The sequence below is a fragment of the Subtercola boreus genome (genome assembly GCF_003399625.1).
GTDB lineage: Bacteria > Actinomycetota > Actinomycetes > Actinomycetales > Microbacteriaceae > Subtercola > Subtercola boreus_C.
The window spans coordinates 1-57,446 of sequence record NZ_NBXA01000014.1 but is presented as its reverse complement, the minus strand read 5'-3'; the positions used below and the strand labels follow the sequence as shown (position 1 = coordinate 57,446).

Genomic DNA, 57,446 nt, shown 5'->3' with positions numbered 1-57,446 from the left:
GACCGTGAGGAAGATCGCGGCACCCGTCGGCGTGTTGGCGGTGCCGTTCATGTTCGTGCTCAGGCCACCGGTGGCCGCCAGGATGATCTGCAGAACGAGGCTCACGACACCCGTGAACAGTGCGACCCACCAGTACTCGGCGCGTCCGGCGCGGCCCGAGAAGGTGGCGTACTTGGTGAAGAATCTCTTGACGGCGGCACCGAACGGTGCGCCATAGAAGGGCGCCCAGAGCGGCGGTTCGGTGGTCTTGGCGGGAACGGTCATGTCGGGCATCCTCTGGCTGGGTGTTGCATGAGAGTCAAGATCAGGCGAGACCATACTGGCATTCGCCAGACCACTTAGCAGCAAACGTCGCCGACAAGCGGCAAATGTCATTCAAAACAGATTAATCCTCGCCGGTTGCCCCTGTCGGCAGTACCATGAGCCATCCGGGGCACTCAGCACCGACGCAGCCGGTATTCCTTTCATCTGGATGATCCTGGAGGCCGTCATGTCCGCTCGCTCTGAAACTTCCCCGCCCGCGCCCGATGCGACCGAGTTCGAGTCGCGTTTCCCTCGTCGGCTGCTGTTCGCGGGTGCCGCGGCGGGACTGGCGGCCACCGCCGTGGTGGCCGGTGCCGCGCCCGCCCAGGCGGCATCCGCAACCACCCCGTGGTTGCTCGGCGGCAACAGCGGCGTCACGACCAGCAATTTCATCGGGCCGACGACCGCCGGCGTGCCTCTGATCTTCAAGACGAAGGCGAACGCGACCTCCGCCGTCGTCGAGAAGATGCGCCTGACGGCCGACGGCAAAATCGGCATCGGGGTGACATCGCCCGCCGAGAAACTCGACATCGTCACCAGTGGAACCGCGGTTCAAGGAAAGAGCATCGGCACGACCACCTCCGGCCGTGGCATCCTCGGGTCGTCACCGAACGGGTACGGCGTGCAGGGCTCGTCGACCGGCAACGTCGGCGTTCGGGGCGAGGGCGCGACGGCCGGGGTGTCGGGTAAGGGCGACCTCTACGGCGTGCTCGGCGAGTCGACCTCGTACGGGGCCTATCTCAGTGGAGGGCTCGGGGCTGTCTACGCGAGTGGCGGCCAGTACGGCGTGCTGGCGAACGGAGTGACCGGAGTCTCCGGCTCCGGCGTCACCGGAGTGTCCGGCTATTCGACCGATACGAACAGCAACGGTGTCTACGGAAGCGGCGGGCAGTACGGCGTGCACGGTGTCAACGCACGAACCGCCGGCGTCCGCGGCGATTCGGGCTACGTGGGAGTCTGGGGCCAGGCACCCACCTACGGGCTGTACGGCAATGCGACCGCGACGACAGGACAGGTCTACGGCGTCTTCGCCACGACCGCGAGTCCGGACGGATTCGCCATCTTCGCGCAGGGAAATTCCCACGTGAACGGTACCCTCTCGAAGTCCGCCGGATCCTTCAGGATCGACCACCCGCTCGACCCCGACAAGAAGTGGCTCTCGCACTCCTTCGTCGAATCGCCCGACATGATGAACATCTACAACGGCAACATCACCACAGACGGCTCGGGTGCAGCAACGGTCGCCCTGCCCGCGTATTTCGCCGCCCTGAACCGCGACTTCCGCTACCAGCTCACCGTCATCGGCGATTTCGCCCAGGCGGTGGTCTCCAAAGAGGTCGCGAACAACAGCTTCGCCATCAGGACCGACAAGCCGAACGTGAAAGTTTCGTGGCAGGTGACGGGCATCCGCCAGGACTCCTACGCCACGGAACATCCGATCGTCGTCGAGACGGCCAAAACGGGCACGGATGTCGGCGCCCGCCAGTTCGTGCCGAAGGGCTCCGCAGCCACGGCCGCGCCCACTGGCCCGGGCTCGCCGTCGGCCTCGATCACACCCGTCTCCCCCGCAGACGTCGCAAAGCCCCAGGACAAAGCCGCCGGCACCACGCCGGCCCCCGCCTACTGACCCAAGCGCGATCTCAGCTGACGGGGAACCTCGTCGCAGCCCGGTCGAAGTACTCATCGCTCGAGGTCAGAGTCGAGCGGGTGAGGGAGTCTCCGTTGGCGAGATCGAAGTCCGTCCACGTCTTCAGGCCACTCGGATCGGGGGTGCGCCCGAGGTAGAGGGCGTACATCGCTCCGACCCGCTTCTGGGCGGTCTCTGTCGAGATCCAGAAGTCCTTGACGACCTCCATACGGCCCTGGCGCTCGGCGATCCCTCCCCAGAACACGATGTCGGCCTGGGATGGCATTCTGCCGAGAAGCGCGATATACACCCCGGTCACGAAGCCGGCGTCGTTGCCGCCGTGCTGGTCGTAGTACTCGGCGGAGGCGTAGTAGGTCATCTCGACGTCGTCGGTCTGCGTGAGACCCCTGTGCATCCTGTCGAGCCAGAACAGACGGCCCGGTGCGTCGCTCGGGCGGTGAAGCACAGACTCGTAGGCCGCATCGATCCGGATGAGTCGGTATTCGTCGCTGTCGGCGAACCCCAGCGAGACCGAGCTTCGCGGTGAACCCGTCTTCAACCTGTCGGCCCAGAAGGCGATCTCGCTCGTTCCGGGCGCGCGCCCGAGAAAGTCCTTGTAGAGCGCGGTGATGTACGAATTCACCTTCGCGGGCACGCCCGGCTGCGTGGATGCCGCCGAGGCGAGCGTGACATCCCTCGACGCCACAGCCCCCTCGGAGACGGTGAACGTCGCGGTCGACGCCGGCTGGAAAGCGTCATCCGGGTACGACACGGTGATCCGGTAGGAACCGGGATAGATGAAGGTCGTCTGATAGGTCAGAGCGGATCCGGTGCGCTCCACCCTCCCCGGCGCGCTGCTCACCCAGGAGGCGGATGAGGCGTTGTAGCCCTCGACCGAGAGGGCGACCTTGGCGGGGTCGAGTCGGGAGAGGTCGCAGGATGCGCAACCGATCGTTCCCGTCACACGGCCGCCCTGCACCAGGGTCATGTCGACGCCGGATCGCACCTGCCCGGGCTTCACCGTGTACGGCACACCCTGTGGCGCACCGGCTGCCATGCCGAGGAATCCTTCGAGATAGGTGGTCGGCTCGGCTCCACCGCTGTAGAACTCGACCCGGTAGGCGCCTGTGGCAGCGAGATTCCTGAAGTCGTAGGTGCCGGTGGAATCCGTGTTCGGCAGGGTGATCCGGGTGTCGGGCTGTCCCCCACCCAGAGTCTCGCACCCGTGGATGTCGTACGCCCAGACCTCGACATCCGAGACGGGCGCGCCCTTCAGGTTCTTGACGGTGCCCTTCAGCTCGCCGCCGACAGGCAGGGTGATGTTCCAGTTGGCGATGTCGGAGGCAGCAGTGGTGTAGTCCTGGCTCTCGACGGTGCAGCTGGGAGAGTCGAACGAGGCCGAGAGGTACGGCGCGAAATTGCCGGGGCCCACGTTGTCGGCCTGCAGGAGGAACGGCGAACCCTGGGCGACCTGCACGGAGTAGTTGCCCGCTGCGTCGACGGCTCCCGCGACGACCGGTGGTTGGCCCAGACCTCGGGCGACGGAGATCTCGACACTGCCGGCGCCCGCCGACGTGCTGCCGAGCGAGACGTGTCCGCTGACGGTGATCATGGCCGGTGCGGCGAACGCCGGGGAGGGCAGGAGGAGGGAGGTGACGACGACAATCGCGGCCGCACCCCCCGCCAGGACGCGCTTCAAGCGGAACATCGATTCCCCCTCCGTACAGACGAGCGAAGGCCCACCCGAGGGTGAGCCTTCATTCGATCCGGTAGATCAACTTCGATCCGGTGGACCTTCTTCGATCCGGTGGACCTTCTTCGATCCGGTGGACCTTCTTCGATCCGGTGGAGCTGAGGGGATTCGAACCCCTGACCCCCTGCATGCCATGCAGGTGCGCTACCAACTGCGCCACAGCCCCTCATGTCTGGCCCAGAACCCGGAGGTTCTGCTTCAAACAACTTGCCTAGACTACTACACGCTGAGCCCGGCGCGAAACCGAGACGGTCTCGCGAACGCTGCAGGCGGGCATCCTCGACCTAGGTGACCGAAACCGTGAGCGGAACGACCGGGCAGTCCTTCCAGAGCCGTTCGAGGGAGTAGTACAGGCGATCCTCGTCGTGGAAGACGTGCACGATCACGTCGCCGAAGTCGAGCAGCACCCAGCGGCCTTCGGAGAGGCCCTCTCGACGCAGGAGCTTCGCGCCGGACTCCTCGACCTTCTCGATGATCTCCTCCGCTATGGCGCGCACATTGGGTTCATTGCGGCCCGAGGCGATCAGGAAGACGTCGGTGAGCGGAAGGGGGCCTGTCACGTCGAGCGCGACGAGGTTCTCGGCCTGCTTGGAGTCGGCCGCGCGTGCGGCGATGCGGGTCAGTTCGAGGGAACGGTCGGTTGCAGTCAAAGAGGGGTCACCTGACGGTTAGAAGATTCTGAGGGCGAAGACGGCCACGAGCAGCCCGACCACTCCGACGGCCAGCACACCGGCCGTCACCATGAGGATCACGGGGGCGTTTGCCCGGCTGCGCTTGGGCGGCGCGATCAGGCCCGAGCTCGCACCGTGGGTGCTGACGGCGCGACTGGCGCTGACAGGTGCGACATCCGACCCGACGTCGCCGTCGGGGTCGAGGTAGGCGTCGAGCTCGGAGGACTCGAGGCCGTCGGCCGGAGCCGCGCCCATCGAACCGAGACTCATGGGGAGGTCGATCGAACCGGTGATGATGACCTCGCCGGTCTCATCGAGTGCTGTGCCGACGTCGCCGTGGTTCGGGACAGAGGGAAGCACGAGTGCGCTCGTGGTGGAGACGCTGTTCGAGGAACCCACACCGCGGGTGGCGATCAGGGCGTCGAACGGGGTCTCGGCCCGAGCGGCGTCGACCTCGCGCGCGCGCTCGTCGGGCTTCGGGAACAGCGGCGAGAGGATCGGGCCTGACGGGTTCTCGTCGATCGTGATGACATGCACAGCCTCCGGAGCGACGGTGTCGTCGATCTCGGCGAACTCCTCGTCCTCCTGGGCGGCCACCTCGTCGTCGACCGACGGATCGATCACGATCAGCTCTTCGACCGGAACAGCCACCTCGCTGGTGTCTTCGGATGAGCCAGACCCTGACGTGTGCGCGTCATCGACGGTCTCGACGGAACCCGTCGGGACGATCTCGATGCTGTTCGTGTCGGGTGCCTCGGGGATGATCTCCGCGATGATCGGGCCGGTCGCCGGGCTCGAGGGCGCTTCGACCGCAGCCTCGGGCTGAGTCTCGCCGCGGTCGGCATCCCCAGCGCCAGCGTCACCCGTCGAGTCGGCGGCGTGCTGCTCGGCGAACGGGTGGTCGACGGAGACCACGCGCCGGGCACGACGACTGAGCGACGGGGTGGCGCCGAGGGAGGTCGCGGGGGCGAAGGGAACGACATCGGCGGAGTCGGTCACCGGCGCGGACGCCTCAGGCCCAGCGGGCGCCGATTCGGCCTCGGCCGCCGGCTCGGGCATTGCAACAGGAGCGTCGGTGGCAGCAGCCGCAGCAGCGCGGCGCTCGGCGTCGGCCTGATCGGCGGCCTTCGCGTCTTCCTTCTGCTGCTTGCGCGGTTTCTGGCGCTCGAGTTCACGGAGCGCGCGCCGTGTCAGCGGCTGCTCGTCGTGAGGCACAGTCATTCAACACTCCGATATAGGTGATGCTTGGTGATGTACTGAACTACACCGTCGGGTACCAAGTACCACACTGGGAATCCCCGGCCCACCCGCCCACGACAGTCAGTGGACGATATGGCGAGTGCCGGAACTTCCAAATAGCTTACGTCCTGCCGCGGCAAAGCGGAAATGGCCAGGGTGTGCCCCGGCCGTGAAACTGCCACGAAGTGTGCGAGCGACCACAGCTCTTCACTGTCTTTCCAGCCGAGGATCTGCGCGATGGCATCGGCCCCGGAGATGAAGAAGAGGTCGGCGCCCGGGTTCGCCTCCGCCAGGTCGCGGAGCGTGTCGATCGTGTAGGTGGGCCCACCCCGGTCGATGTCCACCCGACTCACGGTGAAGCGGGGATTGGATGCCGTGGCGATCACCGTCATCAGGTACCGGTGCTCTGCCTCCGTCACATCGGTCTTCTGCCAGGGCGACCCCGTGGGTACGAAGAGCACGGTGTCGAGGTCGAAGAACTGCGCGGCCTCACTGGCGGCGACGAGATGGCCGTGGTGGATCGGGTCGAATGTGCCACCCATGATGCCGATGCGCGGCCGCCTCGGGAGGCCGGGAGTCACCTCGGGAGCAACGGTCATGAACGCGGCGTGGTGCTTCGACGGAGGGCCAGGATGCTGTCAGGCGTCAGCAAGCGTCAGTGGTCGGCGCCGGTGCGGTCGCCGTGGCCGTGCAGGTCATGCGACTGCGCGAACGCAGCCGACTTCTGCGGGTGGCGGTTGGCGACGTCACGGTAGCTCCACATGACGAAGCCGGCGACCAGGAAGATCGCGAAGGCGATGAGCCCGAAGAAGACGCCGGGGAAGGGCAGGTGGTTGACGGCCTCTTCGGAAAGCACGATGGCGTTCGCTACGACGGACATTGATTCTCCTGATCATTCGTGTGGCCCGGAAGGCCACAGCACAAGACTACCGGTCTCAGCGGATCTGTCCGGAACCGCGCACGAGCCACTTCGTGCTCGTCAGCTCGGGCAGGCCCATCGGACCCCGGGCGTGCAGCTTCTGCGTGGAGATGCCGACCTCCGCCCCGAAACCGAACTCGCCGCCGTCGGTGAACCGGGTGGACGCATTCACCATCACCGCCGCGGAGTCGACCTCGTTGAGGAAGCGTTCCGCGTGGGAGAGGTCGTTCGTGATGATCGACTCCGTGTGGTGCGTCGAATACCGGCGGATGTGCTCCATCGCCTCATCGATGTCGGAGACCACCCGCACCGCGAGGTCGAGGCTCATGTACTCGGCCTGCCAGTCCTCCTCGGTGGCCGCGACGGAGTCGGGGAACAGGGCGCGCGCCTCGTCGTCGGCGTGGATCACCACTCCGTCGGCCCGAAGGCGCGCGAGCACCGGCGGCAGCAGCCTGGCCGCAGCGCCCCTGTGCACGAGGAGGGTCTCGAGTGCGTTGCAGACGCTCGGCCGCTGAACCTTGGCGTTCTGCACGATGTCGACCGACCACGACTCGTCGGCACTCTCGTCGAGGAACACGTGCACGACACCCGCCCCGGTCTCGATGACCGGCACCTTCGACTCGGCGACCACCGTGTTGATGAGCGAGGCGCTGCCCCGCGGGATCAGCACGTCGACCAGGCCCCTGGCCTGCATCAACTCGTGGGCCCCCGCCCGCCCGAACTCGTCGATGGTCTGAACGCACTCCCGGGGAAGCCCGACCGAGGCGAGGGCATCCTGAATGAGCCCCACGAGCACCCGATTGGTGTTCTCGGCCGCCGAGCCACCGCGGAGCACGACGGCGTTGCCGCTCTTCAGCGCGAGCGCGGCGATGTCGACCGTGACGTTGGGCCGGGCCTCGTAGATGACGCCCACGACCCCGAACGGCACGCGCACCTGGTCGATACGGATACCGTTCGGCAGCACCCTGCCGCGAACCGTCTCACCGACGGGGTCGACCAGACCGACGATCTCCAGCACGGCCGCCGAGAGGGCCCCGAGCCGGGAATCATTGAGCGTGAGCCTGTCCTGCAGCGCCGTCGTGAGGCCGTTCTCCCGGCCGTGGGCAAGGTCGAGCGCATTCCCCGGCAGGATCTCGGCCGCGCCGCCGGCGACAGCCCGGGAGATCGCTTCGAGGGCACGGTTCTTCACCTCGGCCGTCGCCGTCGCGAGCGCGAGCGACGCGGCGCGGGCGGCGACGAGACGGTCGGTGAGCGACGAGAGCGGGGGTGCGTCGAGTGTGGTGTTGGCCATGCTCACGATTCTAGGACTCCCCTTCTGCCAGCCGGCCGGAGCCACCAGGATCTGTGGACAACTCCTACGGGGACGCCGGTGTGAAGAAGGTGCCGACCGGCTGCCCTGCCAGAGCCTCGGTCACGAGGGTGGCCGAGGTCACGAGCACGGCCGTGCCGGCATCCGCTGCCAGCCGGGCGGCGGAGACCTTCGTCGCCGCTCCCCCGGTTCCGACGCCCGCCGCGCCGACGTCGCCGAACGTGACATCGGCGAGCAGGTCTCCGACCGGCACGTCGACGATCCTGACGGCGCCCGGCTCAGAGGGAGGGCGGGTGTACAACGCATCCACGTCGGAGAGCAGCACGAGCACGTCGGCCTTCACCAGCACGGAGACGAGAGCGGCGAGCCGGTCGTTGTCACCGAACCGGATCTCCTGCGTCGCCACGGTGTCGTTCTCGTTCACGATCGGCAGGATCCGGAGCTTCAGCAGCCGCTCCATCGCGCGCTGGGCGTTGCTGCGATGGCTGGGGTTCTCGAGGTCGCCGGCTGTGAGCAGAACCTGGCCCGCCACGATACTGAACGGCCTCAGCGCATCCTGGTAGCGGTAGATGAGCAGGTTCTGCCCTACAGCGGCGGCGGCCTGCTGGGTCGCCAGATCGGTCGGGCGATCGTCGAGCTTCAGGAACGGCATGCCCGTCGCGATGGCGCCCGACGAGACCAGGATGACTTCCGTACCCCGGCCGTGGAGTTCGGCGAGCGCACCGACCAGCACCGCGATGTGCCCGGTGTTCGCTCCGGTGATCGACGACGACCCGACCTTCACGACGACGCGCGCCGCTTCACGGATCTGCTCCCGGGAGCGGATGGAGCCTCGGCTCACTCGCGCTCCCCGGAAGCGGAACCTGCGGAGCCCGACGCGCCCGACGGTGCCGGCGTGCCCGATCCATCCAGCGCGGTGTCGAAGTCGGGCTCGGTCAGGCCGTCGGCCTCCTCGTCACCCCAGAGTCCGGCCTCCTTCTCCCGCACGAGCTCGGCGCGGGCCGCGGCCTTGGCATCCATCAGCTCCACGTAGCGCTGGCGACGGGTCTGGTTCGTGCGGCGGTTGTTCGGGTCGAGGCGCGCGTCGGTTCCACGCGGGGCGGTGACGAGTTCGGCCGTCGACGTGAGGGTGGGCTCCCAGTCGAAGATGATGCCGTTGCCCGGGCCGATGACGACGGTGGATCCGCCGACAGCTCCGGCACGGAACAGCTCGTCTTCGACACCGAGCTTCGCGAGCCGGTCCGCGAGGAAGCCGATGGCCTCCTCGTTCGTGAAGTCCGTCTGGGCGACCCAGCGCTCGGGCTTGCCGCCCAGCACGCGGTAGACGTTGCCGAACGAGCCGCCCTCGACGACCACCCGGAAGTCGGCATCGTCGACAGCCTTCGGCCGGATGACGATCCGGGGCTTGGCAGCCTCGGTGGCGGCCTCTCTGCGACTGGTCTCGACCACGCCGGCCAGCGCGAACGACAGCGGCTGGAGTCCCTCGTGGCTCACCGTCGAGATCTCGAAGACGCGGTAGCCGCGGGCCTCGAGGTCGGGGCGCACGAAGTCCGCGAGTTCGCGGCCCTCCGGCACATCGATCTTGTTGAGCGCGATCAGCTGGGGCCGGTCGAGAAGCGGCAGCTGGCCATCCGGAACCGGGTACGCGGCAAGCTCGGCGAGGATGATGTCGAGGTCGCTGAGGGGATCGCGACCGGGCTCGAGCGTCGCGCAGTCGAGAACATGCAGCAGGGCGCTGCAGCGTTCGACGTGGCGGAGGAACTCGAGGCCGAGGCCCTTGCCCTCGCTGGCACCCTCGATGAGACCGGGCACGTCGGCGATCGTGTAGCGGGTCTCCCCGGCCTGCACGACTCCGAGGTTCGGGTGCAGCGTGGTGAAGGGGTAGTCGGCGATCTTCGGCTTGGCCGCGGACATCGCGGCGACGAGGCTCGACTTGCCGGCAGACGGGTATCCCACCAGCGCGACATCGGCGACCGTCTTCAGCTCGAGGAAGACGTCGCCCTCCCAGCCGGGCGTGCCCAACAGGGCGAATCCGGGAGCCTTGCGCTTGCTCGACGAGAGCGCCGCATTGCCGAGCCCACCCTGGCCACCTGGCGCGACGACGATGCGGATGCCCGGCTCGTCCATGTCGACGAGGGTCTCCCCCTCGGCATTCTTGACGACGGTGCCGACCGGCACGCTCAGCACCATCTCCTCGCTCGTGAAACCACTCTTGTGATCTCCCGCACCGGGGCCGCCGTTCTCGGAACTCCGGTGCGGACGACGGTGGAAGTCGAGGATGGTCGTGGTCTGCGGGTCGCTGACGAGAACGATGTCGCCGCCGTTGCCGCCGTTGCCGCCGTCGGGTCCGGCCAGCGGCTTGAACTTCTCGCGCTTGATCGACACACAACCGTTGCCGCCGTTGCCGGCACGCAGATGGAGGGTTACCTGGTCAACAAACGTTGCCATTTGCACTCCTTACGATGGTGCGACTTTCGTCGCGTCTAATGAAAAAACGGGTGCCAGTGAAACGAAAAAACAGGGGCGAGCCGAAGCCCGCCCCTGCCGAAACATGAGGTACCTGACTAGGCAGGCACCGCGACGGGCTCGGTTGCGACAACCGGCACGACGATGTTGATGACTTTTCGGCCACCCTTGTTGCCGAACTCGACCGAACCTGCAGCGAGGGCGAACAGCGTGTCGTCGCCGCCACGCCCGACGTTCACGCCGGGGTGGAAGTGGGTGCCGCGCTGGCGGACGATGATCTCGCCGGCCGACACGACCTGACCGCCGAAGCGCTTCACGCCGAGGCGCTGAGCGTTGGAGTCACGACCGTTGCGAGTGGAACTCGCGCCTTTTTTGTGTGCCATGAGTGTCTACCTGCCCTTACTTGATCGTGGTGACCTTGACACGAGTGAGCTCCTGGCGGTGGCCCTGGCGCTTCTTGTATCCGGTCTTGTTCTTGAACTTCTGGATGACGATCTTCGGGCCACGGAGGTCTTCGAGGACCTCAGCGGTGACCTTGACCTTGGCGAGCTTGGTCGAGTCGGACGTGATCGTCGAACCGTCGACCAGCAACACCGCTGCCAGCTGGATGTTGCCGTCTTTGTCGCCCTTGATGCGGTCGAGGGTGACGATTGTGCCGACCTCTACCTTCTCCTGGCGGCCACCGGCGCGCACAACTGCGTAAACCACTTCACATACCTATTCTCTACTCGGCGACTGCGCCCCAACCAGTGGTTGGCCTGCACCCTTGATATTCATTGAAAGCTTCTGGAAAGTCCCAGTGACTGTGCGCGGGCAGAGCCAGCACGCACCAACGGTCTACTTTACTTCGTAGCACGCGCCGGGTCAAACGCAGCCGGTGTGTCCACTCGAGCATTCTACACAGCAGGCGTTTGTAGGCTTGCAGGATGACCGTGCTGATCGATCTGCCGCGCTGGCCCGCACATGACACACTCTGGTCGCACCTCGTGAGCGACTCCTCGCTGGTCGAGCTGCACGCGTTCGCCGAGTCACTCGGCATCCCGCGACGCGGTTTCGACCTGGACCACTACGACGTGCCCGCCTCGCGCTACGACGAGCTCGTCGCGGCCGGCGCGCGGCCGGCCACCATGCGGGAGATCGTCGTGGCGCTCCGCTCCAGCGGGCTGCGGGTGATCGCAAAGGATCGTCCGCAGCACCGCTGAGCGGCGGGCTACTCGCCCTCGGACGTGACCGGAGCGCTGAGCGCCGCCGTCGAGACGCGCCTGCTCCTCGAGCGGCCCTGGCCGGGCTGCTTGGGCTCCGGAAGCGCCTCGAGCACCGAGTCGAGGAGCCTGGCGGCATCCTCGCGCTTGGCGCGCTGCGGCGTCTGGGGCTGCAACGGGAGGTCGATGATCGGCCGCTCGTGGGCGGCGTCCGGCGCCTGGTGCGACTCGGTCGGCTCGGCCACCGTGGTGGCCTCCGTGGTGGCCTCCTCCGGTGAAACGGCCGGAGTGGGCTCGGGGGCCGTCAGCTCGGGAGCCGTCAGCTCGGGGGCCGCCACCGCTTCGTCCGCCGGGCCACGCACTGCGCCCTCGACGGTTGCCCGATCCTGGTTCGCGGCCTCGGCACTGGCGGCCGCACGCTGGCTGCGGGAACGCCTGGAGCTCCTGCGGGAGCGCTGCGACGGCTCGGCCTCCGCCGTGTCGACGGTCTCACCGAAGGCGCCGACACCGGATTCGGATCCGACAGCCTCTGTCGTGGGCAGAGTTCCCTCCAGCGCCGCTTCCGCGACGGCGGCAGAGTCGGCCAGCGTCACGTCGACGGCGGGCTTCTGACCCGCGGCCGACGCCATGGTGCTGGCGGCGATCTTCGCCAGAGCGCTCTGCGCGGCCGGGGTGATGCTGTGGGTCACGCCGGCGGGGTGCGATCCGTTCGAGGCTCCGTTGCCGAAGGCGGATCCATTCGACGCACCGTTGCCACCACTGCCACCGTTCGAGCCGTTACCCGAACCGTTTCCGTTGCCGCCGCCGTTGTTGCCGTTCGAACCCTGGCCACCCTTTCGTCCGCGGCGCTGTTCCGGCTGCGGGGTCTGGGTCTGGCGGTGCTTCGACGTGGGGTCGTGGTGCACGATCACGCCCCTGCCCGCACACACCTCGCAGGGCTCGCTGAACGACTCGAGGAGGCCGAGCCCCAGCTTCTTGCGGGTCATCTGCACGAGGCCGAGTGAAGTGACCTCCGCCACCTGGTGCTTGGTGCGGTCGCGGCTCAGGCATTCGACGAGCCGGCGCAGAACGAGGTCCCGGTTGGATTCGAGCACCATGTCGATGAAGTCGACCACGATGATGCCCCCGATGTCGCGGAGACGCATCTGGCGAACGACCTCCTCGGCCGCCTCCAGGTTGTTCTTCGTGACGGTCTCCTCGAGGTTGCCGCCTGAACCGACGAACTTGCCGGTGTTGACGTCGACCACGGTCATGGCCTCGGTGCGGTCGATCACGAGTGAGCCACCGGACGGCAGCCAGACCTTGCGGTCGAGCGCCTTCTCGATCTGCTCGTTGATGCGGAACCGGTCGAACGGATCGCCTTCGCCGTCGAAGATCTCGATGCGGTCTACCAGATCCGGTGCCACCTGCGCGAGGTAGGTCTCGATCGTGGCCTGGGCATCCGACCCGCTGATGACGAGCTTGCCGAAGTCCTCGTTGAACACGTCACGGATGATCTTGACCAGCAGGTCGGGTTCGCCGTGCAGCATCGCGGGCGACTGCAGGGACTTCACCTTGTCGCTGATGGAGGACCACTGCTCGATGAGACGCTGCACGTCGAGGGTGAGCTGCTCCTCGGTGGCGCCCTCGGCCGCGGTTCGGACGATCACGCCCACGTTGTCGGGAAGCACCTCCTTGAGGATCTTCTTGAGACGGGCCCGCTCCGTGTCGGGGAGCTTCCGTGAGATGCCGTTCATGTTGCCGTTGGGCACGTACACGAGGTAGCGACCGGGCAGCGAGAGCTGGCTGGTGAGGCGGGCGCCCTTGTGTCCCACGGGGTCTTTCGTGACCTGCACGAGCACCGTGTCGCCGGGCTTCAGCGCGAGCTCGATTCGGCGGGGCTGGTTGCCGGTGTCGGCGGCGTCCCAGTCGACCTCGCCCGAGTAGAGCACGGCGTTCCGGCCGCGCCCGATGTCGACGAAGGCCGCCTCCATGCTCGGCAGCACGTTCTGCACGCGGCCGAGGTAGACGTTGCCGATGAGCGAGGCGTCCTGCGCCTTCGCCACGTAGTGCTCGACCAGCACGCCGTCTTCGAGAACGCCGATCTGGATGCGATCGTGCGCTGAGCGCACGATCATCGAACGGTCGACGGACTCGCGGCGGGCCAGGAACTCGGCTTCGGTGATGACCGGACGCCGACGGCCGGCGTCGCGGCCGTCGCGGCGGCGCTGCTTCTTCGCCTCGAGCCGGGTCGAGCCCTTGATGCGCTGGGGCTCGGTGATCAGTTCGGCAGCGGGCGCCTGCTGGCGAGGCGGACGCACTTTGACGACCGTGTTCGGCGGCAGATCGTCGGGCAGACGGCTTTCATCGCCACTCCGCCTGCGGGTGCGGCGGCGAACGGTGGTGTCGGCGCGGTCGCCACCCCGGTCATCCCTGTCGACGGAATCCCGGCTGTCACGGTCGTCCCTGTCGCGATCGTCGCGGTCCCAGTCGTCGTCGCGACCCTGCCCCGGGCGGGGTGGGAGCAACTGGATGTCGGGTGCCTGGAACAGCAGCGACGTGGTGGTGCGCGGCACCGGCTGGCTCGGAGCGGCCGGAGCCTGGCCGAGTTCGGGTTCGAGCCAGGGCTCGTTGGGTTCGTTCGAATCTGTCATGGGGACCTTCACATCTGTTGCGGCCGCCGCGGAGGGGGCCGGCTCTGTCGGGGCCGGTGCTGCCTGGGTCGGTGCTGTTTGCGGCTGCATCGTCTGCGGCTGCGTCGGGGCCGTCGGGGCCTCGGGCGACGCAGTCTCGGATGCGGCGGGAACGCCGGAGGCAGCGTCTAGCTGTGCCAGCTCCGCTGCCTTCTTGGCCGACCTGCGCCCGCCGAACAGGCGGGAGCGTCGTTTGACCGGTTGGTTGTCTTCCACCATTTCTGGTGCACTCCTAGCCGGGCTGGGTGACCGCGCCACCCGCCGGGTACTCTCTCGTGCGGCCCCGCTTCCAGTGAGACTTCCCCGTCTTCGGTACCGCAAATCCTTCACGCGAACCGTCCGGCTTCAGCTCTGGACGGGTTCTTCGTGCTGCTGATGATGCTCCGTTCCACCTTCTTCAGGTGGCCCGGCAAACTTTTTGCGCAATCGAGCGCATGTTGTGCTGTCGCACCGGGCGCGGCCCGGAAGACATGCTGCCATTATCGCACGCATTCCCAGAGAGGGCGGTTGGGGCGTGTGGCAGAATGCCACAGTGATCGAAGAAACCCTGCCCACGCGGCGTCCTGTGGGGCTCGCCATCTTCCTCGTGATCGCCGGGGTGATCGGCTGGATCGCCTCCTTCACGCTCACCCTCGAGAAGATCGAGACGCTGGTCAATCCGAGCTACGTGCCGTCGTGCAACATCTCGGTGCTGGTCAGCTGCGGCCCGAACATGGCAAGCCCCCAGGGGTCGCTCTTCGGATTCCCGAACCCCCTCATCGGCGTCGCGTGCTTCATCGCGGTGATCGTCGTGGGAGTCGGGATCCTTGCAGGTGCAACGTTCGCCCGCTGGTTCCGGATCCTCTTCAACCTCGGCATCGTTTTCGCCCTGGTGTTCGTCATCTGGCTGATCGGCCAGAGCATCTTCGTGCTGGGCACGCTGTGCCCCTACTGCATGGTGGTCTGGATGGTGGTCATCCCGCTGTTCTGGTACGTGACCGTGTACAACCTCCGTGAGGGCAACATCCCTGCGCCGGCCGGTGCCCGGAGCATTGCGCGGCTGTTCTTCCCGTTCCTCTGGCTCTTCGTGATCGTCTCGTACCTCGTGGTGGCCGTGCTGGCCCAGCTGCGGCTCGACGTCATCGCCTCACTCACCAACAGCTGAGCCCGCACACACGCTCCCGCCTGCGGGCAGCGCTGCCCCCGGCGGGTCGGGGTCAGTCGAACCAGAGGGCGAGCTCGCGGGCGGCGGACTCCGGGGAGTCGCTGCCGTGCACGAGGTTCTGCTGCACCTTGAGGCCCCAGTCGCGGCCGAGGTCGCCTCGGATCGTTCCGGGCGCCGCGGTGGTGGGGTCGGTCGTGCCAGCGAGCGAGCGGAAACCCTCGATCACGCGATTGCCGGCGACACGCGCGGCGAACACGGGGCCCGACTCCATGAACTCGATGAGGGGTTCGTAGAACGGCTTGCCCTCGTGCTCCTCGTAGTGAGCGGCCAGAAGCACTCGGGACGGCTCGAAGAGCTTCACATCGACGAGCTGGTAGCCCTTCGCCTCGATGCGAGCCAGGATGTCGCCGATCAGGTTGCGGGCGACCCCGTCGGGCTTGATCAGAACGAGTGTCTCTTCGACGTTTGCAGTCACAGGGGTTCTACTTTCTTCAGGAGGGTCTGGATCATGAACAGGACGTGAGGGTCAGGGTTGCCCGGCGAGACGGGCGTTCTCGCGATCGATCATGCCACCCCTCACCACGGCGAACACCCACATTCCGCCGAACAGCACCGCAACGATGAGCATCAGCGGCACCAGGATCGCGGAAGCGAGGATGATCAGCTGGAGCAGCCACCCCAGGGCGATGCCGAAGGGGCGGCCGAGAAGGGGGATCGTGGCGAGCAGCAGCACGCAGAGCGCCGCTCCCCCACCGAGCGCCATAGGCCACGGCAGGGCCTTCAGCCCGAACACGGCGAGGGTCGCGAGGAACATGATGACCGACTCGAAACCCAGCACGATCGAGCAGATGCTCTCGCGCACGCTCCGCTGGCGGCGCTGTCGCGGCGCGCGCGGGGCACGTGCAGGCCGGCGCGGCGCGCGACCTGGTGTGCCGGATCGCGCTGGTTGCCCGGGAACCCCACCCACCTCGAGCGGCTCGCTCACGGCTTCCAGCCCTCGTCGGCTGCCAGGGTGATGATCTCGCCCACGAGAGTGATCGACCCGGTCACCAGCACGGCGCCCTTGTCGGACTCACCCGCGGATTCCCGGGCGATCGCTGCTGCTTCGCGCGGGTCGAGTTCCACGACGACGCGATCGGCCCCGACGATGCCGACCACCAGGCTCGCGAGCTCGTCGGCGTCGATCGCGCGGTCGGAGGTCGAGCGGGTGACGACGAACTCCGAGACGACCGGCTCGAGTGCCCGGACGATTCCGGCGGCATCCTTGTCGGTGAGGATGCTGATCACCGCGACGACCTTGTCGAACGTGAAGTACTGCTTCAGCGCCGCCGCGAGCGCTTCGGCCCCGCCGGGGTTGTGAGCGGCATCCACCAGCACGGTCGGCTCGGTGCCGATGAGCTGCAGGCGGCCGGGCGATGTCACGGTGTTGAACGCTTCGGTGAGCACGTCTTCGACGAGCGCCGTCGACCCGCCGCCGAGGAACGACTCGACCGCAGCGACAGCGACCGCCGCGTTCTGGGCCTGGTGGTCGCCGTAGAGCGGCAGGAACAGCTCGCTGTAGGTTCCCGCGATGCCCTTGATGGTGACGACCTGGCCACCCACGGCGACAGAGCTCGACACGACCTCGAACCCGTCGCCCTCGACGACGAACGTCGACTCGGTCAGCTCAGCAGCGCGCTTCAGCTCGGCAAGAGCCTCCGGCTGCTGCTTCGCGGTGACGACCTGGGCGGCCGGCTTGACGATGCCCGACTTCGTGCGGGCGATCTCCGCGACGGTGTTGCCGAGGCGGGCGGTGTGATCGAGCGAGATCGGAGTGAACACGGCGACCTGGCCGTCGGCGACATTGGTGGAGTCCCACTCGCCGCCCATCCCGACCTCGATCACCGCAACGTCGACGGGAGCGTCGGCGAACGACGCGAACGCGAGCACGGAGAGCGCCTCGAAGAACGTGAGGCGGGGCTCACCGGCACCGGTGAGTTCGGCATCCACGATGGCGAGGAATGGCTGGATGTCGGCCCAGTTGGCCGCGAGCGCCTCATTCGTGATGGGCCGGCCGTCGATGACGATCCGTTCATTCAGCCGTTCGAGGTGCGGGCTGGTGAACAGCCCGGTTCGAAGACCGTAGGCCCTCAGGATGCTTTCGGCGATGCGGCTGGTGCTCGTCTTGCCGTTCGTGCCGGTGATGTGGATGATCGGGTAGGCCCTGTGCGGATCGCCGAGCAGTTCCACCACACGCCTGGTCGCCCCGAGGCGGGGTTCGGGGGCCGCTTCGCCCAGACGGGTCAGCAGCGCGGCGTAGACCTCGTCGCCCTGTTCGATGAATTCGTCGGGCAGTTCCGGTTCGTCTTCGCCGATCGTCGCGCCGCCGCCGGCCCGCACGACGAGCTGCTCGTCGTAGGCGTCGGCCATCTCGAACTCGCTCGGATCCTCGGTGTCGTCGTCGTCGTTGTCGTTATGGTCGTCGTCATCGTCGAGCGTTCCGTCGTCGTCGTAGCGCTGTCGGTGCACTCCGTCGCCCGGGTCGTCGCCATAGCCGATCTGGTCGCGAACGCCATCGCCCTCGCGCAGCTCGTCGCTCTCGGATCCGCCGCTCCCGAACGCGCCCGGCTCGTACCCGCCGGGCTCGAACCCCTCAGCCCCGACTTCATCGGGATTCCTGGGATCAGACATCGCGGACTCCTTCCGGCCGGCTCACGGCCACAACGAACAGGTCGCCGTTGGCGTACCTGCCCTTCTCGACGCACGCGAAGTGCTCGGGTGGGGTGCCCACCATGCGCCCGATCCACTCCGAGACCAGGTCGTCGCGGTACCGCTCCAGAGTGCGGAAATCCTTCGGCGACACCACGGTGAACCGGGTGGCGAGGGTCTCCTGGTCGATGGCGACGGTTCCGGCATTGCTGCCCGAGCCGCCGGCTGCGACACTCCGCACCGCATCCGCGTCTGCGTCGCTGAAGAACACCAGGTCGAGCGTGATGCGGTCGCTGACGTCGAACCCCGCACCCTTCCGCGTCTCCTGCACGGCCCGGATGACGTCCCGTGCGAGCCCCTCGGCCTCGAGTTCGGGAGTCGTGGTGGTGTCGAGCAGCGCGAAGCCGCCACCGGGGAGCAACGCCAGCGCACTGGAGCTCCCCTCGCCCGCGGCATCCGGAGCAGCCGTCTCGAGCACGAGGTCGTATTCGGCGGGCTCGAGCGCGATGCCGCCCGCCGTGACGACACCGTTCTGCTCCGACCAGTCCCCGCTCCGGGCGGCCTTGATGACCTGCTGGACCTGCTTGCCGAGCCGCGGGCCCGCGGCCCGGGCGTTGACGGTGAGACGAGAGGTGATGCCGAAGTCGGCTGCGCTGGTCGGCGACTGCTCGACGAACGAGACCGCCTTGACGTTCAGCTCGTCGCGCAGGATCTCCTCGAACGCCGCGAGCGCACGGGCATTCTCGGTGACGACGGTCAGGCTCGAAAGGGGCAGGCGCACACGGAGCCCGTTCGCCTTGCGGAGGGAGAGCGCACTGGAACTGATCGCGCGGATGCGGTCCATCGTCGCCACGAGCTCGTGGTCTTCAGGGAATGCGTTCGCGTGCGGCCAGTCTTCGAGGTGCACGCTGCGGCCACCGGTGAGACCCTTCCAGATATGGTCGCCGATGAGCGGGATGAGCGGGGCCGACAGCCTCGTGAGCGTCTCGAGCACGGTGTAGAGCGTGTCGAAGCCCTGCGTGTCGTCTCCCGACCAGAAGCGGTCGCGGGAGCGGCGCACGTACCAGTTCGTGAGCACGTCGGCGAAGTCGCGGAGCCGGGAGGCGGCCACCGTCGCGTCCAGCGCTTCGAGGTCGTCGGTCACGCCGTCGACGAGTTCGCGGGTCTTGGCGAGCAGGTAACGGTCGAGCACGTCGGTCGAGTCGGTGCGCCATTCTGCCTCGTAGCCGGTGGCTCCCGCCGCGTTCGCGTACAGAGTGAAGAAGTAGTAGGTGTTCCAGAGCGGCAGGATGAACTGCCGCACCGACTCGCGGATACCCTCCTCCGTCACGATGAGGTTGCCACCCCGCAGAACGGGTGAACTCATCAGGAACCAGCGCATCGCATCCGAGCCGTCGCGGTCGAAGACCTCGTTGACGTCGGGATAGTTGCGGAGGCTCTTCGACATCTTCTGGCCGTCGCTGCCGAGCACGATGCCATGGCTGATCACGTTCTTGAACGCCGGCCGGTCGAAGAGCGCCGTCGAGAGGATGTGCATCGTGTAGAACCAGCCGCGCGTCTGACCGATGTACTCGACGATGAAGTCGGCGGGGCTGTGCGAGTCGAACCAGTCGTGGTTCTCGAACGGATAGTGCACCTGGGCGAAGGGCATCGACCCGCTGTCGAACCAGACGTCGAGCACGTCTTCGATGCGGCGCATCGTCGACTCACCGCTCGGGTCGTCGGGGTTCGGGCGCGTCAGGCCGTCGATGTACGGGCGGTGGAGGTCGGGCTGGCCGTCGGCGTTCAGCGGCAGTTCGCCGAAGTCGCGCGCAAGCTCGTCGAGCGAGCCGTAGACATCCACCCGCGGGAACTCGGGGTTGTCGCTCTTCCAGACCGGGATCGGCGATCCCCAGTACCTGTTGCGGGAGATCGACCAGTCACGGGCGTTCGAGACCCACTTGCCGAACTGGCCGTCCTTGACGTTCTCGGGCACCCACTCGATCTGCTGGTTGAGCTCCTCCATGCGGCCACGGAAATCGGTCACCCTGATGAACCAGCTCGACACCGCCTTGTAGATCAGCGGGTTGCGGCAGCGCCAGCAGTGCGGGTAGGAGTGCTCGTAGCTCGCCTGCCGGAGGAGCCGGCCCTGTGCCTTCAGCAGCTGGGTCAGCGGCTTGTTGGCCTCGAAGACCTGGAGCCCGGCGACCTCGGTGATGTTCGGAAGAAAACGCGCACCCTCGTCGACCGAGATGAGCACGGGGATGCCCGCTGCCTCACAGATCTTCTGGTCTTCCTCGCCATAGGCGGGCGACTGGTGCACGATGCCGGTGCCCTCGGTGGTGGAGACATAGTCGGCCACGAGGATCTGCCAGGCATTCTGGGTGCCGTACGTCTCGACGTCGGCGTAGTAGTCCCACAGCCGGTCGTAGCGCACGCCGTCGAGCTCGGTGCCCGGGAGCGTGCGGGTGACGGCCGCGCGCGCGGCCTCGGCGGAGTCGTAGCCGAGCTCCTTGGCGTAGTTGCCGACGAGGTCTTCGGCGAGCAGGTAGTCGGCGCTCAGTACGTCGGTGGCGACATCCGGAGCGTCGGAACCCTCCTCACGGGACACCTCGGCATCCGCGGTGCCGTTCGGCCCCGAGGGCACGACGGCGTACGTGATGTCGGGCCCGACGGCCAGCGCCAGGTTGGTGGGCAGCGTCCAGGGCGTGGTCGTCCAGGCGAGCGCCCGCACCGCAGTGAGCCCGAGCGCCTCGGCCTTCGTTCCGACGAGAGGGAAGGTGACCGTGACGGTCTGGTCCTGGCGCATCTTGTAGACGTCGTCGTCCATGCGGAGCTCGTGGTTCGACAACGGGGTCTCGTCGTGCCAGCAGTAGGGCAGCACCCGGAAGCCCTCGTAGGCGAGACCCTTGTCGTGCAGCTGTTTGAACGCCCAGATCACGCTCTCCATGAAGGTGATGTCGAGCGTCTTGTAATCGTTCTCGAAGTCGACCCAGCGGGCCTGACGGGTGACGTACTCCTGCCACTCACCGGTGTACTGCAGCACGGATGCCCGGGCCGCCGCATTGAACTCGGCGATGCCCATCGCCTCGATCTCGCTCTTCTCCGTGATGCCGAGCTGGCGCATGGCTTCGAGCTCGGCAGGGAGGCCGTGGGTGTCCCAGCCGAACCGGCGGTGCACGAGCTTGCCACGCATGGTCTGGAAACGCGGAAAGAGGTCTTTGGCGTACCCGGTGAGCAGGTGGCCATAGTGCGGAAGGCCGTTGGCGAAGGGCGGGCCGTCGTAGAAGACCCACTCGGGTGCGTCGGCGCGCTGGTCGATGGATGCCCGGAAGGTGCCGTCTTCCTTCCAGAAGCCGAGCACCTGCTCCTCGATCGCGGGGAACTTCGGGCTGGGGCTGATGCCGAACGCGGCACCCGTGGGGGCACCCGTCGCGGCACCGACGGTCGTGGCGGCCTCACCGGTAGCCATGGCGGCACCGACGGTGGTTCCCTCTTTGGGGTAGGTCATGTGTGTTGCTCTCCTGGACGGCTGTCTGCGCTGCTGCCTGTTCCACGAGGACGCCAGCACTCTTCTCTCCGGCGCGGTACCACCCCGCTTACCGTCTGTGCCCTCTCCCTCTCGGGTTCAGGCTCGTCCGGTCGCTCTCTCTTTGGCTGTGACGGGCCAGACCCGGCCGGTTCTACTGGGCGATGAACCCCGGTTCTGAGGCTTACCACTGTTCTTCCGGCGACTCCCCGGTGATGGCCGGTTCATAGTCTTTGGTGCGTAATCTTACACCCCCACACCCGCTCGCCCACCGATCCTGAGACGCGCACGGCCTCCTAGGCCGATGCCCGCCAGACGACCTCGGTCTGCAGCAGGGTTCCCCCAGCGGGCCGTGGGCCACCCTGCAGTTGGGTGAGCACCTGTTGAGCAGCGCGACGGCCCAGTTCGTCGGCCGGCTGTCTCACCGTCGAGAGGGCGGGGGTGCAACGGATCGCCCATGAACTGTCGTCGAAGCCGACGATCCCCACGTCGCCCGGCACGGTGCGCCCGGCGTCACGGAGCACGTCCATCGCGCCTGCCGCGACGGCATCGGATGCCGCGAACACTCCGTCGATCAGAGGCTCGCGTCGAAGCAGCTCACGCATGCCCACGGCGCCGGTATCGTAGGCGTAGAGCGGATAGTCGACGACCAGCGACGGATCGAACCGTTCGCCGAGCGCCTCCCGGAAACCGGTGAGCCGATCCTGGCCCGAGTCGCGGTCGAGCGCCGCCGCGATCATGCCGACCCGGGAGCGGCCCGTTTCGAGCAGGCGGGTGGTGATCTGGCGGGCGGCGCCCAGGTTGTCGATGCCGATGAAGGGAATGTCGGGCGCGTTCGGCGGATGCCCGACGAACGCCGCGGGGATGCCCAGTTCGGCGACGGCGAGCGCGATGGGATCGCCGACCCGGGCCGAGAGGATGATCGCGCCGTCGACGAAGCCGCCGCGGAGGTACTCGGCCACCCGGTCGCTGTCCCTGGCAGAGTCGAGGATGAGCGTGACCATCTGGTAGTCGGCGTCGGAGAGCACGGCGTTGGTGCCGATCAGGATGTTGCCGATGTTCGGGTCTTCGAGCACCAGTGCGTGCGGCTCGTGCACGATCAGGGCGATCGCGCGGGAGCGCTGCGTAACGAGGCTGCGGGCGGCCGTGTTGCGCACGTATCCGACTTCGCGGATCGCGGCTTCGACCGCCTCGCGGGCACGGTCGGAGACGTACGGTTCACCGTTCAGAACCCGGGAGACAGTGCCACGCGAGATGCCCGAGACCGCCGCAACGTCATGGATCGTCGCCCTTCGCGGGAGCGATCTGTCACGTGCCATGGGTGCCACTGTACCGGGTCGACAGAGGATGATTTGACAGAATCGCGCCGCCCTGTTTATGGTTGGGAACGTTCACAGAAAGCCGCCGGAAAGACATTCCCCGGTAGCTCTGTGAACCTTCACAGTCCTGCCCTCCCGCGGGCTGTGGTGACGCTCTCACGCCAGCCAATGAAGTCGAGGAAACTGTGACACCAGTCGAAACCCACCGCCCCAGCCCCCTCGGGCTCGGCACGGAGGGACTCGTGTTCGGCTGCGACTACAACCCGGAGCAGTGGAGCAAAGACGTCTGGCGCGAAGACGTGCGTCTGATGCGCGAAGCCGGCGTGAACCTCGTCGCCGTGAACATCTTCGGGTGGTCGCACATCGAGCCACGCCAGGGCGACTTCCGCTTCGACGACCTCGATGAGATCGTCGGGCTTCTGCACGAGAACGGCATCGGGGTCAACCTCGGCACCGGAACGTCGTCTCCCCCGCCGTGGCTCACCACGCTGCATCCGGAGATCCTCCCCCAGGTCGGCGACGGCACGACGCGTTGGCCCGGCGGACGCCAGGCCTGGTGCCCGAGCTCACCGGTCTTCCGCGACTACGCCATGGCGCTCGTGCGGGAGACCGCCGCCCGCTACGGATCGCACCCCGCCGTGAAGCTCTGGCACGTCTCGAACGAGCTCGGCTGCCACAACGCGCTGTGCTACTGCGACGTGTCGGCGACCGCCTTCCGGGTCTGGCTGCAGCGCCGCTACGAGAACATCGAAGCCCTGAACGACGCCTGGGGCACCGCCTTCTGGAGCCAGCACTATGCCGAGTGGGCCGAGATCCTGCCCCCGCGCGACACGCTCTCGTTCATCAATCCCTCGCAGCAGCTCGACTTCTTCCGGTTCAGTTCGGATGAGCTGCTGGCCTACTACACGGCCGAAGCCGAGATCATCCGCAGCACCAGCGACATCCCCGTGACCACCAACTTCATGGTCACCGCCCACATCAAGACACAGGACTACTGGCGCTGGGCGCCCGAGATGGATGTCGTCGCGAACGACCACTACCTCGACCACCGCCTGAGCGTCCCCCACCGCGAACTCTCGTTCTCGGCAGACGCGACCCGGGGGCTCGCCGGCGGCAAGCCGTGGCTGCTCATGGAGCACTCCACCAGCGCCGTGAACTGGCAGCCCCGCAATCACGCGAAGGCCCCCGGCGAGATGATGCGCAACTCCCTGACCCACGTCGCGCGCGGTGCCGACGGAGTCTGCTTCTTCCAGTGGCGCGCGTCGGTCAAGGGCACCGAGAAGTTCCACTCGGCCCTCCTCCCGCACTCCGGCACCGACACTCGGGTCTGGCGCGAGGTCGTCGAGCTCGGTTCGCTGATGGATCGCCTCGGCGAGCTCGCAGGCTCGGTGGTGCACTCCGACATCGCACTCGTGTTCAGCTGGGAGGCGTGGTGGGCGACCGACCAGGAAGCGCACCCCTCCTCCGAGCTGCACTACCTCGAACAGGTGCACCAGACCTATGAGGCACTGCTGGCCATCGGGGCGACCGTCGACATCGTCGCTCCGGGCGCCGACCTCTCGGGCTACCGGCTGGTCGTGGTGCCGTGCCTGTACCTGGTGTCGGATGCCGACGCCCAGGTCATCACCGATTTCGTCGCCGGCGGCGGGCATGCGGTCATCAGCTTCTTCAGCGGCATCGTGGATGAACACGACACGGTGCGCTCCGGGTCGTACCCCGGCGCCTTCCGTTCGGTCGCCGGCATCTCCGCTGAGGAGTTCTATCCGGTCGATGGCGACGAGTCGATCGCCCTGAGCGACGGCGGTTCGGCCGGCCTCTGGACCGAGCTGCTGCACCTCGAGGGCGCCACAACCACCTCCTTCTATCTCGACGGTCCGCTGATGGGAGTGCCGGCCGTCACCCGGCACGGATTCGGCCAGGGTGTGGCGCGCTACCTCGCGACACGCCTGGATGCCGGGTCCCTGGCCGAGGAGCTGCGGCACGCGGCATCCGAAGCCGGAGCCACCACCCTCACCCCGGTCGCTGAGGGCATCGAGATCGTGCGCCGCTCCGGCCCCCAGCACGACTACGTCTTCGTGATCAACCACACGAACGAACCGGTCGCGCACGCGATCACCGGATACGACCTCGTCACCGAGGCCGACCTCGCCGTCGACGGCGTCGTCGCTGCCGGCGGGGTACAGATCGTCCGCCAGTCAAGGGAGACTTCATGACCACCTCGGTTCTGCCCCCGATGGCGTCGGCCCCGGCCGTGACGCCCCGGAAGGCGCGAAAGCGTCTGCGCAACAAGCGGGCGATCGCCCTGCTCATCCTGCCCTTCGGCGTGCTGTTCACGGCCTTCTACCTGATTCCCGTGATCTACGCCGTCGTGGAGTCGCTGCAGGTCATCAAACGAGATGGAACGTTCGGCAAGCCGCGTCTGGAGTTCGGCGGGCTGTCGCAGTACTTCCTGGTGTTCCAGGACTCCGAATTCTGGGGTTCCATCCTGAGGGTGCTGGCGTTCGGCGTGGTGCAGGTTCCCGTGATGCTCGGCCTAGCGCTGCTCTTCGCCCTGCTGCTGGACTCGCCGCTGGTGAAGGGGAAGAAGTTCTTCCGGCTCGCGTTCTTCGCCCCCTATGCCGTGCCCGGCGTCATCGCGGCGATCATGTGGGGCTACCTCTACTCCCCCTCGCTCTCGCCCTTCTCCTTCGTCACCTCGAAGGTCGACCTGCTCGACGGCGGGACGGTGCTCTGGGCCATCGCGAATGTGGTGACCTGGGTGTACGTCGGCTACAACATGCTGATCATCTACTCGGCGCTCCTGGCGATTCCCGCGGAACTCTACGAGGCCGCGCGGCTCGACGGAGCCTCGCAGGTTCGCATCGCCTGGTCGATCAAGATCCCCCTGGTGGCGCCGGCCATCGTTCTCACCGCGGTCTTCTCCGTCATCGGCACTCTGCAGCTCATCACCGAACCGCAGGTGTTCAAGCAGTTCACCTCGTCGATCACCAGCACGTTCACCCCGAACCTGCTCGTCTACACCACGGCCGCCGTGCCGAACCTCAACCTCGCAGCAGCCTTCTCGGTCGTGCTGGCGATCACCACGTTCATCCTGTCGTTCGCTGTTCTGCGTCTGACCCAGCGGAGGGCAGCACTGTGACCACCTCGACTCTGACCCGAACAGCGAAGCGCGCGCCCGGTTCGAACGGCGCACCTCGCGAGAGCCTCCTCTCGCGAGGTGCGGCCATGGCCATCATGGGCGCCTTCACCCTCTACTTCCTGCTGCCGATCTTCTGGCTGCTGGTGTCGTCGACGAAGACGCTCGGCAACTTCAACTCCACGTTCTCCCTCTGGTTCACGCCGACCTCGATCACCGATATGGGCAACAACCTGGTGAACCTGTTCACCTACAACGAGGGCGTGTTCCCGCGGTGGATGCTCAACAGCATCGTCTACGCAACGGTGGCGGGTGGCATCGGCACCATCCTGGCGGCCATGTGCGGCTACGCCCTGTCGAAGTACGACTTCCCGGGCCGGGAGCTCATCTTCAACACCGTGCTGGGCGGGGTGCTGGTGCCCGCCACGGCTCTCGCTCTGCCGCTGTTCCTGATCTTCAGCCAGGTACAGCTGACGAACACCTTCTGGGCCGTCTTCCTGCCGAGCCTGGTGAGTCCGTTCGGGGTGTACCTCAGTCGCATCTACGCGGCATCGAGCGTGCCGGATGAGATCATCGAGGCTGCTCGCATCGACGGCTCGGGGGAGATCCGCACCTTCTTCACCGTCGCCGTGCGCCTCATGTCGCCGGCCCTCGTCACGATCTTCCTGTTCCAGTTCGTCTCGATCTGGAACAATTTCTTCCTCCCGCTCGTCATGCTGCGCGACCAGACGCTGTTCCCCGTGACGCTCGGCCTCTACACCTGGAACTCGCAGGTGAGCCAGATCCCCGACATCCGCACCCTCGTGATCGTGGGCGCGCTGGTGTCGATCGTTCCCCTTCTCGTCGCCTTCCTGAGCCTCCAGAGATTCTGGCGGAACGGTCTGGGCGCCGGAAGCCTGAAGTAACACGCCAGAGGTGCAGTACCGAGAACAACGGCGTTTCACGGTGGCGGAGAGCCCTTCTCCGTCACACATCCCTCACTGAATGGACAATCACATGGCACTGAAACACCTTCGCGTAGCCGCTGTTGCGACTGCAGCGATGCTCGCCCTCGCGGGCTGCTCGGCATCAGGCTCGAGCGATTCCTCCGGCTCGACCGCATCCGACTGCGCTCCGAGCACGGGCAAGGTCGACCTGAGCTTCACGACCTGGGTTCCCGGAATGGACAAGGTCGTCGACATCTGGAACAAGGCCAACCCCGACATCCAGGTCACGGTCTCAACCGTTCCGAACGGCAACAGCGGAACGTACCAGAACTTCTTCACGCAGCTGAAGGCCGGCAACGCGCCCGACCTCGGGCAGGTCGAGTACGACACTCTGCCCGCCTTCCGGGTTCAGGATGGCCTCGCCAACATCGCCTCGTGCGACGGAGTCGAGGCGGCCAAGGCCGACTTCTCCGACGGGCTCTGGAACCAGGTCACCTTCGGCGAGGACAACTCTGTCTACGCGATCCCGCAGGACTCCGGCCCCATGGCCCTCTACTACCGCAAGGATCTGTTCGAGAAGAACAACATCCCGATCCCGACCACGTGGGACGAGTACGCGGCAGCAGCAGTGCAGATCAAGGCCCTCGGCGGCCAGATCACCAACTTCCCGAAGGGTGACGTGAACTGGTTCGCCGGTCTCGTCTCGCAGGCCGGTGGCCAGTGGTTCAGCACCGCTGACGGCAGCTGGGACGTGAACCTCACCTCCGACGTGTCGACCAAGGTCGCCTCGTACTGGCAGGGTCTGCTCGACAAGCAGCTCGTCTCGACGATCCCCGGATTCACCGACCAGTGGAACAACGCCTACGACACCGGCGCCGACTGGACCTGGGTCTCGGCCGTCTGGGGTGCGAACACCATCTCGAGTGGCGCCCCGAGCACCACGGGCGACTGGGCCGTCGCCCCGATGCCGCAGTGGGATGCCTCGAAGCCCACGTCGGGCGCCTGGGGTGGCTCGTCGAGCGTCGTCTTCAAGGGGTCGAAGCACCCCGCCGAAGCGTCGAAGTTCCTGCTGTGGCTGAACACCAGCACCGAGGCCCTGACGGCCCTCAACACCGAAGCGAACCTCTTCCCCGCCAGCAGCACCGGCGCCTCGCTGCCCGCACTGTCGGAGGGCGTGCCCTTCTACGGTGACCAGAAGATCTACGAGCTCTTCTCCGATCAGGCCAAGGTCATCAGCCCGTTCACCTGGGGCCCGACGATGACGCAGACCTACAGCGACGTCTCTGACGGATTCGCTGCAGCGATCGGTGGCAGCGGAACCCTGCAGGACGCCCTGTCGAGCGGCCAGTCGAAGACCATCGCCGCTCTCAAGGCGCAGTCGATCCCCGTAAAGTAACGTCATCGCCACTGTGATCCACCTCCGTGCCGCGGGCACCAGTCTCGTACTGGATGCCCGCGGCACGGCCGTGCCCGCGTTCGTGCACTGGGGCGCCGACCTCGGCGACCTCAGCACCGCAGAGCTCGAACGCCTTGCCGACGCGCAGATCCCCGCGGCATCCGGAGCCGCCGTGGATTCGCCGATCCGCTCCCTCATCCTTCCTCTGCTGGCCACCGCCTGGCAGGGTCGACCCGCCCTTGTCGGTCGCACACCTCTGCAACCGTTCGCGCTGTCGGCCGTCGCCAGAGACGAGCCCGGCGCCGTGCGCCTCACGCTCACCAGCGCGCCTCTCCCGTCTCCCGGCTCAGCAGTCAGCCGACCCGCACTCGAGGTGGTCGTGGAGTTCCGGCTCACCCCCGAGGGGTTGCTCCGCACGAGATCCACTCTTCTCAACCGCTCCGCCCCACCGTTCGAGCTCGACGAGCTGAACGTGGTGCTGCCCCTCCCGGCGCGGGCCACCGAACTCCTCGATTTCACCGGGCACTGGCTGACCGAACGCATGCCGCAGCGGAGCACTCTGCGGCACGGTGCGTGGCTGAGGGAGTCGCGCCACGGTCGTCCCGGTCACGATGCGTCCTTCCTGACCGTCGCCGGCACCCCCGGGTACGGGTTCCGGTCGGGAGACGTCTGGGCCGCGCATCTCGGTTTCAGCGGCAGCCAGCGCGTCTGGGTGGAACGCCAGGTCTCCGCCCTCTCGATCATCGGCGCCGGTGAGTTGCTCGCGCCGGGCGAGGTCGTTCTCGCTCCCGAAGAGTCATACAGCACGCCCTGGCTCTCGGCGGCGTGGTCGAACGAGGGACTGGATGCCGCCTCTCAGCGCTTCCATCGCTTCCTGCGGCGAGAGCGCGGGTTCCAAGATCGTGCCCACCCCGTCATCCTCAACACCTGGGAGGCCGTCTACTTCGACCACGACGAACTCACGCTCCGGCGTCTGGCGGATGCCGGTGCCCGGGTCGGCGCCGAGAGGTTCGTGCTCGACGACGGCTGGATGACCGGTCGCACCGACGACCGACGGGCACTCGGTGACTGGACTGTCGACAGCGAACGCTGGCCGCAGGGACTCGGCCCACTGATCGACTACGTCACGGGTCTCGGCCTCGACTTCGGACTCTGGGTCGAACCCGAGATGGCTAACCCCGACTCACGGTTCGCGCGCGAACACCCCGACTGGATCCTGACGGAGACTCCGGGAGCCACTCCCCTGCTCGCCCGCAACCAGCTCGTCGTCGATCTCGCCAACCCGGATGCCTTCACCGCCGTCTTCGAAGCGCTGGATGCGCTGCTCGGTGAGTACGACATCCGCTACCTCAAATGGGACCACAACCGCGATGTGCCGGTCACACGCACGCACGCACAGACTCGGGCCGCCGCTCGCCTGATGGACGCGCTCCTGGCCCGCCACCCCGCTCTGGAGATCGAGTCGTGTGCGTCGGGCGGAGCGCGGGCCGATCTGGCTGTGCTCGAACGAACGACCCGCGTCTGGGCGAGCGACACGAACGATCCGCTCGAACGCCAGTCGATCTACCGCTACACCTCGCTGCTGCTTCCGCCCGAAGTGCTCGGAGTGCACCTCGGCGCGCCCCGCTCGCACACGACGGGTCGCACCCACTCCGCGGCCTTCCGTTTCGCGACGACCCTCTTCGGCTGGGCGGGCATCGAGTGGAACCTCCTCGAGGCGAGCGAAGCCGAGCTCGAAGAGATCACGCGCTGGCTCGACGCCTACAGGGAGGTGCGGCCGATCATCCACGGGGGCACCGTCGTGCGCGCCGACCGACCCGACCCGACGCTGTGGGTGCACGGTGTCGTCACCGACGACCAGAGCGACGCGGTGTTCGCCGTAGTGGCGATGGCTTCCCCGCTGGATGCGGTTCCGGCTCCTGTGCTCGTGCCCGGCCTGGATGCGAACACCACCTACCGCGTCTCGGTGCTCGATGTCGGCGCCGAACCACGGTATCTCGCGCCGATCCTGCCGCCGTGGCTCGGGGAGGGATCGCTCACGCTGTCTGGCCGATTGCTGGCAGAAGTGGGTCTCGCGGCTCCCCCGCTCGCCCCGGAGGAAGCCCTCGTGCTGCGCATCACCGCGGTCTGACCCGTGCCCGGAAGGGCCGCTGCCCCGCAGTGCTGACCCGAAGCGCCACCGCGCGGCCGCAGCATCCGATCGAAGGGAAGCCGGGGTTCGTCTTCGGCACGTCTGTGTATGACGGGGGGCGACTCGTTCCGCGCGTGGATGGATAGGCTGCTGTGGACAGATCTGCCGAGAGGAATAGCTGTGGAGGAGAAGTCGGACACGACTGCCCGGCCCGCGCGCGGTCGACCTCGCGCCTCGTCGCGCGAACTCCTCGAGGAGGCAGCGTTCGAACTCTTCTTCGAGAACACCTACGCCCGAACCACCGTGGAGCAGATCACCCAGCGCGCCGGCGTCGGTCGTTCGACCTTCTTCAACTACTTCGACGGCAAGAGCGATGTCTTCTGGGGCGACCTCGACCGGGCATCCGAGGTTCTGCAGCGGCGCCTCGACGAGCAGGCCCCGGATGCCCCCCTCCCCCGTGCGCTGGGTTCTGCCCTGGCGGCCGTCGCCCGCGACTTCGGCCCGTCGCGTGTGCCGTGGATCCTCACGCAGTACCCGTTCATCGGCTCGGTGGCGGAGGTGCAGGCATCCGCACTGACGAGGTTCGCGCGCTGGGCCGGCGTGCTTGCGACCTTCGCGGGCGTGCGGCTGGGGCTCGATCCCGAGTCGCTCAGGCCGCGCACCCTGGCGTATGCCGCGACGGGCGCCGTCGTGGCTGCGGCGCAGGAGTGGGCGGCCGCCGGCCCGTCTCGCGGATCGCTCGAGCCGTTCGTGGTCAAGGCGCTCGACGCTCTCGCGGGCGGCTTCACCGCCTGAGCCCCGCGACGGTCGCCAGAGCAGACAACGCGAGAGCGGACGCCGCGCGGACTACGGGCGGAGGTAGTAGCGGTGGAGGAACGCCGCCAGCACGTCGCGCGTGACCGGAGTGGCGGGCCCGAACCCGGTGCCGGTCGAGATCTTGTTCGCCCTGATCCACTCGATGGCGCGGTAGTTCGGGTTCGACGTCGGAACGTCGGTGAACGACGGTGTTGCAGGGTTCGGCAGTGTGTCACCGCTGTAGGCCGAGAGCCAGACGGCCAGGTCGGTACGGGTGGCGTTCGAAGCGGGCGAGAACTTCTTGTCGGCGGGCAGCGTGACCAGGTGGTTCGCCAGCATCCATTCGACGGCGGTGTACGAGCCGCTCGTCTTCGGCACGTCGACGAACGACGGCGTCGCAGGCGGCGTGAACGGCAGCCCGCTGTAGCGGTAGAGGTAGATCGCGGTCGTGCCCCGGTTGATCACCTGGGTGGGCGAGTAGATGCGGGTGCCGTTCGCGGCGGCCGTACCGGTGCCGAAACCGAGGCTCGCCATCCACTGGATGTCGGCGTACTTCGCCGTCGTGGGCGTCACATCGGTGAAGAACTGGTCGGGCGCGGCGTTCGGCGTGCCGAACCAGTCCGAGTACACGTAGAAGAAGTTGCGGTTGCCGTAGGCCGAGCACGCGTCTCCCGTGCCGTAGGGGTTCGCGAGCGCAGCCTTGTTCGGCTGGTACGGCGTGTAGTAATAGAGCGCCGCGGTGGCCGCGTTCGTGATCGTGACCTTCGACGAGCCGCAGCTGGTGTCGTCGTTGTACTGGATGCTCGTCATCTTGCCGACCGGGAAGTAGGTGAAGTCGAGGGTGCGTCCGGGCGGGTTGAGGTAGCGCTTGAACTGCCACGCAGCGTTGTAGACCTGATTGTAGAAGCCGTAGTAGTACTTGTCGCAGGTGGCCTGCGTGTCGGCGCAGCCGTATCCCGTTGCGGTCTCATAGTCGCCGGCCGAGGGGCTCGTGGTCGCGACCAGCGAGGACTCCTTCTGGATGAGCGTGAGCAGCACCTTCTGGCTGACGCCGCAGAGCTGGCCGACCCGGTAGACGATGGTGGCGGCCGTCTCGTTGGAAGCGCCGACATACTGGCCGCACATCTGGTCGGCGGCCTGCGTGTAGGTGGTCTGCCGGTAGTTCTTCAGGCACAGGGCGCCTGCCGTGCATCCGGAGCCCTTCGAGGCCAGGAACGACTGCACCTGCGAGGCGGTCATTGCCGTACCCGTGTAGAAGAGGGAGTCGTCGATGATGTTGCCGGCGGTGAACTTCGCCACGGCGGCGGAGGCCTGGCGATCGGCGCTCTCCGGAGCTGCGGCAGGGCCTGAGGGCGCGGCCACCGGGGTGCCGGCCGAATGGGTCGCCGCGAGAGTCTGCTGAAGAGTGGCCTGTGCCGCAGCCTGGGCCTGGATGCTCGCCGCCGTCTCTGTGGCGCGGGGCGATGCGTCGGAGTCGGCGCTCAGCGCATTCGCGGCGGCGCTGCTCGCGGCGGGAGCTGCCGTTGCGGCGAGGGACCCGCCGAGCACGAGGGCCACGACGGCGACGGTGCCGGCAAGCGCGCGGGCGACCGTGGTGGTTCGGGAGAAGATCTGCACCTGTTGACCCTAACCGCCACCCGCGACATCCGCAGTCCTCATTGAGGGGGACCCGACCTCAGGACGCCGCGTGCGACTCCAGGAACTCGTACACTTCCCGGTCGTCGACGCCCGGGAACTTGCCCGACGGCAACGGAGAGAGCACATGTGCGTGCAGGCGGGCGCTCGGCCAGGCGCTCTCCGACCAGCGTTCCACCAGCGCCGAAGCGGGGCGCCGGCAGCACGACTCGTCGGGGCAGCGGGAGAGAGCGCGCTTCTCGGTGTCGCGCCCACGGAACCACTTCGCGTCGGCGAACGAGGTGCCGAAGCTGATCGAGAACTCGCCCGCGGCGGTCGTCCCGGTCTGGGTGGCGCACCAGAACGTCCCCGACGGAGTGTCGGTGTACTGGTAGAACTCGGTGCTCCGATTCGTGCGGGTGAGTGCGACGCGCGCGGCCCAGTTGCGGCAGACGAACTGGCCCTCCACTGCCCCCGTCACGTCCTGAGGCAGCGGCAGGCCGTCATTCTCATACGCCTTCTGGATGGCCCCGTCATCCGTAAGGCGCAGGAAGTGCACGTCGATGCCGAGGTGCGAGGTGGCGAGGTTGGTCATCCGGAGCGCCGCCGCTTCGTGAGTGACACCGAACGCGTCGCGGAAGTCCTCGACCGAGAGGTCGCGCCGGGCCTTGGCCCCCTGCAGAAACTTGACCGATGCCGCCTCGGGCATCAGCGACGCCGCCGCGAAGTAGTTGATCTCGAGCCGCTGCTGCAGGAAGTCCGCGTAGTTCTGCGGGGGCGTGTGCCCGAGAACACGGTGCGCCATCGCCTGGAGCGCCATCGAACGGAGCCCGTGCCCACCGGGGATCGACGCCGGCGGCAGGTAGATGCGACCGCTCTCGAGATCGGTCACCGAGCGGGCAGAGTGCGGCAGGTCGTTGACGTGGATGAGGCGGAAGCCGAGGTCTTCGGCCAGGAGGCTCACCGTTCGGTGGCTGAGCGCGCCGCCGGTGTGGCCCACCCTGGCGAGCGTCTGCTCGACGATCTTCTCGAGCTCGGGCAGATGATTGTTCTGCTCGCGCATCCGCTCGCGTGACTCGGTGTTCGCCCGGCGCGCCTCCTCGGGCGTCGCGATCGACTCGGTCGCGCGCCGGATCAGCTCACGGTGGAGTCCGACGAGGGATTCGAGCGTCTCCTGCGGGAGGTTCCGGCTGGCGGGCACCCGCGGGAGCCCGAGCGAGGCGTAGAGATCGCCGGTCTGCGCCCGGGCCAGCTCGATCTCGAGGGCGGTGCGGGCATCCGGCGCCTCCTCGGAGAGCAGGTCGGAGAGCGGGACGCCGAGCACAGAGGAGAGCGACTGCAGCAGGGAGAACTTCGGCTCGCGCCGACCGTTCTCGATGAGGGAGAGCTGGCTCCCGACGACCCCCACCTTCTCGCCGAGCTGGTCGAGCGTGAGGTCGGCGGCCTTCCGGAAGTGCCGGATGCGGCGACCGAGGGTGATCAGGTCGAGAGTCGATGGCATCTTTGCCTCCTGTAAAGAACGGGCGATCTTTCGCGATACTTTCTCTGAATTTAGCGCAAATAGAGCGCACAGTGGAAGAACACCACAGAACTTCTGCATCCTTTCAATCGAGGGGTGCCCGACACAGAACGAGCGGAGCGATCGTGAGCCTCTTGCAACGACCCACACAGAAAACCTCTACGTCGAAGTTCCCCACCCGGGTCGACAGCGTCGGACGCCGGCCCGAGCGGGCATCCGAGACTCCGCCCACCCTGCGCATCGATGCCGGGCTGGCTGCGTGGATCGCCGACGTCACCGCGCTCACCGGGCCCACCGACGTGGTCTGGTGCGACGGATCCACGGCCGAGTACGACCGCCTGACCAAGGAGATGGTGGCGCAGGGAACGCTGATCCGCCTGAACCCGGAGTGGCGCCCGAACAGCTTCCTGGCCCGCAGCGATCCGGCTGACGTGGCCCGGGTCGAAGACCGCACCTTCATCTGCTCGACCACGGAGATCGACGCCGGTCCCACGAACAACTGGCGCGAGCCGTCTGAGATGAAGAACGAACTCCTCCCGCTCTTCCGGGGCAGCATGCGCGGGCGCACCATGTACGTCGTTCCGTTCTCGATGGGCCCGGTCGGCGGCCCGCTCTCGCAGGTCGGCGTGCAGGTCACCGACTCGCCCTACGTCGTGGTCAGCATGGCGCTGATGACCCGGATCGGCACATCCGTGCTGAATCTGATCACCGACGACACACCCTGGGTGCCCGCCCTGCACAGCGTCGGCGCGCCCCTTGCCGCCGGCGACGTGGATGTCGCGTGGCCGCACAACCCCTCGAAGTACATCGCGCACTTCCCGGAGACCCGCGAGATCTGGTCGTTCGGATCGGGTTACGGCGGAAACGCCCTGCTGGGCAAGAAGTGCTTCGCCCTTCGCATCGCCTCGGTGATGGCCCGCGACGAGGGCTGGATGGCCGAGCACATGCTGCTCGTGAAGATCACGTCGCCCGAGGGCCGCGCCTACCACGTCGCCGCAGCGTTCCCCTCGGCCTGCGGCAAGACGAACCTCGCCATGCTGAAGCCGACCATTCCCGGCTGGAAGGTCGAGACCATCGGCGACGACATCGTCTGGATGCGCCCCGGCCCCGACGGCAGGCTCCGCGCGATCAACCCCGAACGCGGCTTCTTCGGCGTCGCACCCGGCACCGGCATCGAGACGAACCAGACGGCCGTCGACACGATGTGGGGCAACACGATCTTCACGAACGTCGCGCTCCGGGATGACGGGGATGTCTGGTGGGAGGGCCTCACGCCGACCCCGCCGTCTCACCTGCTCGACTGGCAGGGCAACGACTGGACGCCGGCCTCCCCGACGCCCGCCGCGCACCCGAATGCCCGCTTCACGGTGACGGCCGACCAGTGCCCCTCGATCGCTGCGGAGTGGGAGTCGCCCGAGGGCGTCGTCGTCGACGCGATCCTGTTCGGCGGGCGCCGCCCGTCGACCGTGCCGCTCGTGGCGCAGTCGAAGAACTGGGCGCACGGCGTGTTCGTCGGGGCCACCATGGCCTCGGAGACCACTGCTGCCGCGGCCGGTGCCGTCGGTCGCCTCCGCCACGACCCCTTCGCGATGCTGCCGTTCGTCGGCTACAACATGGCCGACTACTTCCAGCACTGGCTCGACATGGGCGACGTGCTGGGCGAGAACGCTCCCCCGATCTTCCAGGTCAACTGGTTCCGCAAGGACTCCGCCGGGTCGTACATCTGGCCGGGCTTCAGCGAGAACTCGCGGGTGGTCGAGTGGATCATCCGTCGCCTCGAAGGTGACGTGGCCGCGCGCCAGACACCGATCGGCGGGCTGCCGCTCGTGCACGAGCTGAACGTCGAAGGCCTTGGCCTCTCGGACGCGGATCTTGCGACCCTCACCGGCGTCGACAAGGCCGCCTGGCTGGCTGAGGCCGACGAGACGGAAGCCTACTTCGGCACGCTCGGCGCCGACCGGATGCCCGAGACCCTCCTGACCGAACTGGCGCGCCTCCGCGCGGGTCTCGCGAAGCTCCCCTAGCGCCTCTGCCGGCCGCCGCCCGCCGCGGTCTGTCGAGAGCCGCCCGTCGCAAAAGAGGAGGGGAGCATCGCAGGGTCGAATACGACCTCAACGAGGCCCCCCTCCTCTTTTACGCACCCCCGGCGTGCCGCGGGGGGTGCGGAGGAGTGCGGGGGCGGGGGGAGGGCGGCGGGCGGGGGCGGAGGGGGGCGCAGGGCGTCAGTAGCGGATCGCGTCGATCACCTTCACGCGCACCGCCACGAGCGCCGGCAGCAAGCCCGCGATCGCGCCCACCAGGGTCGCCGCCGCGAGCCCGAGCAGGGCCGCGTCGAGCGGGAACGCCGGGATGTCGGACACTCCCTGCGAGATGACATCCTCGACCCACGGGCTCTTCACAATGAGGATCGACAGCATCACGCCGACGACCCCCGCCGCGACAGTGGCGACCACGCTCTCCATCATCACCGCAAAGAACACCCGCGCGGCCGTCGCGCCGAAGCTCCGCCTGATGCCGATCTCCTGGATGCGCTGCCGCACCGTGACGAGCGAGATGTTCACGAGCCCGAGCGCCCCGAGCAGCAGCACCAGCACCGCCACCCCGCTGATCATCAGCTTGATCGGAAGGAACGGATCGTCGCCGTACGCCGCGTAGTCCTGCCGGTTCACCTGCGCGGTGGCACCCTCGCCGAGTGAGGCGCTGAAGTCCGACTGCAGCCGGGACGTCAGTTCCGCAGAGATCGAGGGCGGCACCCACATCTCGTACGACGGATAGGCGGGGTACGAAGCATCCGTCGCCAGCTGGTCGGCGAGCCGGGTGTACGAGTCGTTCAGCATCATCATGCTCGGCTGGTCCTCGTAGGCAAGGGCAGCGGTGACCCCGGTGATGACGGCCGTGACCGGCTTCGATCCGACGAGGCTCACGGTGGGGTGGGTCGCGAGGTCGGGCGAGCCGAGCCGCTGCCAGAAGATGTCGTTCACGATCAGGGCGGGCGCGAGGCGGGTCGCATCCGTCTCACCGAACCACGATCCCTTCACCACCTCGACGCGGTGCATCGTGCCGTACGGCTGGTCGACGAGGGTCGCGTTCACCGGGCTGACGCCGTCGATGAACTGGATGCTCACCTGCTGTTGGTTCACCCGGCTGGCGTAGTGCACGCTGTAGCGTTCGAGCGCCTCGTTCCAGGTCCTGTCCATGGTGGCGGTCGGCGGCGCAGAACCGTCGGCCGTGAACGCCGACACGTACAGCGTCGCCGGCCGCCCGCTCGACCGCTCGCTCGTCTCGATGGTGGCCTGTTGCGCGATGTTCCCTAGCGCGACCACGCTGGTCAGCGCACACACGGCGACCGCGACGCCGACCAGCGAGAGCAGCACCCGCGTGCGGTGGATGCGGAGCTCCGCCCACGCCTCGATGACGCTCCCGACGAACGCGGTAGTCAACCCCCTCACGAGTCGCCGCCTTCGTCTGCGGCGTGCGCAAAAGAGGATGACAGCGCCGCCATGTCGCCTGTGACCTCAGCGCCGCCGTGGTCCTCTTCTCCGACGGCGAGTGGACGGGGGGCGGTAGCCGCGGCATCCACCAGCGCACCGCGCTCGAGCCGGAACCGCCGCGCCCCGAGCGCCGCGATCGCCGGGTCGTGCGTGATCGTCACGAGCGCAGCATCCGAGGCCGTCGCGATCTCGTCGAGCAGCGCCATGACGATCTCACCCGTCTCGATGTCGAGGGCACCGGTCGGCTCGTCGGCGAGGATGAGCCGAGGGCGCCGCACCAGCGCGCGGGCGATCGCCACGCGCTGCTGTTCGCCGCCCGAGAGCCGATCCGGGGTCGACGACAGGCGGTGACCGAGCCCGACCCGGTCGAGCATCTCGCTCGCGATCGCGCGGCGTCGCCAGAACGCCGATCCGGTGTCGTAGAGGAGCGGCGTCATCACGTTCTCGAGCGCGGTGCGGCCCTGCAGCAGGTTGAACTGCTGGAAGATGAACCCGACGTCGCGGCCCCGCGTCACGTCGCGCCGCCGTGCGGAGAAGTGGCGCGTCGGTTCGTCGTCGAGGAAGATCTCGCCCTCGGTCGGCGAATCGAGCAACCCGAGCAGGTTCAGCAGCGTGGATTTGCCGGAGCCCGACCGGCCGACGATCGAGAGGCGGTCGCCGACCTCCACAACGAGGTCGACGCCGTCGAGGATGACGAGGGGGCGGTCATCCACCCGGGAGACCGTGCGGCCCACCCCCCTCAGTTCGAGGAACGTCATGCGCTCACCCCGCCACGGCGACGCCGCCGCCACCGATGTCGAAGCAGTTCGGCACGCCCCCACAGCCGTCGGTCGGAGCAACCGCCCCGGGAACGAACTGCAGCACGGTGTCTCCGGCGGCCAGGCCCGAGACGACCTGCACCATGCTGCCGTCGGTCAGGCCCAGGATGACCGGCCTCTGCTCGGTCGTTCCGTCGGGCAGCACGAACCAGACGTTACCGTTCAGCGCGGTGCCCTCGACGGCTGTGGTGGGGATGACCAGCACGTTCTCGGCCTTGCCCGCGGCGATGGTGACGTCGGCGGCGAGTCCGGAGAAGACGCGCACGTCACCCGGCACGCTGCAGCGGAGGGTGTTGCCCGAGCCGCTGCCGCCGCCCGCACCGCTGCCCGCACCACCGCCACCTCCGTTGCTCCCGCCGCCACTCCCGCCCGAGCCGCCCGAGCCGCTGCCGTCCGAACCGGCCAGAGGCGACAGGATCGTGAGGTTCGTGCAGGCGAACGGTGCCGGCCCGCCGGTGATCGCCACCTGCGCCTCGGTCGGCTGGCTGACCAACCGGTACTGGTCGGCAGCGTTCAGCGATCCCGTCACCGAGAAGGTCGGCGGCGCGATCTGGCCGGCCACGTCTCCGACGGCCATCGACTGGCCGGCGAGAACGGGCAGCGCACTCACGATTCCGGCGATCGGGGCCGTCACGTCGACGTAGGTCACCAGCGGCTTCCGCGGGGTCTGGATGACCGAGCCGTCGGGCCCTGTCGTCTCGACCGGATCGCGCTGGGTCTCCACCCTGATGTCGAAGATGGTGTCACCCGCCGCCACCGTCGCCCCGACGGCGACCTGAACCTCGTCGACCACCCCGATCGCAGTCGCCCGGATCGGCGACGCCGGATCTGCGCTCACCGTCGCCTTCACCGTGACATCGTTCGAGATCGTGCCGGTCGTGACCGTCGCCTGCGGTTCCGTGAGTTCCCCCGTCGGCACGGCGGGATCGGCGACCGCCTGCGTGTCGGGAAAGAACGCCAGCTTGCAGAGCGCCGCCGCGATGGCGACGACCACGACGAGTCGGATGATCGGAAAGACCCACTTGCGGACAACACCCACGTTGGCACCTTCGTGTCGGCCCGGTTCTCTGGGCGGCGTACAGAATTCGCCCGTCGATTCCCCCCACGGGCTGCCCTGAGTCTAGGGAACCCCGGTGCGGCAGGAATCGTCCGCGAGGATGATTTCGTCCCTGACCGCTCTCGGCTAACGGTCACCGCGCGTCGCCGCCGGCTGGGTAAACTGGGGCGACATCACAAAAGGCACCCCAGACTCGGTGCCGCCTATAGTGCCTGGAGGGCCACCGTGACCGCGAACGTACCTGACAAACCCGCGCTGGAAGGCCTCGAAGGCAGGTGGGACGACCTGTGGAGTGAGCGCGGCACATACCGCTTCGACCGCGCGCTGACCACCCGCGAGAACGTCTACTCGATCGACACCCCGCCGCCGACGGCATCCGGATCACTGCACATCGGTCACGTCTTCTCGTACACGCACACCGATGTCATCGCCCGCTTCCAGCGCATGCGCGGCAGGAGTGTGTTCTACCCGATCGGCTGGGACGACAACGGCCTGCCCACCGAACGCCGCGTTCAGAACTACTACGGCGTACGCTGCGACCCGACGCTGCCGTACACCACCGACTTCGTGCCACCCTACGAGGGCGGCGACAACAAGAGCGGCAAAGCGGCCGACCAGAAGCCGATCAGCCGCCGCAACTTCATCGAACTCTGCGAGCGCCTGACGGTCGAAGACGAGAAGCAGTTCGAGGCACTCTGGCACCGGCTGGGCCTCTCTGTCGACTGGACGCAGACCTACCGCACCATCGCCGACTCGTCGATGCGAGCGAGCCAGCTGGCTTTCATCCGCAACGTCGCGCGTGGCGAGGCCTACCAGGCCCAGGCTCCGACGCTCTGGGATGTCACGTTCCGCACAGCGGTCGCGCAGGCCGAGCTCGAAGACAAGGACATGCCGGGTGCGTACCACCGCATCGCGTTCCATGCAGAGAACGCCGACGGCACGACGGCCGCCGGCGACGACATCTTCATCGAGACCACCCGCCCGGAACTGCTCGCGGCCTGCGTCGCGCTGGTCGCTCATCCGGATGACGAGCGCTTCAAGCCGCTCTTCGGCACGACCGTCACCACTCCCCTCTTCGGCGTCTCCGTGCCGGTCGTCGCCCATCACCTCGCCCAGCCCGACAAGGGCGCCGGCATCGCCATGGTCTGCACGTTCGGCGACCTCACCGACGTGATCTGGTGGCGCGATCTCTCTCTGCCGAACCGCGCGATCGTCGGCTTCGACGGGCGCATCATCAGCGAGGCTCCGGATGTCATCACCAGCGAGGGTGGGCTCGCTGCGTATGCCGAGATCGCCGGCAAGACGATCTTCTCGGCCAAGCAGACGGTCGTCGACCTCCTTCGTGAGTCAGGTGAACTGATCGGAGACCCGAAGCCGATCATCCACCCGGTCAAGTTCTTCGAGAAGGGCGACAAGCCGCTCGAGATCGTGTCGACCCGCCAGTGGTACATCCGGAACGGCGCGCGCGACGAAGAACTGCGCCAGCGCCTGCTCGACATGGGCAACGAGGTCGAATGGCACCCGGGTTTCATGAAGGTGCGCTACGACAACTGGGTCAACGGCCTCACGGGCGACTGGCTGATCTCCCGCCAGCGCTTCTTCGGCGTGCCGATCCCGGTCTGGTACCCGCTCGACGGTGACGGCAACCCCGTCTTCGACCAGCCGATCGTCGCCGACGAGGCGTCGCTCCCGGTCGATCCGTCGACGGATGCCGCTCCCGGGTACCCCGAATCCTCTCGCAACCAGCCCGGCGGTTTCGTCGGCGAACTCGACGTGATGGACACCTGGGCGACCTCGTCGCTCACCCCGCAGCTGGCCGGCGGCTGGGAGCGGGACCCCGAGCTCTGGCAGCTCGTCGCGCCCTACGACCTGCGGCCCCAGGGACAGGACATCATCCGCACCTGGCTGTTCTCCACCATGCTCCGCTCGGCGCTCGAAGACGGCCGCACGCCGTGGAGGCACGCCGCGCTCAGTGGCTTCATCGTCGACCCCGACCGCAAGAAGATGTCGAAGTCGAAGGGCAACGTCGTCACTCCCGCCGCCGTTCTCGAGGCTCACGGCTCGGACGCGGTGCGGTACTGGGCAGCATCCAGCCGCCTCGGAACAGATGCCGCCTTCGACCCGCAGAATCCGACCCAGATCAAGATCGGCCGCCGGCTCGCCATCAAGGTGCTGAATGCGGCGAAATTCGTCTACGGGTTCGAGCTGCCCGAAGGGTCGTTCGGCGTCACGCACCCGCTCGACCTGTCGATGCTGACGCAGCTCGATGAGGTCATCGTGGCCGCGACCGCTGCGTTCGAGAGCTACGACCATGCCCGCGCGCTCGAAGTCACCGAGACGTTCTTCTGGACCTTCTGCGACGACTACCTGGAGCTCGTGAAGGAACGTGCCTACAGCGCGTCGTCGGATGCCGCGGCCAAGGCCTCTGCTGTTCTCGCCCTGCAGGCGGCGATCGACGTGCTGCTGCGATTGCTCGCCCCGTTCATCCCGTTCGCGACCGAAGAGGTCTGGTCGTGGACGCACGCCGACGGCTCGTCGGTGCATCGCGCGCTCTGGCCGACCGGTGTGACCGGCGGTGAGGGTGCGGCTTTCGCTCCGGATGCTGCGCCCGCCCTTCCCGCGCACAGCACGCTGCTCGGACTCGCCGGTCACGCCCTGGTGGGCATCCGGCGCGCGAAGACCGACGCCAAGGCCTCGCAGAAGACGCCCGTCGTCTCGGCGACCATCGCGGGCCCCGCTGCGGCTCTCGAAGAGCTCGCGCTGGCATCCGACGACCTCAGGCAGGTCGGTCGCATCGAGACGTTGACCTTCGTCGAGGGCCCCGAGCTCGCCGTCACCGAGATCGTGCTGGAGGCGGGCGACGCGTGAGCGGGCATCCGCTGGCCGGTGAAGTGAGCATTCGGCCCGTCGAATCAGGCGATGCCGACCAGTGGCAGCGCCTCTACATCGGCTACGGCGAGTTCTACAATTCACCGACCGCGGGTGACATCGCGACGCGCGTCTGGGGCTGGCTGCTCGACCCCGCGCACGAGACGGAAGGGTTCGTGGCCGTCGACGGCGGCGGGCAGCTGGTCGGGCTCGCACACGTGCGTGAATTCGCACGGCCCCTTGCCGGAGCACGCGGGTTGTACCTCGACGATCTCTTCGTCGCACCGGATGCCCGTGGGGGCGGTGTGGCGACGGTCCTTCTCACGTCGCTGCGGTCACTCGCCGACGCCCGCGGGCTCGATGTCGTACGCTGGATCACCGCCGGAGACAACGCCACGGCGCAGCGCGTCTATGACAAGCTGGCCGACAAGACCGCGTGGGTCACCTACAACATCACCGTCTGAACTGCTTTTTCCCTCGCTTTGGAGCTGAACACATGATTTCCGTCGGAACCCGCTGGTCGAGCGGCGACGAACCGCCCACCCGTCTCCCCCAGGCCGTCATCGACGCCGTGCTCGACATCGAGGGCGATCTCGCCGAGCAGAACGTCGACACGTCGATGTGGTACTGGACTCTCACCTGGCTTGAGGGCCGCCCCGTCGTCGAGTTCGACGACGGCACCCGCATCGACTACGATCCCGACACCGACGAGGCGACCGTCTCGCAGTCCGACGAGTACACCGACGACGACGCCTGACGCTGGAGGCAGCGCCCGTCCGCAGTTGGCGGATGCTCGATCTTTACCCAGCATGAGGCACGACGACCCACTTAGCCGGCGTCAGCCTGATCGCCGACCCCGACCCCGACCCTGACCCGCGGCTGGCTGGCCGTGTCGCCTTCGCGAGCGGCGCCTGGCCCGTTGCTGCTCGGGGCGCTCTTCAGCGCCGGTGAGGTCGCCGTCGATCCGCGGGTGGAAGAGGACTTCGTGGCACTCCCCTTCGCGCACGGTGAGAGCGACGCGGGATGCCGAGAGCGGGCGGTGGGGCGGTCGCGCTCAGCAGATAGCCGCGCTCTCACAGAGTTGCGCGGAAACGCGAGCGTCAGGGGCGGGGTCGAGGCCGGGGCGAGGCCGCGACCAGCATAATGAGGCCGCCGACGAGGAGACCCCAGAAGGCACTGCCGATGCCGACGATGACGATGCCCGACGCGGTCACGAGAAAGGTCGCGATCGCGGGGATGCGGTGGGCGACATCCTCGAGCGAAGTGGTCACCGCTCCGACGAGGGCGCCCAGCAGCGCGAGGCCGGCTACGGCGGTGATCAGGATGGGCGGCGACGCCGAGATGAGAGCGACCGCGAAGCCCGCCCCGAGCCCGAACACGATGTAGACGAAGCCCGAGGCGAAGGTCGCGACCCAGCGACGGGATCGGTCGGGGTGCGAGTCGGGTCCGGCCATGATCGCCGCCGTGATCGCCGCGAGGTTGACCGCGTGGCCGCCGAACAGCGCGCCCACGGCCGTGACGGCGCCGGATGCCACCAGCACCGGCCGCGGCGGAACGGTGTAGCCGAAGGTCGACATCACCACGAACCCGGGCACGTTCTGCCCGGCCATCGTCACGATGAACAGCGGCAGCCCGAGACTGACGATCACGAAGGCGTCGAACTGCGGCGGCACGAACGCGAAGGCCGGCACGAGCGACGTCGAGGCTGAGGTGAGCCAGCCCGAACCCGCTGAGACCCCGATCCCGATGGCCGCCACCAGCATCGCCGCCGGAACGGCCCACCGCGGCGCCAACCGGAACAGAACCAGCCACACCACCACCACCGGGATCGCCAGTGCCGGGATCTGCGTCACGGCTTGCACCGGTGCCAGGCAGATCGGGAACAGGATGCCCGCCAGCATCGCACTCGCGATCGACTTCGGGATTCGGGTGATGGCTCGGCCGAGTGCAGGCCAGAGCCCGCACAACACAATGAGGAGCCCGCACACGACGAAGGCGCCGACCGCAGCGGAGAAGTCGTTCGTCGTCGCGCTGGCGGCGATGAGGAGCGCTGCTCCGGGGGTCGACCAGGCGAACGAGATGGGCATCCGGTAGACGCGGGCGAGCACGATACAGAGCACCGCGACCGCGAGACACAGCGTCAGGAGCCCTGAGGAGGCCTGGGCATCCGACGCCCCGACGGCGTGCAGTCCCGCGATGACGAGCGCAAACGAACTGGCGAACCCCGTGATACCTGCGACGATCCCGGCCGCGACCGGTTGGATGATTCCGGCACCGGCGCCGGAGAGTTCAGCCGACGAACCCAGCTGCTCTACGCCGACTTCTCGACGCGACGCGCAGCCGCACGCGGCACGATCGTCGGTGCAGCGTTCGACACGACGGCCTCGCGCGTGATGATCACCTTGGCGACCTCGTCGGTCGAGGGCACCTCGAACATGACCGGCCCGAGCACCTCTTCCATGATCGCGCGGAGGCCGCGGGCACCGGTCTTGCGGAGCACCGCGAGGTCGGCGATCGCCTCGAGGGCGTCCTTCTCGAAGTCGAGCTCGACGCCGTCGATCTCGAACATGCGCTGGTACTGGCGAACGAGGGCGTTGCGGGGAACGGTCAGGATCTGCATGAGCGCGACCTGGTCGAGCGGCGTCACCGTGGTCACGACGGGAAGCCGGCCGATGAACTCGGGGATCAGCCCGAACTTGTGCAGGTCTTCGGGCAGAACCTCGCTGAAGAGGTTGATGTCGTCGCGCTTGGAGTGCAGCGGCGCGTTGAAACCGATGCCCCGCTTGCCGCTGCGTTCGGCCACGATCTCCTCGAGGCCCGCAAAGGCCCCGGCCACGATGAACAGCACGTTCGTCGTGTCGATCTGGATGAACTCCTGGTGCGGATGCTTGCGGCCGCCCTGCGGCGGAACCGAGGCGACCGTGCCCTCGAGGATCTTGAGCAGCGCCTGCTGTACACCCTCGCCGGACACGTCGCGGGTGATCGACGGGTTCTCGGCCTTGCGGGCGATCTTGTCGATCTCGTCGATGTAGATGATGCCGGTCTCGGCCTTCTTCACGTCGAAGTCGGCGGCCTGCAGCAGTTTGAGGAGGATGTTCTCCACGTCTTCGCCGACGTAGCCCGCTTCGGTGAGGGCCGTGGCATCCGCTACCGCGAACGGAACGTTGAGCTGCTTCGCGAGCGTCTGCGCCAGATAGGTCTTGCCGCAGCCGGTCGGGCCGATCAGGAGGATGTTGCTCTTCGCGAGCTCGACCTCGTTGGCGACCGCATCGGCCGACGTGAGGGTGTTCTTGGCGCGCACGCGCTTGTAGTGGTTGTAGACAGCGACGGCGAGTGACCTCTTCGCCTGCTCCTGGCCGATCACGTACTCTTCGAGGAAGGCGAAGATCTCTTTCGGCTTCGGCAGTTCGAACTCGCTCGAGGCCTCTTCGCCCGTCTCAGAGAGTCGCTCTTCGATGATCTCGTTGCACAGTTCGACGCACTCGTCGCAGATGTACACGCCCGGGCCGGCGATGAGCTGCTGAACCTGCTTCTGGCTCTTGCCACAGAACGAACACTTGAGCAAGTCGGCGCTCTCCCCGATGCGTGCCATGTTCATCCTCCTCGTATGACCTTGATAGAGCCTAACCCGTGCCACTGACGCCAGCGGCCATTGGGACGGCGAAAGGCACCCGGCATTCTGCAGGCCGGGTGCCTTTCTCTGGTGCTGCTGGTCTTATTTGACGAGCGCGGGAACGTTCTTCCGCGAGGTCAGCACCTGGTCGATGATGCCGTACTCGACGGCGTCGGCGGCGCTCAGGATGTTGTCGCGGTCGATGTCCTTGTTCACCTGCTCGGGGGTGCGGTTCGAGTGCGATGAGAGGGTCGACTCGAGCCAGGTGCGCATGCGGAGGATCTCCCGCGCCTGGATCTCGATGTCCGATGCCTGGCCGCCGCCCTGGCCACCGGCGGAGGGCTGGTGGATGAGGATCCGCGCGTTCGGCAGAGCGAGGCGCTTGCCCGGGGTGCCGGCTGCGAGGATGACCGCAGCAGCCGAAGCCGCCTGGCCGAGGCACACCGTCTGGATGTTCGGCTTGACGTACTGCATGGTGTCGTAGATGGCCGTCATCGCAGTGAACGAGCCACCGGGCGAGTTGATGTACATCTCGATGTCGCGATCGGGATCCTGGCTCTCGAGCACGAGGAGCTGGGCCATCACATCGTCGGCCGAGGCGTCGTCGATCTGCACGCCGAGGAAGATGATGCGATCTTCGAACAGCTTGGCGTACGGGTCCTGGCGCTTGTAGCCGTAGGCCGTGCGCTCTTCGAAGGTCGGGAGGATGTAGCGGTCGGACGGGCTCGTACCGTTGCCGTAGGGCGAAGAAGTCGGCATTCCGCCGAACATGGGGGTTTGCATAAGTGTCTCTGTTCTTGGGGTGAGCGTTGCGACTAGTTGGATGCGGAGGGGACGGCGTCTTCGACCTCGGTGCCGCCGCCACCGGCGACGTCGGAGGAGAATTCACGCACGTAGTCGACGAAGCCGTACTCGAGCGCTTCCTGGGCGGTGAACCAGTTGTCGCGGTCACCGTCGATCATGACCTGCTCCGGCGTCTTGCCGGTCTGCTCGGCCGTGAGCTCCGCCATGCGCTTCTTCATGTCGAGGATGAGAAGGGCCTGGGTCTGGATGTCGGCGGACGTGCCGCCGAACCCACCGGAGGGCTGGTGGAGGAGAACCCGGGCGTTCGGCGTGATGTACCGCTTGCCCTTGGTACCGGAGGAGAGCAGGAACTGCCCCATCGAAGCGGCCATACCGATGCCGACCGTGACGATGTCGTTCGGCACGAACTTCATCGTGTCGTAGATCGCCATGCCCGCGGTGATGGATCCGCCGGGCGAATTGATGTAGAGGTAGATGTCTCGCTGGGGGTCTTCCGCTGCCAGAAGCAGGATCTTGGCGCAGATCTCGTTGGCCATGTCGTCACGGACTTCAGTGCCGAGCCAGATGATCCGGTCTTTCAGAAGACGTTCGAAAACGCTGTTTGGCATCGCCATATCGGCCATGTGTGTCGCTCCAATTCACTTGCGGTACTTCGAATGTAGTGGAGCGTCTCCCCCGCACAGCCCGTGTTCGCTGGGGGCAGACTCGGGGCACGAAAAAGGGCCCCACGGATGATCGTGGGGCCCTTTCTGCAGAGGTGACTAGTGCGAGTGACCCTCGTGGTCACTGTGGTCGTGGCCCTCGTGGTCGTCGTCTGCGCCATCGACGGCGACGAACGGCTCATCGGCCCCACGAGCGATCGTGGTGAACTCGGAGACGTCGACCGTCTTGCCGTTGCTGTCGGTGACGACAGCCTTGTCGAGAACGATGGCGAGCGCCTTGTTGCGGGCGACCTCGCCGACCATCGACGGGATCTGGCCGTTCTGGTCAAGGACCTGAACGAACTCGGCCGGCTCCATGCCGTACTGGGCGGCACTCTGCACGAGGTACTGGGTCAGTTCGTCCTGGCTGACCTTGACCTCTTCCTTCTCGGCGATGATGTCGAGGAGGATCTGCGTCTTGAAGGTCGACGTGCTGGACTCGGTGACCTCGGCGCGGTGCTCGTCGTCCTCGAGGCGGCTCTCGTTCTCGAGGTGACGGTGCACCTCGTCTTCGATCAGCTTCGGGGGAACCGGCACCTCGACGAGGGCGAGCAGCGCATCGAGCGTCTTGGTGCGGGCATCCGTCACCTGGCTGAACGCCTTCTGGCGCTCGACCTGGGTCTTGAGGTCGGCCTTCAGCTCGTCGATCGTGTCGAACTCGCTCGAGATCTGGGCGAAGTCGTCGTCGGCCTCGGGAAGCTCGCGCTCCTTGACCGAGTTGATGGTCACCGTGACGAGGGCATCCTTGCCTGCGAACTCGCCGCCGAGCAGGGGCGCCTCGAACGAGGTGGTCTCACCTGCGGTCAGCGAGTCGATGACACCGTCGAGACCCTCGAGCAGCTCACCCGAACCGACCTCGTAGCTGATGCCGGTGGCGTTGTCGACCTCGGCGTCGTCGATCGTGGCGATCAGGTCGAGCTGGGCGAAGTCACCCGTCTTGATGGGACGGTCGACGGTGATGAGGGTGCCGAAGCGGCTGCGGAGCTTCTCGAGCTCGCTGTCGATCTCCTCGTCGCTGACCTCGATCGGGTCGACCGTGACGGCCAGCCCGTTGTAGTCGGGCAGGTCGAGCTCGGGGCGGACATCCACCTCGATCTTCAGCTGCAGGTCGCCCGTGAAGTCCTTGTTGCTCGGCCATTCGACGATGTCGGCCTCGGGGCGGCCGAGCGGCCGCAGTTCCTTCTCGGTGATCGCGGCGCGGTAGAAGCCATCGAGACCGTCGTTGACCGCGTGCTCGAGAACGGCGTCCTTGCCGACGCGCTGGTCGATCAGGGGCGGCGGAACCTTGCCCTTTCGGAAACCGGGGATGTTGACCTGCTCGGCGATGTGGCTGTAGGCGTGGTCGATGCTGGGCTTCAGCTCTTCGGGCGTCACGAAAATCTCGAGCTTGACGCGCGTGGGGCTGAGCTGTTCTACCGTGGTCTTCACGTGAAAAATCTCCTGTGGATCGAAACTGTTGAACGGATGCTTCTGGTGGGTCTTGTCGGGGCGACAGGATTCGAACCTGCGACCTCTCGGTCCCAAACCGAGCGCTCTACCAAGCTGAGCTACGCCCCGGGAAATAACCTCACCGAGTCTAGTGCACCGGGGCTGGCCCAAACCTGTACTACGATATTTGAGTGCCACCCGGCGCGCGGGGATGTAGCTCAATGGTAGAGCCTCAGTCTTCCAAACTGATGACGCCAGTTCGATCCTGGTCATCCCCTCCAAATAAACAAAGGGCAAGCGGGCCTCGCGTCCCGGCCTCCGTCTGAAATGGCACCGGAAATGGCACCCATTCGTCAGCCGTAAACCGACCTGGTACCGCAAACGGGCGGCTGGCGAACCCTAAAAAGCGGCGAATCTATCGTGACGCCGAATAGACGCTTCGCTAGTTCGAGTGACTTCATACCCGCGTTCCCGGAGCATCTCCGCAGCTAGTTCAAGATCATCGGTTATAGCTGTCCTGAGTTGGGTTGATCGGTAGTCACTTCGCCCCGCGTCAAGCACAGCCTGATACCCCGGCTTGGTGTCGATACCGAACTCGACAATGAGCATCTGAAGGACATCCTCGATGCAAGGGCGGAACCTATGCCCGCCAACGGGTAGGTGCACCTGAGAGAGACTTGGGATCTTCCCCGAGTCGACAGCTTTGGCCCGAGTCTTCCCCCGGTGACGTTTGCCTGACTGCAGCATGGCAGCCACGACTTCATCTCGGTGAGCGTGGACGTTTATGTGAGAACAAGGGACCGTCGACGAATTAGGGGTCCGCAAGTAGTCGAAGGTGAAGAGAGGGGTGTTCGATCGTACTGGCTGCACTCGAAAAGACGAGGTGTCGATCGCAAAGAACTCTTTGTCGCTATTCCAAATGCATCGGAAGTTGACCCCCAACCACAACAGCTGCTCGCCACCCACTAATAAGGGTATGCCCGCGGAATTTTCCTGATTGATCGTGATGTGCTGGTCCGACACTCGAACCGAGAACGCGATCTCACCGGGGAGAACCCCGTTTGTCGTCGTTATTAGCTGCTGCGCGAAGTCGGTGACGGCGGAAACGAGCTGGGGGTCGCCCTTAACTGGATCGTACGCCCGCGGCGAGATAGTCGAGATCGTCGAGCTCTCGGAGGATGGCCTGTTTTTCCGGTTCCAGAATGAAAGCGGCATTTCTGGATCGGAGCTCCTCTATGGATGCACGTGCTTCCTGCAGCAGGGCAGCGCGACGCTCGGTGATGTCGTCCAGCGACCAGAATTGAATCGTGGGGACCATTTCAAACCTCCTGCTTGGTTCGTTTCGTCATCCTCGCACAAACACCTCAACGTGTTTGGCATTCGCCCGGGTGGGGCTTCTTGAAGAAACAATATTAGGGACCACCGACAACAGGACCTACGCTACGCCGCAAAGACGTAACTTGACAGAGGGGCGACTAGGCATCGCTCGCCTTCGAAGAAACGGTCCTTCTAACCGTAGAAGGCTCCGAGACGGTCGCTCGTAGCCCGCTTGGTGTCCTCCATCGGGTGCACGTACGTGTCATAGGTGAACGACGTTTTTGAGTGACCGAGGATGCTCGAGACGACGGAGATCTCCTCCCCCATGTCGATCATGATTGACGCTGCGGTGTGCCGTCCGATGTAACGACGTTCATGCGGAAGTCCGGCCGCGTCGAGAAGCTTCCTCCAGCCTCTGGTGTCGACCCCGATGTCGAGAGGCCTGCCGTTCGGCTGTGTGAACACCAGCGCGGCTGGCACATCATCGAACGCCCACTCTGTGTAGGTATCCCCGAACTCAATGCGGTCGACCATCTGCTGCTCCCGCGTTTCCGCCAGCATGGCCATGACGAACGGGGGCACGGGAATGTCGCGCCAGCCAGAGTCGGTCTTAGCCGACGAGATGATCTGCAGGCCACTCCCCCGCACCCGCTGTAGCTGGCGCCGCACCTTCACGACGCGCCTGGTGAAGTCGATGTGCTCCCATCCGAGCCCGAGCACTTCCGCGGGCCGCAGCCCGAACATAAGGCCGAGATACCAGCGCGCCGCGTAACGGTCTGTCTTCGCCTGCGCGAGAACCGCCTTCGCGTCGGCCACGCTCAGCGCCCTAGTGTCTGCCTTGGTCGCCTGAGGCGGTTCAACGAGCTGCGCGACGTTCCGGCCGACGTGGCCGCGCTGCATCGCCACGGTGAGCGAGCGCCGAATGTTCGAATGTACGTTGATCACAGCGCGAGGTGTCAGCGGCCGCTTGGTGGGCTTCGTATCCCCGGCGTGAACCCGCGCCTTGGACAGCTTGCCGGACAGCATGTCGTCGTAGAGCCGCTCGAGGTCTTCCGGTTCGAGCTCACTGAGCTTTAGGTGCCCGATCTGAGGCACGATGTAGTGCTCGACGTTGTGCCGGTAGTTAGTGTGGACTGCCGGCTTCAGCTTCGCGGTCGACAACCAGTGCCGCATCCACTGGGCGAGCGTGTAGTCCTTCCCACGCGGCAAGGTGCCGTCGTCACGCTGACCCAGAAGTGCCCGAAGCTTCTGGGTCGCAACCTTCTTCGTCACGCCAGGGAAGTAGAAATACTTCCTCTTCCCCTTCACCGTGATGTACGCGCGGTACCCGTTCCGGTACTCGTAGAGCGAGCCCTCGCCCTTCACCCCATCAGCCATTCCCTGGCTCGTCCCCAATCTCACCCGATACCGGCGCGGTTACGTCCGACGGGATCGCAGGCACGGCTCCGACAGTTTCCTCCTCATCAACGAGTCCAAGGGAATAGAGACCCTCAGTGTTATAGAGATTCATGTCGTAAAAGTCAGACCGATGTTCAGAAAAAGCTCCGACCGCACTTCGGCGCGTTTCGGGAGTGCCGAAATCAAATAGCAGCTTGAGATGTGATTGATGCTTTAGACGGGGCATCGTAAGAGATGGTCCCGCCCAGGGTTTTCTCTTCACATTCGCATTGGGGATTGGCACTTCTCGCGAGTACTCCTCAACAACATCACCAATGTGATTGACACGGTTCCAAACAGAATCTGGCAGATTCAGATGCGGCTTCTTCTCTACAACATTGTCGAAGAATGCAATTGTTTGAAGCAAATCCTGATACTCGATCTCAACGGCGGCATGATCCGCCTTTTCGGGCGAATCAACATCAAGATCACTGAGAACGATGTTGACTGATTTTTCACCCAGCTCCAGCCGCCAGTGCGTACCGTGCTTTTCCCACTTATCGCCCCTTGCTACAGATTCAGCCACTGCAGCGACATCCGCCTCGGCCGCCTCTGCGCCGTGCAAGGAATCCATAAGCCTCCCGAGACCCCAAAAGGTATCAGGAGGGTTACGAAAGTACTCGGACTGCAAGACCTGAACCATCGAGACATACTCGACCGACGTCACTCCTCCATAAGGACGAGCCATGCCCTCAACATCGATTGGACTCCACGGGTTCTCAAAATCCACCATCAATGCAAGCGGCGAAATGTCCAGAGCGCTTGCGATGAGCATCACCTCGGAGTAGGAGGGGTCTTTTTTTCGTCCAACTTCGATATTGACGACCGTGGACCGGGTGATGGCGGAGCTTGGAATTGCGTCCGCTAATGCCTGAGGGGTCCGGAAACCCGCCATTTTTCGGTAAAACGCCAGCCGCGTGCCGATGGGAGTCCTCGAATATTCGATTGCCATATTGCAAATATACAGGAGGCTTGCGCGCAAATTGAGAATCGGGTAGATTCATTGCAGGGATTCTCATATCGAAAGAATCAGATCTCAAAGTTTGCAATATGAAAACTCCCGATCCGGCAGGTGCTGTAACACCGTGAGCCGGATCGGAAGTCAGACCGAAACCCAACCGCTAAGTCAAGGAAACGATCGTGCCCCAGATTACCCAACCCACGGCTGAAGTCGCGACGATCCCATTCCACGGATCAGACATCCTCGCTGTCCACATCGACGGCAAGCCAAACGTGTTGCTGAAGCCGTTCATCGAATCACTCGGCATTGCGTACCAGCCCCAGCACCGCAAGCTGATGAACAAGTCGTGGGCCTCCGTCACCACCACGGTGATGCAGGTCCCCGGAGATGGCCAGCGTCGCGAGCACACCATCGTCGACGTCCGTACCGCGCTGATGCTCCTCGCGACGATCGACGAAAGTCGCGTGTCCGAACAGCGTCGACCCCTCCTGATCGCGTACCAATCCGAAGTGGCCGACGTCATCGAGGCCTACTTCAGCCAGGGCGGCGCTATCAACCCGAACGCCACCATCGACCAACTCGATGTCCTCGCACGACGGGCTCAGGCCCAGGCCGGCGTGCTCGCCGCGTTGAAGGGAATCGTCGATGACGCCTACCTCGAGGTGCAGGGCCGGTTCGTCATCGGCCAGGCCCTCGGCATCGAACCGGAACTCGACACTGCGACAATCCCGCAGGATGTCGAGTCGTATCTTCGAGACACCGGCATCGGGGGCGTCGAACGTTCTCGAGTGCGGAGCCAGTTCGGCAAGCGCCTGAAGGGCGCATACGTCGCGAAGCACGGCCGCGAGCCTCTCAAGGTGCCGCGTACCATCAACGGCGTCGTCACCGAGGTGAACGGATACACCCGCCAAGATCTCGCCCTCTTCGATCAGGTTTTCGACGCAATGGGTCTGGTGCGCTCATGACCGCCGCGAGTGTTGCGGAGGCCGTCCGTCTGCACACCATCCCGAGCGTCGCTGATCATCTCGGGACAAGCGTCGACACCGTCTACAGGCTGATCCACGACGGCGCGATTCGAACAGTCGACATCGGCCGGGACGGACGATCCCGGTTCCGAGTACGGGCTGATCACCTTCAGGAGTTCATCGACGCACGCACTGGTCGATGAACTGGCTGCTCGCGATCACCGCCGTGGTGGTCGCTGGCTTCACCGTCCCCACGACGCTCGTCGTCGTCATCGCGGTGGTCGCCTTCGGGTTGGCTGCCGTGCACGCAGAACTTCTCCGACGCAGCTGCGTCCGGAATGAAGAAAGCCCGGTGCTTCAGACCACCGGGCCGCAATCCCCACCTAGCAAAGGAAAAGAATCGATATGACTACGATAGCCGAAACCCGCACCGAACAGCAGTACCTCACCTCGGCCAAGGAGCAGCTGGCGCAAGTCGTCGCCGCGCATGACGCCGAGCACGCCCGGCTCGCGGAACCAATCGAGCGCGGCTCCGACAAATGGGTCGAGCTCGTTCGCCGACTCATCGACACCGGCAGAGCAACAACTTTGCAACTCGCACCCATGTCGCCCGAGTGGGCGGGTGAGTTGTACGCGGACTGGAAGGCGGGAACCGGCCCGATGTGGCCGTTCGCAACGCCGTCCTGGAACGTCGCGTCCCCCGTGTACGAGTCGAACACAATGAACGGCGACCCGGTTGTGGACTTCACGGCAGCCGAACACGCCGCCATCGTCGACGGCAAGGAGATCGGGTCTGCCGTCGTTCGGCGACAAGACCTGCTGAACATCGAAGATGACATGGTCGTGCCCGGCCCACTAGTGGTCGATCTGTGGGTGGGTGGAAACCGGGTGGAGACATCCCTGACCTCGTATGCGGAGACCTGCGCGCTCTCGTCGGCTCTGCTCGCGGCGGCTGGCGACTACCACGCCATCGAAAGGGATGAATCGCGTCCGCAGGGCCCCGCCCAGTGGCCGCTTCGTCACTTCCGTGACAACGAGGAAATCCCGCTCTACGCCGGTGACTACATCGCTCTCGACGAGGCAGCGGCGGCGGCAGGCAAAACGCGCCTCGAGCTGACGTACGACGAGGTCATGGAGATCATCTTCAATTGCCGACACGAGTTGGGCCAGAAGGAGCTTCCGTCGGAGCGCCCTGGATGGAACACCACTCTCGCCGACGATCACGGTGACCCTGACGACCCGAACAACCGAGACGTGAAGATCCTGATCTACGGGAACGGGCACGCGTCGGTCGAGGTGGAACGGGTATACACCAGCAACCCGTGGATCGTGTACGTCGACGCCAGCAGTGAGGGTGAGACCGACAGCCGCACTGCCCGGGAGTTCGCAGCCGCTCTGGTCCGAGCGGCAGACCTCGCCGACGAACTCAACGCCGAAAACCCGAAGACGGTGTCGGCATGACCGAGATGACGCGAACCGAGCGTAGCGACCTCGCCGGCCTGACCCGCAAGCGGGCGACCGTGGCGAAAAACCAAGCACGGCAGCGTGCTGCAGAGCTCACGGCGGAAACCGAGGAACAGCTGTCCCGGGTGTTCGCGGCTGAGGATGTTCGGTGGCAGGCGGCGATCGCCAAGGCAAAGATCGCCCTGGATGCTGCGAACACGAAGATCCGTGAGGAGCTCGGCGCCGAGGGTGTCCCAGATAACCTCCTGCCCTCGCTCACGCTCGGCTGGCGGGGACGCGGCGAAAGCCTCGATCCTCACCGCCGTGGTGAGCTGCGCACTCTCGCTCGGGCACGCATTGACGCACACCTGAAGACCGCACTGGCGACGATCGAGAAGTCATCGGTCGACGTTCAGACGCAGTTGCTCGCGGCAGGCCTGACAACGGGCGCCGCGCAGGCGTTCCTGACCGCCATGCCGACACCAGAAGAACTCTTGCCCGCCGTGTCAGTCGACGAGCTAGCCATCGAGCGGGACCGAAAGACAAACCTCAGGAGCATCTCATGAAAAAGGTCGTCAGGCTCACCTGTTCACGCTGCGGCCGAACCGGCCGTGACCGCGGCAATTGGAATGTCGATGTCCGTCAAGGCGTCCCCGTCGCGATCATCTGCCCGGCCTGCCAGACGGCGGAAGAGAACGCGGAAGCCGAGATCAACCTGGCTACCACCGACTACCTCGGCGCCGACGCGTTTGGTCGAATTCTGGGACGGATCAAGGTATGACCGCCCAGGACAAGCCGCTCTTGATCCAGTCCGATGCCCTCGGAGCGGTGATTTCAATGGACGCCATGTCGTTCCTCTGCGGCGTCACCGAGGCGGAGTACCGCGCCGAGTTCGACATGCAGCGTCTCGTCGCTGGCGGTGCAGACAAGTTCTCAATGTCGATGCCGCCCGACTGGATGAAAAGCGCTCGCCGGAACTACGCCGAGGCGTCAGCCTCCATCAACAGCAGCGACCTGCAGAAGGTCGTCGCCCACCTGAAACAGAAGCGCGACGGCGGCGCAGCGTTCCGTCGAGAAAGCGAGTGAACGCCGTGCAGATCACCATCAACCCGAACCCGCCCCTCGATGTCGTTATCGCCGAGCTGCTGGCCGCGACAGAGCCGGTGAATCGGCCGAGCATTGAGTCGATCCTCGCCGGGTCCGCCGTACCGGAGTACGACTACCAGAGGCTGGCGAACCTCGGCCTTACGAGCCCGCTGCTGGGCCGCCAGGTCCGCAGCATTATCCAAATGGCCCAACACCTCATAGACGGTGACGTATCGCCTGAAGGGATCGCTCCGAGCCTCGTCGCGATCGGCCAGATCATCGCCGCAGAGATGACCGCACCGTCGTTGCTGGAAGCATCTGCGCGGTGAGCTACACAGCAACTAAGTGGGCTTACGACCTCCCTCTGACAGGGTCGGCCAAGGGGATTCTCGTTGCCTTGGCCGACATGGCCGACGAGGCGAACTCCTGCTATCCGGGGCAGGAGAAACTGGCAGCGATGACTGGTCGCTCGGTGAAGACTATCGAGCGGGCACTGAAGTACCTCGAGGCTGCGAAGCTGCTTGTTCGGGTACACCGTCACGGAGCGCAGGGCTGGCGGACGAGTGACCGTTACGAGCTGCAGGTGGATGTTCTCACCGTCGACCTACCCGACAAAACGCCTACCAGTCAAACTGCCCACAAGGCAGAACGCCTACAAGGCAACCTGTCCGGCCTACCCGACAACCTGTCCTCGCCTACCCGACAAGGTGACGGGGCAGAAGAGAACCACCAGTATGAATCACCAGAAGAATCACTAGTCTCTTCGTCGGAGACCCACGTCACCGACATCGTGAGAACCGACGTTGAAGAGCTTTGCTCGTTGCTCCGTGACTCGATTCTGAGCAACGGTGTCCGAAAGAACCAAGCGGTCATCACCGATACTTGGCGGAACTCGGCCCGGCTCGGGTCTGTCAAGAATTCGGTGTAACTAGTGTTGTTGTGGGTTAGCGTCCGACGGTGAGTCGGCCGTTGAAAGTGATGTCGAACGCGTTGAGCGCGGCCTTCCATCGTTGGGTCCAGCGGGCCCGCCCTTGGCCGGTCGGATCCAGGCTCATCACGGCCAGGTAGACACATTTCAGTGCGGCTTGCTCATTGGGGAAATGTCCCCTGGCGCGGACCG

52 protein-coding genes, 3 tRNA genes and 1 pseudogene (1 of these 56 running past the window's edge) are annotated in these 57,446 nt (G+C 66.3%); 23 read left to right on the top strand and 33 right to left on the bottom strand.

Annotated features, from left to right (window positions below; all coding sequences use genetic code 11):
* Positions 1-264, bottom strand: the 5' portion of a protein-coding gene (locus B7R21_RS06705; protein WP_367379389.1) for a DUF805 domain-containing protein. Its footprint begins 87 nt before the window's first position; only the first 264 of its 351 coding nucleotides appear in the window; the start codon lies at positions 262-264; the stop codon falls past the left edge of the window.
* Between the two features lie 226 nt (positions 265-490).
* Between B7R21_RS06705 and B7R21_RS06700 the strand changes: the two genes are divergently transcribed.
* A complete protein-coding gene (locus tag B7R21_RS06700) occupies positions 491-1,930 on the top strand; it encodes a hypothetical protein (RefSeq protein WP_147305837.1) in 1,440 nt (479 codons plus the stop codon).
* A 13-nt stretch (positions 1,931-1,943) separates the two neighbouring features.
* On the opposite strand, the gene B7R21_RS06695 is transcribed toward B7R21_RS06700, so the two are convergent.
* The 11 genes from B7R21_RS06695 to rplU form a co-directional block, all read right to left on the bottom strand.
* Entirely contained in the window at positions 1,944-3,638 is a 1,695-nt protein-coding gene (locus tag B7R21_RS06695; protein WP_116282470.1) for a DUF4214 domain-containing protein, read from the bottom strand.
* Positions 3,639-3,776: 138 nt separating this feature from the next.
* A tRNA-Ala gene (locus B7R21_RS06690) sits at positions 3,777-3,849 on the bottom strand.
* 118 nt (positions 3,850-3,967) lie between these two features.
* Entirely contained in the window at positions 3,968-4,333 is a 366-nt protein-coding gene (gene rsfS, locus B7R21_RS06685) for a ribosome silencing factor (protein WP_116282469.1), read from the bottom strand.
* An 18-nt stretch (positions 4,334-4,351) separates the two neighbouring features.
* Positions 4,352-5,575 (bottom strand): hypothetical protein, encoded by a 1,224-nt coding sequence (locus tag B7R21_RS06680; RefSeq protein WP_147305836.1) that lies wholly within the window; start codon positions 5,573-5,575, stop codon positions 4,352-4,354.
* On the bottom strand, positions 5,572-6,192 hold the full coding sequence (gene nadD / locus B7R21_RS06675) for a nicotinate-nucleotide adenylyltransferase (protein WP_116282467.1): 621 nt from the start codon (positions 6,190-6,192) through the stop codon (positions 5,572-5,574). Before nadD ends, B7R21_RS06680 begins: the two co-directional genes overlap by 4 nt.
* Before the next feature lie 56 nt (positions 6,193-6,248).
* Positions 6,249-6,473 carry a hypothetical protein gene (locus tag B7R21_RS06670; protein ID WP_116282466.1) on the bottom strand — a complete coding sequence of 75 codons (225 nt, stop codon included), beginning with the start codon at positions 6,471-6,473 and terminating at the stop codon, positions 6,249-6,251.
* 55 nt (positions 6,474-6,528) lie between these two features.
* Entirely contained in the window at positions 6,529-7,803 is a 1,275-nt protein-coding gene (locus B7R21_RS06665) for a glutamate-5-semialdehyde dehydrogenase (protein WP_116282465.1), read from the bottom strand.
* A gap of 64 nt (positions 7,804-7,867) precedes the next feature.
* Positions 7,868-8,662, bottom strand: coding sequence for a glutamate 5-kinase (proB, locus tag B7R21_RS06660; protein ID WP_116282464.1), 795 nt, complete (start codon positions 8,660-8,662; stop codon positions 7,868-7,870).
* Positions 8,659-10,269 (bottom strand): GTPase ObgE, encoded by a 1,611-nt coding sequence (gene obgE / locus B7R21_RS06655; RefSeq protein ID WP_116282463.1) that lies wholly within the window; start codon positions 10,267-10,269, stop codon positions 8,659-8,661. The genes proB and obgE overlap by 4 nt, the downstream gene beginning before the upstream one ends.
* A 116-nt stretch (positions 10,270-10,385) precedes the next feature.
* Positions 10,386-10,670: a 50S ribosomal protein L27 gene (rpmA, locus tag B7R21_RS06650; protein ID WP_116282462.1), complete on the bottom strand. Its 285-nt coding sequence runs from the start codon at positions 10,668-10,670 to the stop codon at positions 10,386-10,388.
* Between the two features lie 16 nt (positions 10,671-10,686).
* Positions 10,687-10,995 carry a 50S ribosomal protein L21 gene (gene rplU / locus B7R21_RS06645; RefSeq protein ID WP_116282461.1) on the bottom strand — a complete coding sequence of 103 codons (309 nt, stop codon included), beginning with the start codon at positions 10,993-10,995 and terminating at the stop codon, positions 10,687-10,689.
* 218 nt (positions 10,996-11,213) lie between these two features.
* Here rplU and B7R21_RS06640 point away from each other — a divergent pair, with 218 nt between their 5' ends.
* The gene (locus B7R21_RS06640; protein ID WP_116282460.1) at positions 11,214-11,489 is read left to right on the top strand and encodes a DUF4031 domain-containing protein; all 276 of its coding nucleotides are present in this window, start codon (positions 11,214-11,216) and stop codon (positions 11,487-11,489) included.
* An 8-nt stretch (positions 11,490-11,497) separates the two neighbouring features.
* On the opposite strand, the gene B7R21_RS06635 is transcribed toward B7R21_RS06640, so the two are convergent.
* A complete protein-coding gene (locus B7R21_RS06635; RefSeq protein ID WP_116282459.1) occupies positions 11,498-14,380 on the bottom strand; it encodes an Rne/Rng family ribonuclease in 2,883 nt (960 codons plus the stop codon).
* A gap of 313 nt (positions 14,381-14,693) precedes the next feature.
* Between B7R21_RS06635 and B7R21_RS06630 the strand changes: the two genes are divergently transcribed.
* Positions 14,694-15,305, top strand: coding sequence for a vitamin K epoxide reductase family protein (locus B7R21_RS06630; protein ID WP_116282458.1), 612 nt, complete (start codon positions 14,694-14,696; stop codon positions 15,303-15,305).
* Between the two features lie 52 nt (positions 15,306-15,357).
* Here B7R21_RS06630 and ndk read toward each other — a convergent pair whose 3' ends face one another.
* The 5 genes from ndk to B7R21_RS06605 all read right to left on the bottom strand — a co-directional run bounded on the left by ndk (position 15,358) and on the right by B7R21_RS06605 (position 22,820).
* The gene (gene ndk, locus B7R21_RS06625) at positions 15,358-15,780 is read right to left on the bottom strand and encodes a nucleoside-diphosphate kinase (RefSeq protein WP_116282457.1); all 423 of its coding nucleotides are present in this window, start codon (positions 15,778-15,780) and stop codon (positions 15,358-15,360) included.
* Between the two features lie 51 nt (positions 15,781-15,831).
* The gene (locus tag B7R21_RS06620; RefSeq protein WP_116282456.1) at positions 15,832-16,167 is read right to left on the bottom strand and encodes a DUF4233 domain-containing protein; all 336 of its coding nucleotides are present in this window, start codon (positions 16,165-16,167) and stop codon (positions 15,832-15,834) included.
* A 119-nt stretch (positions 16,168-16,286) separates the two neighbouring features.
* Positions 16,287-17,975, bottom strand: coding sequence for a bifunctional folylpolyglutamate synthase/dihydrofolate synthase (locus B7R21_RS06615; RefSeq protein ID WP_253259676.1), 1,689 nt, complete (start codon positions 17,973-17,975; stop codon positions 16,287-16,289).
* Entirely contained in the window at positions 17,968-21,483 is a 3,516-nt protein-coding gene (gene ileS / locus B7R21_RS06610) for an isoleucine--tRNA ligase (RefSeq protein WP_116282455.1), read from the bottom strand. Before ileS ends, B7R21_RS06615 begins: the two co-directional genes overlap by 8 nt.
* A gap of 314 nt (positions 21,484-21,797) precedes the next feature.
* On the bottom strand, positions 21,798-22,820 hold the full coding sequence (locus tag B7R21_RS06605; RefSeq protein ID WP_116282454.1) for a LacI family DNA-binding transcriptional regulator: 1,023 nt from the start codon (positions 22,818-22,820) through the stop codon (positions 21,798-21,800).
* A gap of 185 nt (positions 22,821-23,005) precedes the next feature.
* On the opposite strand from B7R21_RS06605, the gene B7R21_RS06600 reads away from it, so the two are divergent.
* The 6 genes from B7R21_RS06600 (at position 23,006) to B7R21_RS06575 (ending at position 31,204) form a co-directional block, all read left to right on the top strand.
* The gene (locus B7R21_RS06600; RefSeq protein ID WP_216364147.1) at positions 23,006-25,033 is read left to right on the top strand and encodes a beta-galactosidase; all 2,028 of its coding nucleotides are present in this window, start codon (positions 23,006-23,008) and stop codon (positions 25,031-25,033) included.
* The gene (locus B7R21_RS06595) at positions 25,030-25,959 is read left to right on the top strand and encodes a carbohydrate ABC transporter permease (RefSeq protein WP_116282453.1); all 930 of its coding nucleotides are present in this window, start codon (positions 25,030-25,032) and stop codon (positions 25,957-25,959) included. The genes B7R21_RS06600 and B7R21_RS06595 overlap by 4 nt, the downstream gene beginning before the upstream one ends.
* Positions 25,956-26,861, top strand: coding sequence for a carbohydrate ABC transporter permease (locus tag B7R21_RS06590; RefSeq protein WP_253259675.1), 906 nt, complete (start codon positions 25,956-25,958; stop codon positions 26,859-26,861). The genes B7R21_RS06595 and B7R21_RS06590 overlap by 4 nt, the downstream gene beginning before the upstream one ends.
* A gap of 91 nt (positions 26,862-26,952) precedes the next feature.
* Positions 26,953-28,278, top strand: a complete 1,326-nt coding sequence (locus B7R21_RS06585) for an ABC transporter substrate-binding protein (protein ID WP_116282452.1) — start codon at positions 26,953-26,955, stop codon at positions 28,276-28,278.
* Positions 28,279-28,291: 13 nt separating this feature from the next.
* Positions 28,292-30,409: an alpha-galactosidase gene (locus B7R21_RS06580; protein ID WP_216364145.1), complete on the top strand. Its 2,118-nt coding sequence runs from the start codon at positions 28,292-28,294 to the stop codon at positions 30,407-30,409.
* A gap of 180 nt (positions 30,410-30,589) precedes the next feature.
* On the top strand, positions 30,590-31,204 hold the full coding sequence (locus B7R21_RS06575) for an acyl-CoA-like ligand-binding transcription factor (RefSeq protein ID WP_253259674.1): 615 nt from the start codon (positions 30,590-30,592) through the stop codon (positions 31,202-31,204).
* A 51-nt stretch (positions 31,205-31,255) separates the two neighbouring features.
* Here B7R21_RS06575 and B7R21_RS06570 read toward each other — a convergent pair whose 3' ends face one another.
* Both B7R21_RS06570 and B7R21_RS06565 read right to left on the bottom strand, forming a co-directional pair.
* A complete protein-coding gene (locus B7R21_RS06570) occupies positions 31,256-32,821 on the bottom strand; it encodes an S-layer homology domain-containing protein (RefSeq protein WP_116282450.1) in 1,566 nt (521 codons plus the stop codon).
* Between the two features lie 58 nt (positions 32,822-32,879).
* Entirely contained in the window at positions 32,880-34,319 is a 1,440-nt protein-coding gene (locus B7R21_RS06565) for an XRE family transcriptional regulator (protein WP_116282571.1), read from the bottom strand.
* A 251-nt stretch (positions 34,320-34,570) separates the two neighbouring features.
* Here B7R21_RS06565 and B7R21_RS06560 point away from each other — a divergent pair, with 251 nt between their 5' ends.
* Positions 34,571-36,361 (top strand): phosphoenolpyruvate carboxykinase (GTP), encoded by a 1,791-nt coding sequence (locus B7R21_RS06560; RefSeq protein ID WP_437184177.1) that lies wholly within the window; start codon positions 34,571-34,573, stop codon positions 36,359-36,361.
* A gap of 198 nt (positions 36,362-36,559) precedes the next feature.
* On the opposite strand, the gene B7R21_RS06555 is transcribed toward B7R21_RS06560, so the two are convergent.
* Genes B7R21_RS06555 through B7R21_RS06545 form a run of 3 tightly spaced genes read right to left on the bottom strand, consistent with a single transcriptional unit; the run spans position 36,560 to position 39,685 of the window.
* On the bottom strand, positions 36,560-37,786 hold the full coding sequence (locus B7R21_RS06555) for an ABC transporter permease (RefSeq protein ID WP_116282448.1): 1,227 nt from the start codon (positions 37,784-37,786) through the stop codon (positions 36,560-36,562).
* On the bottom strand, positions 37,783-38,586 hold the full coding sequence (locus B7R21_RS06550; RefSeq protein WP_116282570.1) for an ABC transporter ATP-binding protein: 804 nt from the start codon (positions 38,584-38,586) through the stop codon (positions 37,783-37,785). The genes B7R21_RS06555 and B7R21_RS06550 overlap by 4 nt, the downstream gene beginning before the upstream one ends.
* Positions 38,587-38,590: 4 nt before the next feature.
* Positions 38,591-39,685, bottom strand: coding sequence for a hypothetical protein (locus tag B7R21_RS06545; protein ID WP_116282447.1), 1,095 nt, complete (start codon positions 39,683-39,685; stop codon positions 38,591-38,593).
* Between the two features lie 243 nt (positions 39,686-39,928).
* Between B7R21_RS06545 and valS the strand changes: the two genes are divergently transcribed.
* The 3 genes from valS to B7R21_RS06530 are packed head-to-tail and all read left to right on the top strand — an operon-like array spanning position 39,929 to position 43,328.
* Positions 39,929-42,571 (top strand): valine--tRNA ligase, encoded by a 2,643-nt coding sequence (valS, locus tag B7R21_RS06540; protein ID WP_116282446.1) that lies wholly within the window; start codon positions 39,929-39,931, stop codon positions 42,569-42,571.
* A complete protein-coding gene (locus B7R21_RS06535) occupies positions 42,568-43,035 on the top strand; it encodes a GNAT family N-acetyltransferase (protein WP_253259673.1) in 468 nt (155 codons plus the stop codon). Before valS ends, B7R21_RS06535 begins: the two co-directional genes overlap by 4 nt.
* Positions 43,036-43,067: 32 nt before the next feature.
* Positions 43,068-43,328 (top strand): hypothetical protein, encoded by a 261-nt coding sequence (locus B7R21_RS06530; protein WP_253259672.1) that lies wholly within the window; start codon positions 43,068-43,070, stop codon positions 43,326-43,328.
* A 343-nt stretch (positions 43,329-43,671) separates the two neighbouring features.
* Here the strand turns inward: B7R21_RS06530 and B7R21_RS06525 are convergent, their stop codons facing one another.
* From B7R21_RS06525 to B7R21_RS06500, 6 genes are all read right to left on the bottom strand, one after another.
* Complete coding sequence (locus tag B7R21_RS06525; protein WP_301182555.1) at positions 43,672-44,814, bottom strand: benzoate/H(+) symporter BenE family transporter; 1,143 nt, start codon at positions 44,812-44,814, stop codon at positions 43,672-43,674.
* A 68-nt stretch (positions 44,815-44,882) separates the two neighbouring features.
* Positions 44,883-46,163: an ATP-dependent Clp protease ATP-binding subunit ClpX gene (gene clpX / locus B7R21_RS06520; protein ID WP_116282567.1), complete on the bottom strand. Its 1,281-nt coding sequence runs from the start codon at positions 46,161-46,163 to the stop codon at positions 44,883-44,885.
* 123 nt (positions 46,164-46,286) lie between these two features.
* Positions 46,287-46,967 (bottom strand): ATP-dependent Clp protease proteolytic subunit, encoded by a 681-nt coding sequence (locus B7R21_RS06515; RefSeq protein ID WP_172592078.1) that lies wholly within the window; start codon positions 46,965-46,967, stop codon positions 46,287-46,289.
* Positions 46,968-46,999: 32 nt separating this feature from the next.
* Complete coding sequence (locus B7R21_RS06510; RefSeq protein ID WP_116282443.1) at positions 47,000-47,602, bottom strand: ATP-dependent Clp protease proteolytic subunit; 603 nt, start codon at positions 47,600-47,602, stop codon at positions 47,000-47,002.
* 147 nt (positions 47,603-47,749) lie between these two features.
* Positions 47,750-49,117, bottom strand: a complete 1,368-nt coding sequence (gene tig, locus B7R21_RS06505; protein ID WP_172592077.1) for a trigger factor — start codon at positions 49,115-49,117, stop codon at positions 47,750-47,752.
* A gap of 55 nt (positions 49,118-49,172) precedes the next feature.
* Positions 49,173-49,246: transfer RNA gene (locus B7R21_RS06500), tRNA-Pro, on the bottom strand.
* A gap of 78 nt (positions 49,247-49,324) precedes the next feature.
* Between B7R21_RS06500 and B7R21_RS06495 the strand changes: the two genes are divergently transcribed.
* A tRNA-Gly gene (locus B7R21_RS06495) sits at positions 49,325-49,398 on the top strand.
* Between the two features lie 842 nt (positions 49,399-50,240).
* On the opposite strand, the gene B7R21_RS19690 is transcribed toward B7R21_RS06495, so the two are convergent.
* The 3 genes from B7R21_RS19690 to B7R21_RS19685 form a co-directional block, all read right to left on the bottom strand.
* Positions 50,241-50,435 carry a hypothetical protein gene (locus B7R21_RS19690; RefSeq protein ID WP_147305835.1) on the bottom strand — a complete coding sequence of 65 codons (195 nt, stop codon included), beginning with the start codon at positions 50,433-50,435 and terminating at the stop codon, positions 50,241-50,243.
* A gap of 191 nt (positions 50,436-50,626) precedes the next feature.
* The gene (locus B7R21_RS06485) at positions 50,627-51,811 is read right to left on the bottom strand and encodes a tyrosine-type recombinase/integrase (RefSeq protein ID WP_116282440.1); all 1,185 of its coding nucleotides are present in this window, start codon (positions 51,809-51,811) and stop codon (positions 50,627-50,629) included.
* On the bottom strand, positions 51,804-52,823 hold the full coding sequence (locus B7R21_RS19685) for a helix-turn-helix transcriptional regulator (protein ID WP_147305834.1): 1,020 nt from the start codon (positions 52,821-52,823) through the stop codon (positions 51,804-51,806). The genes B7R21_RS06485 and B7R21_RS19685 overlap by 8 nt, the downstream gene beginning before the upstream one ends.
* A 188-nt stretch (positions 52,824-53,011) precedes the next feature.
* Here B7R21_RS19685 and B7R21_RS06480 point away from each other — a divergent pair, with 188 nt between their 5' ends.
* The 9 genes from B7R21_RS06480 to B7R21_RS06440 are packed head-to-tail and all read left to right on the top strand — an operon-like array spanning position 53,012 to position 57,254.
* Positions 53,012-53,797: a phage antirepressor N-terminal domain-containing protein gene (locus B7R21_RS06480; protein WP_172592076.1), complete on the top strand. Its 786-nt coding sequence runs from the start codon at positions 53,012-53,014 to the stop codon at positions 53,795-53,797.
* Complete coding sequence (locus B7R21_RS06475) at positions 53,794-54,000, top strand: helix-turn-helix domain-containing protein (protein ID WP_116282438.1); 207 nt, start codon at positions 53,794-53,796, stop codon at positions 53,998-54,000. The genes B7R21_RS06480 and B7R21_RS06475 overlap by 4 nt, the downstream gene beginning before the upstream one ends.
* The gene (locus tag B7R21_RS06470) at positions 53,997-54,206 is read left to right on the top strand and encodes a hypothetical protein (protein ID WP_116282437.1); all 210 of its coding nucleotides are present in this window, start codon (positions 53,997-53,999) and stop codon (positions 54,204-54,206) included. Before B7R21_RS06475 ends, B7R21_RS06470 begins: the two co-directional genes overlap by 4 nt.
* The gene (locus tag B7R21_RS06465; protein ID WP_116282436.1) at positions 54,203-55,258 is read left to right on the top strand and encodes a hypothetical protein; all 1,056 of its coding nucleotides are present in this window, start codon (positions 54,203-54,205) and stop codon (positions 55,256-55,258) included. Before B7R21_RS06470 ends, B7R21_RS06465 begins: the two co-directional genes overlap by 4 nt.
* The gene (locus B7R21_RS06460) at positions 55,255-55,806 is read left to right on the top strand and encodes a hypothetical protein (RefSeq protein WP_116282435.1); all 552 of its coding nucleotides are present in this window, start codon (positions 55,255-55,257) and stop codon (positions 55,804-55,806) included. Before B7R21_RS06465 ends, B7R21_RS06460 begins: the two co-directional genes overlap by 4 nt.
* Entirely contained in the window at positions 55,803-56,021 is a 219-nt protein-coding gene (locus B7R21_RS06455) for a hypothetical protein (RefSeq protein ID WP_116282434.1), read from the top strand. Before B7R21_RS06460 ends, B7R21_RS06455 begins: the two co-directional genes overlap by 4 nt.
* Positions 56,018-56,326 (top strand): hypothetical protein, encoded by a 309-nt coding sequence (locus B7R21_RS06450; protein ID WP_116282433.1) that lies wholly within the window; start codon positions 56,018-56,020, stop codon positions 56,324-56,326. The genes B7R21_RS06455 and B7R21_RS06450 overlap by 4 nt, the downstream gene beginning before the upstream one ends.
* Before the next feature lie 5 nt (positions 56,327-56,331).
* Positions 56,332-56,655: a hypothetical protein gene (locus B7R21_RS06445; protein ID WP_147305833.1), complete on the top strand. Its 324-nt coding sequence runs from the start codon at positions 56,332-56,334 to the stop codon at positions 56,653-56,655.
* The gene (locus B7R21_RS06440) at positions 56,652-57,254 is read left to right on the top strand and encodes a helix-turn-helix domain-containing protein (RefSeq protein ID WP_116282431.1); all 603 of its coding nucleotides are present in this window, start codon (positions 56,652-56,654) and stop codon (positions 57,252-57,254) included. Before B7R21_RS06445 ends, B7R21_RS06440 begins: the two co-directional genes overlap by 4 nt.
* A 16-nt stretch (positions 57,255-57,270) precedes the next feature.
* Here the strand turns inward: B7R21_RS06440 and B7R21_RS06435 are convergent.
* Positions 57,271-57,446: pseudogene (locus tag B7R21_RS06435) on the bottom strand (IS256 family transposase); the annotation flags it as partial.

Coding starts and splice junctions, on each gene's coding strand:
- B7R21_RS06700 (WP_147305837.1), top strand. CDS start 491: ATGTCCGCTCGCTCTGAAACTTCCCCGCCCGCGCCCGATGCGACCGAG.
- B7R21_RS06695 (WP_116282470.1), bottom strand. CDS start 3,638: ATGTTCCGCTTGAAGCGCGTCCTGGCGGGGGGTGCGGCCGCGATTGTC.
- B7R21_RS06680 (WP_147305836.1), bottom strand. CDS start 5,575: ATGACTGTGCCTCACGACGAGCAGCCGCTGACACGGCGCGCGCTCCGT.
- nadD (WP_116282467.1), bottom strand. CDS start 6,192: ATGACCGTTGCTCCCGAGGTGACTCCCGGCCTCCCGAGGCGGCCGCGC.
- B7R21_RS06670 (WP_116282466.1), bottom strand. CDS start 6,473: ATGTCCGTCGTAGCGAACGCCATCGTGCTTTCCGAAGAGGCCGTCAAC.
- B7R21_RS06665 (WP_116282465.1), bottom strand. CDS start 7,803: ATGGCCAACACCACACTCGACGCACCCCCGCTCTCGTCGCTCACCGAC.
- obgE (WP_116282463.1), bottom strand. CDS start 10,269: ATGGCAACGTTTGTTGACCAGGTAACCCTCCATCTGCGTGCCGGCAAC.
- rpmA (WP_116282462.1), bottom strand. CDS start 10,670: ATGGCACACAAAAAAGGCGCGAGTTCCACTCGCAACGGTCGTGACTCC.
- B7R21_RS06640 (WP_116282460.1), top strand. CDS start 11,214: ATGACCGTGCTGATCGATCTGCCGCGCTGGCCCGCACATGACACACTC.
- B7R21_RS06635 (WP_116282459.1), bottom strand. CDS start 14,380: ATGGTGGAAGACAACCAACCGGTCAAACGACGCTCCCGCCTGTTCGGC.
- B7R21_RS06615 (WP_253259676.1), bottom strand. CDS start 17,975: ATGTCTGATCCCAGGAATCCCGATGAAGTCGGGGCTGAGGGGTTCGAG.
- ileS (WP_116282455.1), bottom strand. CDS start 21,483: ATGACCTACCCCAAAGAGGGAACCACCGTCGGTGCCGCCATGGCTACC.
- B7R21_RS06605 (WP_116282454.1), bottom strand. CDS start 22,820: ATGGCACGTGACAGATCGCTCCCGCGAAGGGCGACGATCCATGACGTT.
- B7R21_RS06595 (WP_116282453.1), top strand. CDS start 25,030: ATGACCACCTCGGTTCTGCCCCCGATGGCGTCGGCCCCGGCCGTGACG.
- B7R21_RS06585 (WP_116282452.1), top strand. CDS start 26,953: ATGGCACTGAAACACCTTCGCGTAGCCGCTGTTGCGACTGCAGCGATG.
- B7R21_RS06565 (WP_116282571.1), bottom strand. CDS start 34,319: ATGCCATCGACTCTCGACCTGATCACCCTCGGTCGCCGCATCCGGCAC.
- B7R21_RS06550 (WP_116282570.1), bottom strand. CDS start 38,586: ATGACGTTCCTCGAACTGAGGGGGGTGGGCCGCACGGTCTCCCGGGTG.
- B7R21_RS06530 (WP_253259672.1), top strand. CDS start 43,068: ATGATTTCCGTCGGAACCCGCTGGTCGAGCGGCGACGAACCGCCCACC.
- clpX (WP_116282567.1), bottom strand. CDS start 46,163: ATGGCACGCATCGGGGAGAGCGCCGACTTGCTCAAGTGTTCGTTCTGT.
- B7R21_RS06515 (WP_172592078.1), bottom strand. CDS start 46,967: ATGCAAACCCCCATGTTCGGCGGAATGCCGACTTCTTCGCCCTACGGC.
- B7R21_RS06510 (WP_116282443.1), bottom strand. CDS start 47,602: ATGGCGATGCCAAACAGCGTTTTCGAACGTCTTCTGAAAGACCGGATC.
- B7R21_RS19690 (WP_147305835.1), bottom strand. CDS start 50,435: ATGGTCCCCACGATTCAATTCTGGTCGCTGGACGACATCACCGAGCGT.
- B7R21_RS06485 (WP_116282440.1), bottom strand. CDS start 51,811: ATGGCTGATGGGGTGAAGGGCGAGGGCTCGCTCTACGAGTACCGGAAC.
- B7R21_RS19685 (WP_147305834.1), bottom strand. CDS start 52,823: ATGGCAATCGAATATTCGAGGACTCCCATCGGCACGCGGCTGGCGTTT.
- B7R21_RS06475 (WP_116282438.1), top strand. CDS start 53,794: ATGACCGCCGCGAGTGTTGCGGAGGCCGTCCGTCTGCACACCATCCCG.
- B7R21_RS06470 (WP_116282437.1), top strand. CDS start 53,997: ATGAACTGGCTGCTCGCGATCACCGCCGTGGTGGTCGCTGGCTTCACC.
- B7R21_RS06465 (WP_116282436.1), top strand. CDS start 54,203: ATGACTACGATAGCCGAAACCCGCACCGAACAGCAGTACCTCACCTCG.
- B7R21_RS06460 (WP_116282435.1), top strand. CDS start 55,255: ATGACCGAGATGACGCGAACCGAGCGTAGCGACCTCGCCGGCCTGACC.
- B7R21_RS06455 (WP_116282434.1), top strand. CDS start 55,803: ATGAAAAAGGTCGTCAGGCTCACCTGTTCACGCTGCGGCCGAACCGGC.
- B7R21_RS06450 (WP_116282433.1), top strand. CDS start 56,018: ATGACCGCCCAGGACAAGCCGCTCTTGATCCAGTCCGATGCCCTCGGA.